Below are 57,671 nucleotides of genomic sequence, written 5' to 3' on the forward strand. Positions count from 1 at the left end.
CGGCTGCCGGGCAGCATGCCGGGATTGTCGGCGAGGAAGATGAGGGGCAGGTGGAACGAGTCGGCCACCATGATGAAGTGCGCCGCCTTGTCAGCGGCCGCGGCGTCGATGGAGCCGGCGAGCACCAGCGGCTGGTTGGCCACCACCGCGACCGGGTGACCACCGAGATGGGCCAGCGCGCAGATGATCGCCTTGCCGTACTGCGGCTGCACCTCGAACCAGTCGGGCCGGTCGAAGACCACGTCGAGCACGGCGCGCATGTCGTACACGCGGCGGTTGTCGCGGGACACGATGTCGAGCAGCTCCGGCGTCGCACGTGGCTCGGTTTCCTCGTCCTGCGGCAACGATGCGGGGTACGACCACGCGCTTGGCGGAAAGTAGGATAGGTAGCGCCGGACATCGTCGAGGACCGCCTCGTCGTCGTCGGCGACATTGTGGATCACCCCGCTGGGCAACGCGACATCCGGCCCGCCGAGGTCCTCCTTCGAAATGTCTTCTCCGGTGGACTCTTTGACGACGGGTGGCCCGGCGGTGAAGATCGCGCCCTGCCTGCTCATGATCCGGAAGTCGCAGACCGGGGCCACCAGCGCGCCGTGTCCGGCCGACGGCCCGAATACGGCACCGACGGTCGGCACGCGGCCCGAGCACCGCGCCTGGGCCAGTAGGTCGGTGGGGGTGCGGCCGTAGTGCGCGCCGCCGGGACGAAAACCGGCGCCTTCGAGCAGCATCACCAGCGGGATCTTGTCGCGCAGCGCCAGTTCGGCGATGCGGTATCGCTTGGAGTTGCCGCCGGGCCCGATGCTGCCCGCCATGGTGGTGAAGTCCTCAGCGCCCAGCATCACCGGTGAACCGTTGATCTCACCGGAGCCGACGATCAGGCCGTCGGCCGCGATCTCACCACCGACCAGGGTGCCGAGCTCGCGGAATGTGCCCGGGTCGAGGAGGTACTCGATTCGCGCGCGGGCGTCGATCTTGCCCTTGTTGCGGTGCTTGTCGAGTCGCTCCGGCCCGCCCATGTCCCGCGCGTGCTGACGGCGCCGCTCGAGATCCTCGAGCGTTTCTCCCCAATCCTGGGCTTTCGGCATGCCTCTGTCCTACCTCATGGAGATGCGTGGCGCGACCAGATTTGTAGGGTCACATACTGGATTGCTTACTGTAAAGTTACCCGCATGTCTGACGCCGGTCGTCGAGAGGTCGACGAGGCGTCCCAAATCGAGGAGTCTCACCAGTGAGCGCAACGACGATGGACGAGGCCGCCAAGCTATTGGCGGACCCGTTGGCGTATACCGACGAACGGCGCCTGCACGCGGCTTTGACCCACCTGCGTGCCAACGCTCCGGTGTCGTGGGTGGAGGTTCCGAACTATCGGCCGTTCTGGGCGATCACCAAACACGCCGACGTCATGGATATCGAACGCGACAACATGCTCTTCACCAACTGGCCGCGACCCGTGCTGACGACGGCGGAGGGCGACCAGATGCAGGCCGCTGCCGGCGTGCGCACGCTGATCCATCTCGACGATCCGCAACACCGGGTGGTGCGCGCGATCGGCTCAGACTGGTTCCGCCCAAAGGCGATGCGCGCGTTGAAGATGCGCGTCGACGAGCTGGCGAAGATCTACGTCGACAAGATGATGGCGACCGGCCCCGAATGTGATTTCGTCCAAGAAGTCGCCGTCAATTACCCGCTCTACGTGATCATGTCGCTGCTGGGCCTGCCCGAGGCCGATTTCCCGCGCATGCTCAAGCTGACCCAGGAGTTGTTCGGCAGCGACGACTCCGAGTTCAAGCGCGGCAGCACCAACGAGGATCAGCTGCCCGCGCTGCTCGACATGTTCCAGTACTTCAACGGGGTGACCGCGGCACGCCGCGAGCATCCGACCGAGGATCTCGCTTCGGCGATCGCGAACGCCCGCGTGGACGGCGAACCGCTGTCGGATATCGACACGGTGTCGTACTACCTGATCGTGGCCACCGCCGGTCACGACACCACCAGCGCGACCATCTCCGGCGGCCTGCAGGCGCTCATCGAAAACCCGGACCAGCTCGATCGCCTGCGCGACAACCTCGACCTGATGCCGTTGGCCACCGAGGAGATGATCCGCTGGGTCACCCCGGTCAAGGAGTTCATGCGGACCGCCAACGAGGACACCACCGTGCGTGGCGTGCCCATCGCCGCCGGGGATTCGGTTCTGCTGTCCTATGTTTCGGCCAACCGTGACGAGGATGTCTTCAACGATCCGTTCCGCTTCGACGTCGGTCGCGACCCGAACAAGCACGTCGCCTTCGGTTACGGTGTGCACTTCTGCATGGGTGCGGCGCTCGCGCGCATGGAGGTCAGTAGCTTCTTCTCCGAGCTGCTGCCCCGGCTCAAATCCGTTGATTTGACCGGTGATCCGGAGCTCGTTGCGACGACTTTCGTCGGCGGCCTCAAGCACCTGCCGGTACGCTACTCGTTGGCGTGACAGTTCGGTCATCGGGTGGGGTCGTCGGTCAAAGCTCACGTCGCGGGCGTGCACCGGCTCGTGGCACTCCCCGCAGCGCAATTCGCCGTGGATCCAATCGGCACACCCGCGGAGGATGCCCGCACAAGGTGATCGACACGCTTCTCAACTCCCGCGCGACGGTCGTGAACACCTCGAGTTCGTCGCAGAAATTACTTCCTCGAGTCGGGATCACCGACTTCGACACCACGGTTCAACGCCGACCCGGCATCGCCTACGCGCTCTCCAAAAGTTTTCGGGGTTCCCAAGCGGTGTTGTTACTGGGTTGGCCTCTTTCACAGTTATTCGAATCTGTCCGCGCGAACCAACGTTCAGCGGATTTTTGTGGTTCAAGGACGGATCTTTGCATGCGGCCGGGACTTAGCATGCGTGTGTGGCTGGCTCGTATATCTACACGTTCGATGACATCCGGAACCGCCCGGTCGCAGTGATCGGGGCGGGGACCCTGGGTCGGCGCATCGCGCTGATGTTCGCCAGCCGCGGCGGAAGCGTGCGAATCTATGCCCGGCGCGCCGAACAGCTCGCCGACGCGAAACAGTACGTCGCCGAGTCGCTACCGCAGCTGGTGTCCGACCGAGGCTTTGGCGAAGTTGGCATCGCGACTGGCACGAGTTCGCTCGACGAGGCAATGGACGACGCCTGGCTTGCCGTGGAGTCTGCACCGGAGAAGCTCGAGATCAAGATTCCGCTGTGGGGCCAGATCGACCAGGCCGCACCGGTGGGCACGATCTTCGCGACGAACTCTTCGTCCTACCCGTCGCGGCTAATGGCCGAAGACGTGCGCGACAAAACGCGTTTGTGCAACATGCATTTCTACATGCCGCCTCAGGTCAACGCGGTCGACCTGATGTCCGACGGTGAGACCGACCGCGGCCTGCTCGACACCTTGCTGACCGTCCTGCCCGAATTCGGCGTGCATCCCTTCGAGGCGCGCAAGGAGTCCACCGGGTTCATATTCAATCGCATCTGGGCCGCCATCAAGCGTGAGTCGCTGGCCGTCGTCGCCGAGGGCGTGGCCCGTCCGGAGGACGTCGACGGCATGTTCAGAGTCAATTGGGGCGTGCCGGCCGGGCCGTTTCAAATGATGGACCTGGTCGGCCTGGACGTCGTGCTCGACATCGAGAACCACTACGCGCAAGAGTTTCCGCACCTACCCGAGAACGTGCGGGAGTTATTGCAGGCCTACATCGATGCGGGCAAGCTCGGCATCAAGACCGGCGAGGGCTTCTACCCGTACAGTTCCGGCCCGCGAGCGTAACGCCACTGCGAAATGTGGCGCAATTTTTCGAAGTGGCGTTACGCTCGGCGAAGCGCGTTGGTGGCGAGCGACTTTCAGTTGCTCAAGACCAAGCGCCACTGCCACGCGGCTGTCCGGTCGTGGCCTTCAGGCCCGGACCGGCGTCCTGACCGGCCTCGCGACCCGGTAGCTGCCCTCGCTCTGAATCGCGTCCGCCTTGCTGATGCCCACGCCGGTGGTCATCAACCACCCGAAAGCCGGTGCGCCGGGGGCGACAATCGTCCCGCCGGCCTTGCCCGCCGATTTCAAGAATCGCTTGATGTCGATCCAACCCTCGGGTGGTGCTGCATGGAGCAGCGTAACGCGCGTGTAGTCGGTTGACTGCAATTGCACGAGGCGTCACGTCCGTCGGGCCAGGTAGGCGAGTGCGAGCTGGGCGGCGTTGGCGCCGCACATGCCATGCGCCCCGGGGCCCGGTGGGGTGGCCGCCGAGCAGATGTACATGCCCGGCACCCCAATGGTATAGGGCGACAGCGTGATTCGCGGCCCGAAGGTCAGCTGGCGGATGTCCTTGGCGCCAGTCATGATGTCGCCGCCGTCATAGTTGGCGTTGCAAGTGGCCATCTGGGTGGTCGAGCGAACGGTGTGGCCGACAACTCGTTCCCGGAAACCGGGGGCGAATCGCTCGATCTGGGCGACGATCGCCTCGGTCGCGTCGCCGGCGTAGCCGTTGGGGACGTGCGCGTAGCTCCACACCGGATGCGTATTGCCCACCGAGCGTTGCGGATCGGCGAGATACTGCTGACCGACCAGCACGAACGGCCGCTCAGGCATGCGGCCGGCGTGGATCTCCCGCTCGGTCGCGGCCAGTTCGGAATAGGTCCCGGCCAGATGCACCGTGCCGGCCCGGCGGGCGTCGGGGTTCGTCCAGGGCACGCCGCCGTCGACAGCGAAGTCGACCTTGAAAGCGCCGGGGCCGCGGCGAAACCTCCTGAACGCGCGGGAAACCCGGCGCGGCAGGCGATCTCCCAGGATCCCGGCGACCGAGCCCGGCGCCAGGTCGAACATCGTGACGTCCGCGGGCGGCAGCTGCGACGCCGCCTTGACCTGCACGCCGGTCTCGATCTTGCCGCCCAGGTCGGTCAGCAGCGCGACCATCGCGTCGGTGATCGATTGCGATCCCCCTTCGGCCACCGCCCAGCCGTGCCGGTGACCCGCCGCGATGATGCCCATCCCGATGGCGGAGGTCATCGGGTAGTGCAGCGGCCGGAAGGCATGGGCCGCAACGCCTCCGAACAACGCGCGCCCCTCTTCCGTGCGGAACAGCCGGGCGAAGGTCGATCCCGGAAGGACGGTGGGTGCGCCGAACCGGGCCAGCGTCAGCGGATGATGCGGGAATCGCAGCAGGGGCCGCATGATGTCCTCGCTCAGGGCGTCGAACCGGCCGGCCGCGTAGCCGAATGCGAGCCGCCAGCGCGACCCGTCGCGACCGAGGCCGGCCGCGGTCTCCTCCACCGAGCGGTGCAGCACACCGGCGCCGACACCGTGGAGTGGGTGCACACAATCGATCTCCGGCCAACGCCACGTCAAGCCGTACCGCTGCAGGTCGAAGCGGCCCAGGAACTGCGAGCCGACGGCCATCGGGTGGATCGCGGAGCAGTGGTCGTGCAGCAGGCCGGGGACGATCGCCTCGGCGCTGCGGGCGCCACCGCCCACCTCGTCGGCGGCCTCGAGCACGGTGACCTGCACGCCCTCGGCGGCCAGGCAGATGGCGGCGGCCAGACCGTTGGGTCCGCCGCCCACCACCAACGCGGTGCTCATGCCAACGCTCCGCGCAGCGACCAGCTGACCTGCGTCGGGATGGGGCCGTTGGGCAGCCAGGGTTGTTCGGCGACCGCGTCGGCCACCTTCCAGGTCCCGCGCTCGATGACCCCGAGCGCGGCGTCGATCAGCTGATAGTGCTGAACGCCGCTGCCGTAGGCCTCCGACTCCACCCACGCGATGACGCACTCGCCCGGCTCGAACGCGGCTTCGCTCTGCATGGCCTTGATCAAGTCTTCATTGTGCAGGTGACCGTCGCCGAAGTTGAAGCCGATGAGCGAGTTGCACACGAACTCACCCTCGCGCACGGTGCGCGTGTCGACGTCGGGCAGGTATGTCAGCAGCAGCGAGAACAGGCCGCGTGCCTGGCTGTGCATGGTTCGCCACGCGATCGTCTTCTGCAGGGTGATCTCGGCCCACTGCGGCTCGTAGCCCGCCGCGATGAACTGGTCGATCTGGTTGGACGCCGTGCGGGTGACCCGGTTCAGCTTCCGCTCGGTGCCGGGCGCGAAGGTCCACACCGCCGACGCCCAGTTGCCCGCGTACTGCCGCATCGCGGGCAGGAAGGACACTTTGTCCGGCCGCAGGTTGCCCAGGATCGGGTAGAACAGCAGCCCCGCGGCGATGACGAGCGCCAGCCACGGCGGCGACATGTTCCAGGGGGCGTATCCGTCGCGGTTGGGAAAGCCGAGGAACAGAAAGACCGTGCTGTAGGCGAAGACGACGTTCCATTCCAGCGGCACAGCCAGCGGGAAGGTCGAGATGATGAACAGGTGGAAGCCCACCATCAATAGCGCAGCACCCAGCGTCACCCACTTGTCGGTGGAGAAGAACAGGACGAGCGGAGCGATGATCTCGACCGTGGTGCCGTTGACGTGGGCCATGAAGTCCGCAAGACGTGACGGCCGCATGTCGCGCCCGAAGTCGCGGTAGTGGGCCCGTCGCACCCATTTGGGCGCGAATATCGTGTTGCTCACCATCGGAGGAATGACGTTGGAGAAGTGCTTACCGAACTTCGAGAAGCCGGCGCCGACCCACACCACCACGATCAGCATCTTCAGCGCGATGATCATGTTGGCGAACGGCAACACGGCGAAGAAGAACAACGCGGACAGGTACTGCTCGCCGCGGGCGCCCAGGAAGATGGTCTTGTCCCGCAAGCCGACGAGCACCAGCAGCGCGATCGGCGCGACGAGCAGTGCGGGGTTTACAAGCCCGGAATTGTTGTGCGGCAACGCCTTTGAGAGCGAGTCGCTATGTACGCCCGGGGCGATCAGGGCAACGGCGAGGCTCGCCAGCAGCGCCAGGTAGACCCCGATGTCGAACCAGGTGCGCCGATCGCCGCCGGTGAACGGCACCCACTTCCACGGTCGCAGCCGGATGGTCCCGGGGCGGGCCCAGAACAGGATGCCGCCGGTCATCGGCTTGACCTTGCCGGCCAGCGGCCCCCACGAGCCGGCCACGCCGATCGCCTCGAGCAGCACGGTCCACAGGATCACCTTCTGGTAGACGATGGGCTGGTTCCACCACTCGGACACGTGCCAGAAGGCGGGCAGCCCCGACGTCAACGTCGCGACGGTGATGCCGCCGATCCCGAAGAACGCGATCAGCTTCACGATGTAGATGGTGTGGATCATCTTCGGTGAGCCGAAGCCCTTTTCGCCCCAATCGATGGCGAGGATCCGCATCCGCTCCATCAGTGGTTTCTGCAAGAAAGTGTCGGGGTCGACCGCGGCCAGCACCGGTTGTGTGAATCCCATTTCAGTCGCTCCTTCGGGCGTCGCGGGTAATCGTGGCTACAACGCTAGGCGCGGTGTCGGGTGTCACACAGTCGCCAACCTACAAAGCCGCAGGCGGGAGTTATCGCCAGAAGACAACCTCGCCGTCTAACGTCATTGAGGTGAAGAAATCCCACGTCGACCTCGATGTCGGGGTGAACAGCTACGTGGCCGAGGTCGCGGGCCGATTGCTCGATCGGATGGCCGACGCGTCTTCGGTCATTCATCGCGCCCTCGAGGAGCAGGTCCCCGAGCTGCGCGGTGACGCGGCGTTGGTTGAGTTGCTGGGCACCAGCGTCGAGGGCAACGTGGACACGCTCTTGCACGCGTTGCGCTACGACATTGCGGTCGAGCGCGTCGAGGCGCCCACCGCGGCGCTGGAGTACGCGCGCAGATTGGCGCAGCACGGGGTGCCAGTCAACGCCCTGGTTCGCGCCTATCGGCTCGGTCAACGCCGGATGAACGAACTGGTTTTCGCCGAACTGCGGGAAATGGACATCCCGGAAGCGCTGAGAGTGGCGGTAATCGAGGCCATCACCGGCACGATGTTCGAGTACATCGACTGGATGTCACAGCAAGTCGTCGCCGTCTATGAAGACGAACGCGAACGATGGCTGGAGAACCAGAACAGTCTTCGCAACCTGCGGGTGCGAGAGATTCTGTCCGCAGACAAGGCCGTCGATGTCGATGCCGCAACCACGTCGATCCGCTATCCGCTGCGGTGGCATCACCTGGCACTGGTCATCTGGTACCCGGACGCTGAGGGCGACGAACTCGCCCGGCTGCAGCGGTTCGCTCGAGATCTGGACGAAACCGCCGGTGCCGCCGCCGGCCCGTTGTTTGTTGCCGCCGACCAAAGCTGCGCGTGGGTGTGGCTGCCGTATCGTGCCGCGGTCGCCGATGTCATCGCCAAGGTCCGCCGGTTCGTGCAGACACGACCCGACCCACCGAGCGTGGCAATCGGGACGATGGCCGCGGGGGCCGAAGGTTTTCGGCGCTCACACCGCGAGGCGGAGGAGGCACGCGGCGTAGCGATCCTGCGGAGGCGCCCCGATTCGCCGGCGCTGACGGTGATCGCCGCCGATGATCCAGGATTGTCCGTTGTGGCGCGCCTGGGCAGCGACGTCGCAGGCACCCGCGAGTGGGTGGCCACCGTGCTGGGCAATCTTGCCCGCGACAACGAGAACGACGCCCGGCTCCGGGAGACGTTGCGGGTCTTTCTGGGGTGCGGTTCCAGCTACAAGCTGGCCGCCGAGGAGCTGAACCTGCACTTCAACTCGGTGAAGTACCGCGTGGGCCGCGCCGTCGCCCGGCGCGGCCGCGGGATCGGCAGCGACAGGCTCGACGTCGAGCTCGCGTTGCTCGCCTGTCACTGGTACGGCACGGCGGTACTGCAGTCGAATTAAGCGGGATTACGCGGCGGCGGGTCGCAGGCGGGCCAGCGGCGCGGCCGGCCGGTTGGTCCCAAGAAGGACGTGGACAGCGGTGATGGCGGCGGGCAGAAGCACGGGGAACAGGACAATCAGCATTATCAGGGCGGGCAATAACATGGTTTCACCTACGTTTCTCCGCGTCGCGGAATGATCGGATGGGTTGTGGTACTTGATACTTCAGCTGGTTTGGTGACAACGTAGCGTTGCGTTCGACAAGAAACCTAACGGCCGCCACCCCGCCGCGGCGATGTCGCCGGAAAACCAACCTGCGGTGCGCCTTTGTCTTCCGGCGACAAATTGGCCGAGGGACCTTGTTACCGCGCCCCATACATCGGCGGTTTCGGCGCGACATTGTTCGCGACACCTGTGCGCGATGCCGAATTGTGTCGTCGCGGACATTTTTTGACGTCGATTCCGGCCGATGCTATTTGGATGACAAATACTGGTCAGACCGTGTTTGAAGGTCCACTACGGCAGCTTGCTCGCAGCGCGTGGCGGATGCTCCTGCTCATCGGCCTCGCCGCCGTGGCGCTGGGTGTCATAGTGCTGGTCTGGCCAGGCAAGACTCGCAGCCGGGCGAAAAGCGTGACCGGCTAGGGCAGTCGCCGCTCGACCTCCAACGCCAGACACAGCTCGGCGAGATCTTTTGGCCGCGAGAGTGATCGGCCGGTCAAGTCCTCGATGCGGCGCAGCCGGTGTCGCACCGTATTGGGGTGGCAGAAGATCTTCGCCGCGGTGTCATTGGCGGAGCCGCCCGCGTCGACCCAGGCCTGGAACGTGTCGAGCAGGATCACGCGCTCTTCTGCGGGCAGTTCGTCTATGCGCGACAGCACCAGCAACTTGATCTTCGCCATGACGTCGGGTGCGCTGACCGCGGCGACGGCCAGAGGGGTGTCGTCGAAGACGGAGACCAGCGACGTACCGGAGGATTTACCGGTGACCGTTACCCTGGCCAGGCGCAACGCGTCGCTGGTTTCGGCCAGTTCGCGAAACGACGGGCTGATGCCGACCCGCGCGGTCGCGGCTTGGCGGAGCACCTCGACGAGGGTGTCCATGCCGTCCTTCGTCTCCGGACCCCGAAGGTGGACGATGCCCACCTGCAAGTCGGGCAACAGCCGCCACGCCGACCGGATGTCGCGGGCGGACAGCTTGTTTTCGATCGTGGGCAGTCCCAGCTTTCCGATCGCGGGCAACTCGGCCGCCACCACGACGTAGGGCCCCGAAGTGGGCAGCCGGAGCAAATCCGCTGCTTCCCAAAGGCTTTGCATGTCGGTGATCCGGTGAGCCAGCAGCGCTTCCACCAACGCCGACCGTTCTTCCTCCCGCTCCAAGATCTTCGTGGTCAGCTGCTGGCGGTAGGCGGTGGCCATCGCCTGGGTAAAGGTGTCTTGCGCAAAGAAGACCCGCGCGGTGGCGTCAAGGATCGAGTCCGTGGGGATCGTCGCGGCGCGCGCGGTGGCGAGGGTCTCCTCCCACATGAAGCGGAAACCGATCCGGTAGGCGGTCATCACGGCCGGCAGCGGCACGCCGGCCAGCGCGCGGGCGGTGCCGGTGTGCTCCGCCGGCGCGACATCGACGTCGGCGTTCCCGGCGAGCGAGTCAAAGATGAACGTCACGTTCGCCACGCAACTTTCGGCCACTTCCTCCTTGGTGACGACGCTGCCGTCCCGGTAGGCGTCGATCTCGCGGCAGAGCAGATCCGCCATCGCCAATCCCAGCCTCCTGGCGCGGGCCAGCATGAGCTTCCCCAGCTCGACGACGTGTGGATCAGCCGCCGCGCCCCGCCGGGCGCCACGGGTTTTCGATGCCGTTCCCATACCCAGAAACCCTATGCCCGGGCATCGGCGGATGTGCACGATAACAGCGAACCGGTGTTGGTGTTGTTTGTGCAGACATTGTGGTGGCGCCTCGCCGAGAAGACCCTGGAGGTAAGCGCGTCACGCACTTCGGAGGAGGCTAGTCATGACCGCTCTGAGCGCCAATCTCGTTGCTTCGAGGGATCGTAACCCCAACCGCGTCGCCCTGCGCTGCGACGATTTGCAACTCACCTTCGCCGAATTCGACGCAGCAGCCGCCCGCGTCGCGACGCTGCTGCAGCAGGCCGGAATCGAGCCGGGCGACCGGGTGGGCCTGATGCTGCCTAACACTCCCGCATTCGCGATCGCGTTCTACGGCATCATGTATCGCGGCGCGGTCGCAGTTCCAATGAACCCGTTGCTCAAGGCCGGCGAAGTGTTCTACTACCTGTCCAACAGCGGCTCCAAGGCGCTGTTCGCGGCGCCCGCTTTCGCCGACGAAGCCATCGTCGGCGCCGGCGAGGTGGGCGCCCAGTGCTGGATCGTCGATGACGCCGGACTGGGCGAGCTGACCGCGGATCTACCGCGCCAGGACGCACCGGTGGAACGTGGCCACGACGACGTCGCGGTCATCCTGCACACATCGGGCACCACCGGCAAGCCCAAGGGCGCCATGCTCACCCACGGCAATCTGGGGCGCAATGCCGAGGTCGCCGTCCGCACCCTGGTCGAGACCGGGCCGGACGACGTCGTGATGGGTTGCTTGCCGCTATTCCACGTCTTCGGTCTGACCTGCGGGCTCAACGGCTCCGTGCTGGCCGGTGCCATGTTGACGCTCATCCCGCGGTTCGACCCGCGCAAGGCGCTCGAGGTGGTCGAGCGGGACAAGGTCACGGTGTTCGAGGGGGTGCCGACGATGTATTCGGCACTGCTCAGCGTGGCAGACCAGGCCGCGCCGGAGGCGGCGCGCAGTCTGCGTACCTGCGTCTCCGGTGGCGCGGCGCTGCCCGTCCAGGTCCTCGCAGACTTCGAAAAGGCTTTCGGCTGCACCGTTCTCGAGGGCTACGGGCTCTCGGAGAGCTCTCCGGCCGCCGCCTTCAATCACCCGCACCGGGAGCGCAAGGCGGGCTCGATCGGGACCCCGATCGAAGGTGTCCAGATGCGGATAGTTGATCTGGACGGAGTTGAGGTGCCCCAAGGGCAGACGGGCGAGATCCAGATCCGCGGGCACAACGTGATGAAGGGCTATTGGAACCTGCCCGACGCAACCAAGGCCACCATCACCACCGACGGATGGCTGAACACCGGGGACGTAGGACGCGTGGACGAGGACGGCTACTTCTACATCGTTGACCGAACCAAGGACATGATCATCCGCGGCGGCTACAACGTCTACCCGCGCGAGATCGAAGAGGTGCTCTACGAGCACCCGGAGGTGGCCGAGGCCGCCGTCGTCGGCATCCCGCACGACTCCCTTGGAGAAGAGGTCGGCGCCGCGGTCGCTCTCAAGGCAGGCGCCACAGCGACCGTCGACGAGTTGCGCGACTACGTCAAGGCCCGGGTGGCCGCCTACAAGTACCCGCGGACGGTATGGCTGGTCGAGGAGCTGCCAAAGGGGCCCACCGGCAAGGTCCAGAAACGCGACATCACCATTCCGACAACGGAAAGCACACGGTAATCATGGCCACCCCCAAGGATCCCACGACCAAACCCGACGAACTGGCCGCACCGCTCGACCTGCTCTTGACCAGCGCCACCAAGCCATTCGCCAGCCGGATGATGCCGAACGCCACCTGGGCCCGCCTTGCCGGCAACCTTGCTCAGCACCCCGGTGCGGTGGCCGACCGGGTCGGCGCCCTGACGCGTGAACTCGGTGGCATCGCGATCGGCAAGTCGCACCGCGCTCCGGCCCGCGCCGACAAACGCTTCGCTGACCCCGCGTGGCAAGAGAATCCGTTGCTGCACAGAATCATGCAGGCCTATCTCGCGGGTTCCGAGACCGCCGAGGAGTTGATTGCCGATGCCAACCTGGAATGGCGTGATAACGAGAAGATGCGGTTCGTCATGGACAACTTTGTGGAGGGCCTGGCGCCCAGCAACAACCCGCTGCTCAGTCCACTGGGTTGGAAGGCGCTGATCGACACCGGCGGCTTGAGCGCGATCCGAGGCGCGAGAGCCTTTGCCCGCGACATGCTTTCGAAGCCGCGGGTCCCGGCAATGGTCGAACCCGATGCCTTCGCGGTCGGGGAGACCCTGGCTATCACCAAAGGCGCGGTGGTGCTGCAAACCTCGGTGTTCGAGTTGATTCAATACGCCCCGCAGACAACGAAGGTGCGCGCCATTCCATTGCTGATGGTGCCGCCGGTGATCAACAAGTACTACGTGATGGATATCGCGCCCGGCCGCAGCATGATCGAGTACTTCGTCCAGCAGGGTCAGCAGGTGTTCACCATTTCATGGCGCAATCCGCACGCACGCCATAGGGATTGGGGTTTCGATAGCTACGGCGCGGCGATCATCGAGGCGATGGACGCGGCGGAGAAAATCACCGGGGCCGACAGGACCCACCTGCTGGCCACTTGCTCGGGCGGGATCCTGGCGGCGATGACGGCGGCGCACCTCGCCGAGATCGGTGAGGGCGATCGGGTCGCGGGCCTCAACCTGGCGGTCACCGTGCTCGATGAGACCCGCGCCGGCTTCGCGGCCGCAGCCATGAGCGACCGTGCGGCGCAGGCGGCGGTTCGGGTTTCGGCCAGGAAGGGCTACCTCGACGGCCGCGATATGGCGGAGTTGTTCGCCTGGCTGCGACCCACCGACCTGGTGTGGCGGTATGTGGTGAACAACTATGTGCAGGGCCGCAAGCCGGCGCCGTTCGATGTGTTGTTCTGGAACGCCGACACCACCCGGATGGCCGCCGCGCTGCACCGCGACCTGGTGCTGATGGGGCTGCGCAACGCGCTGGTCATACCGGGCGGGGTCAGCATGCTAGGCAGCGCAGTCGACCTGACGAAGATCACCGCAGACGCCTATGTCGTTGGTGGCGTCGCCGACCACATCTCACCGTGGCAGGCCACCTACCGCAGCGCGCGGCGGCTCGGCAGCAAGGACAACCGCTATGTCCTGTCCACGAGCGGTCACATCGCGGCGCTGGTCAACCCGCCCGGCAATCCGAAAGCATCGTTCCGCACGGGTCCGGTCGAGGCCGAGGACCCCGAACAATGGCTGGACTCCGCTGAAAAGTTCGCCGGCTCCTGGTGGCCGGACTACGTCAGCTGGCTCGCCGAGCGCAGTGGCCAAGAGGTCGAATCCCCTAAAGTCCTTGGTGGTGAGGACCTTCCACCTCTTGGCCCGGCGCCGGGCAGTTACGTCATGGAGAAGTGAGCGATGCGCGGCGCAACCCAAAGGAGACTTCGAGTGGTAACGCCAAGCACCGTTGGCGAGGAGCGTTACGTGAACGCCGGCGGACAGCGGATCCGGGTCAACGTACGCCACGGCAGCGGCGTTCCGTTGGTGCTGTGCAACGGGATCGGCGCCAGCTTGGAGGTGCTTGATCCGCTCGTCGAGCGGTTGCGTTGCACGGTCGTCAGATTCGACGTTCCCGGGACCGGGGGCTCACCCACCTCCCTTGCGCCCTACGGGTTTCCCTACCTCGCCTGGGTACTGGGCCGGGTGCTGTCCAAGTTGGGATTCGGCGTGGTCGATGTGCTCGGGCTTTCCTGGGGCGGAGCCCTTGCACAGCAGTTTGCCTTCCAGAACCCACGCCGATGCCGGCGCCTGGTGCTGGTAGCGACCGGCACCGGAGCGGTGATGGTGCCCGCGCATCCACGCGTGTTGGCGAAAATGGTTACCCCGCGTAGGTTCTCGGACCCCGACTACGCCGCAGCCATCGCGGGTGAGCTGTATGGCGGCACCGTTCGCGCCCATGGTGAGGACGTGGCACGGCTGTTCGTGCGGCAGCTGCACGCCGGATCGAAGGTCGGCTACCTGCACCAGCTGCTTGCGGGCGCGGTCTGGACAAGTGTGTTCGCACTCCCGGCGGTACGACAGGAGACCTTGATCGTGGCGGGTACCGACGACCCGATCATCTCGGTGATCAACGCCCACGTGATGAACGCGTTGCTACCCCATTCGCGGCTGCACCTGCATGCCGGCGGGCATATCGACCTGGTGCACAATGCGGAGGAGCTCGCACCCGTCGTCGAGAGGTTTTTGAGCGACCCCGGGGAAAGAGCGTGAGCGGCAACGACCTTCCGGGCTTCGATACGTCGGACTTCTACTCCTACGAGTGCCTGCTCACCGACCCGGAGCGCGAACTCCTGCACGCCGTGCGCACGTTCACCACCACCGAGGTGGCGCCCGTCCTGCTCGAACACTGGTCGCGTGCGACGTTTCCGTTCCAGATCGTGCCCGAGATGAGCAAGCTGGGTATCGCGGGTCTGCCGTATCGCGGCTTCGGCTGCGGGGGACACCGCTTTCTGCTCGACGGGATGATCGCGATGGAACTCGCGCGCACCGACTGCTCGGTGGCCACCTTCAACGGCGTGCACGGCGGACTGGCCATGGGGTCGATCTACCTGTGCGGTTCTGACGAGCAACGCGAACGCTTCCTACCGGCGATGGCGCGCTACGACAAGATCGGCTCGTTCGGGCTGACCGAACCGGACGTCGGTTCGGGCGCCTCGGGCGGGCTGCAGACCACGGCCCGTCGCGACGGTGACAGCTGGATCCTCAACGGGCAGAAGAAGTGGATCGGCAACGCCACATTCGGCGACCTGACGGTGATCTGGGCCAAGGACGTCGCAGACGGTCAGGTGAAGGGCTTCGTGGTGGAAAACAATTCGCCGGGGTTCACCGCCGACAAGCAGATGCACAAAATCGCCTTGCGCATCGTGCAGAACGGGCTGATCACCCTCGACAACGTGCGCGTCGCGGAATCCGACAGGCTGCAGCGGGCCACCTCCTTCAAGGACACCGCGGCCGTGCTGCGCATGACCCGCGCCGGGGTGGCATGGATGGCGGTCGGGTGCGCGCTCGGCGCGTACGAGAATGCTTTGGCCTACGCGCGTACCCGAGAACAATTCGGCCGGCCGATCGCCGCCTTCCAGTTGGTGCAGGACCTGCTCGTCCGGATGCTCGGCAACGTCACGGCGGCATACGGGCTGTGTGTGCGTCTGTCGCAATTGCAGGACGAGGGAATCGCCGAGGACCGGCATTCCTCGCTGGCCAAGGCTTTTTGCACAGTCCGGATGAGGGAGACCGTGGGTTGGGCGCGGGAGCTGCTCGGCGGCAACGGGATCTTGTTGGAGCACAACGTGGGCCGCTTCGTCGCGGACGCCGAGGCGATCTACTCCTACGAAGGCACTCGGGAGATGAACACCCTTATCGTGGGGCGAGCGATCACCGGGCTGAGCGCCTTCGCCTGAGTCGTTGTTCCGGAGTACATCGGCGGCCGGTCGTCATTGGTGCCGACGCCATCGACATTGAGCACGAACTGATTCGATGATCGGGGCAGGACATGGCTATCAGCCCGAGAGACTGCGATGACCAACCTGAGCCTGTATATAAGTGCCGGCGATGGACTTTCTGACAACAGGCGTCGCCGGCAACTGGGCCGGGCCACAACGTTGTGGTCGGGCACATCAACCCGCGGGCACATTTGTCACCGGGAACATGGACACCATGAGCAGATCGTCCGATTCTGATGTTGGAGACCAAGGGCCTGAATTGAAGGCTGACACGTTCGGAAGGAGCGGTAGGTCGATGGCGCACGCTAGAACAGTTCACGAGGTGACCTACGACTTGCTGCGTGAGCTGGGGCTCACGACGGTATTCGGCAATCCGGGCTCCACCGAGGAGACGTTTTTGAAGAACTTCCCCGACGACTTCACCTATGTCTTGGGATTGCAAGAGGCGTCGGTGATGGCAATGGCCGATGGGTTCGCCCAGTCCACGGGCAAGCCCGCTTTGGTCAATGTGCACACGGCCGCGGGGATGGGAAACGCGATGGGCAACCTGGTGGCGGCGGCTAAGGGCAACACCCCGCTGATCGTCACAGCCGGTCAGCAGACCCGCGAAATGGTTTTGTGCGAGCCGTATCTGACCAACAAGGACGAAACTGTGTTTCCGCAGCCGTGGGTGAAGTGGGCGTATGAGCCCAAGCGCGCCGAGGACGTGCCGGGGGCGATCATGCGCGCCTACGCGGTGGCGTTACAGCCACCGGCCGGCCCGGTGTTTGTGTCGATCCCGCTTGATGACTGGGAGAAGCCGGCGCTGGGCCCCGCCGTGATTCGCACAGTGAGTCACCGGGTCAGCCCGGATGCCGACCGGCTGCGTGGATTCGCCGAGCGCATCAACAGTGCGCAGCGGCCACTGCTGGTCTTCGGGCCGGAGGTCGATCGCAGCGGTGCCTGGGAGGCCGGTGTGGCGTTCGCCGAACAGGTTGGCGCACCGGTATACAGCGGCCCGCTGCCCGACCGGGCATCATTCCCCGAGGATCACCGGTTGTTCCAGGGGCAGCTGCCGATGACCATCGCCGGTGTCACCGAGGTGCTGCGTGGTCATGACCTGGTTGTGGTGATCGGGGCGCAGGTCTTCCGGTACTACCCGTACGTGGCCGGTGAATACCTGCCCGAGGGCACCGAACTGCTGCAGATCACCGCCGATCCGGGACTGGCCGGTGCGGCGCCGGTCGGCGACAGTGTGCTGGGGGACACGCTGCTCGCGTTGGAGCAACTCGTGGGCATGGTCGATGATCACAGCGACCGGGAGGTACCAGCTAGGCAGGTGCCCACCTCCGCAGTCGACGTGACCGGGTCGGCGCCGCTGGAGCCGGATGCGGTATGGGAGACGTTGAGAACCGTCACGCCCGCCGATTCGCCGTTGGTCACCGAATCGACGTCGACGATGGCCCAGCAACTGCGATTCTTGCCCAGCACCCGACCGGGGTCGTTTTTCGCCACTGCCAGCGGCGGCATCGGCTGGGGGTTGCCCGCGGCGGTGGGCGTCGCTCTGGGAGACCGCGCCCGTGGCGTCAAGCGCCACGTGCTTGCCACCATCGGCGACGGGTCGTTTCAATACTCGGTGCAGGCCCTCTACACGGCCGCCCAGCACCGGCTACCGATCGTGTTCGTCGCGATGCGCAACGGCGAATACTCGATCCTGAAATCGTTCGCGGTGTTGGAAGAGACACCCGGCGTGCCCGCACTGGACCTGCCGGGCCTTGACATTGCCTCCCTAGCAACGGGTTACGGGTGCCGCGCGGTCAATGTGGACAGCTGCGAAAAGCTCGCCCACGAATTCAACGCTGCGCTGAAGGCCGATGGGCCCACGGTGATCGTCGTGCCGACCAAAGCGCAAACTGCGCACCTGGGCTGAGCGCATTCCAGGAGCCGACGTGCCTAGGGCGCGTTTTGCCCGACCCCGGCGAAAAAGCAGCCTGGATCGCCGGTAGCTGACCGCCATCGCTCTGCATGCAAGTTCGTAGGCGCCGAGGTCGGGGGGTTTGTCGCTGCTCCCTGATGTGGGGCATGCCGGTTAAGCTGGCACGACGGGTCACTACGAGCAGCCCGAACGGCCCCTTTCTTGAGCATGGTGGTGGCATTGGATCTTGGACTTACACAACGCACCGCTCTCGTCTGCGCCTCAACGTCGGGGCTGGGCCTAGCGACCGCCCGGGCACTATGCGAGGACGGCGCGAGAGTGGTGGTGACCAGCCGTTCGGGCGAACGCGCCGAGGAAGTGGCAACCACACTTCCCAACGCTATCGGGATCGGCTGCGATCTCGTGGCCGCCGACGGCGCGGCGCGACTGTTTGGCGAATCGACTAAACGGGTCGGCAAGATTGACATCCTGGTCCTCAACGGGCCCGGCCCGGCGCCCGGACGTGCCGAAGATGTTGATGTCGCGGGTGTCGATTCCGCAGTGGCCACGTTGGTCAAGCCCCAAGTGCAACTGGTGCGATCAGTGCTGCCCGCCATGCAGGCGCAGCGCTGGGGCCGCATCTTGAGCATCAGCTCGACCAGCGTAGTGGCCCCGATTAGCAGTCTTGCGTTGTCCAACCTCGGCCGTGCCGCGCTGGCAGGTTATTTGAAGACTCTCGCGAGTGAGGTTGCCCCGCACGGTATTACGGTGAATTCTCTACTGCCTGGCCGAATCGCAACACCGCGTGCACGCCAGATCAATGAAGCGGCTGCGGCCCGATCCGGCGTCCCGGTCGCCGACGTCGAACAATCCTCAGTCGGTGAGATTCCAGCAGGCCGGTATGGAGAGCCCGACGAGTTCGGCGCCGTGGCCGCCTTCTTGTGCAGCGGCCGAGCGTCCTACGTGACTGGAGTAGCGCTGCGCTGCGATGGCGGGCTAGTGCCGACACTGTAAGCGTCGGCCGGTAGCGAGTACGCCGATACAGCCGTTACGCGCCGTCGGGGTCTGCAAAGGTGACAACGAGGCCCTTTCGTGGGTCGACTTCTCCGCCTTGGAGCCGGGTCCAATGGTCTTGCAAGGCTTTTGGGCCCGCGTCGGTAACGACGTCCAGGTTGTCGCGAAGCAATGTTCGGAAGTCTTCCCACGCACTGTGATACCGCCGCGTGATTTCCTGCTGCATGGCGGGCGTAAGCAGGTAGTCGAATGCGCCGAAGACCGTTGGCTTCGGGCCGACGAGTTCCTCGGTTGGCAGTGAGGTCGGGCTTGAGATGTGGGAGATGCCAAGCACCGCATCGTGAGTCAGGTTGTCGGCAAGGTGGCGGTGGAGCCGCCTGCGTAGGTCGGTGTCGCCGGCGAGATCGGCGTATAAGGTCGGCACCTTGGAAAGCGATTCAACGTCGTCGTAGGTGATCACGGTGTCGTAGCACCCGAGCTGTTGGCTGAATGCGACGTTGGCCGGGCTCGTGATGCCCACAATCTCAATGCCGCCACGGCTACGCGCGAGGCTTGCGATGCCGTAACCGGTTTTGCTTGACGCGGAGGAGATGAGGAGTCGGCGTGCCCCGAACCACTCGTTGGCGGCGCCGAATGCTTCGAACGCAAAGCTTGTCATGAACAGCGGCCTGTACAGCGCTGTAAGGTTTTCGCGTTCCGGCGAGCGAGGAGCTCCGGTCACAACGGTGTACTCGTTGTAGATCGGCATCAGCTCGCCGCGATGAGGTGCGGCATCGCGGAACCGATCGGTGCCCAGCGGCGACGGAGTGACGAGCAGATGGCTGGCACTGGGCAAGTAGCCAAATACGCGGTCACCGGTTTTCAATGCATCGGTTTCGCTCGCAGCCACTTGCGCGTAACCCCACAGGGGAATGTGTGCCATACCGGGGACCTGAGTGGGGAAGTAGCCCCAGTAGCCCAGTGCGTCGCCTAGCGCGCAGTAGGTCAAATTGTTTATTGTCAGGCCGACACGCTCCACGCGCAGAAGCGCTTGCCCGGTGGTGGGCCGGATACTGGCAGCCTCGACCAGTGTCGTTGAGGACAGATCCGACCGGTCGACGATGACGGACCAAGTGTTCATGAAAGTAGTTTCACAGCATCGCGGCCGTCGCGGTACTGGGCTGTGCTCACTGCCGCCGGCGGTGTGTGCCGGCAGGGCTGAAACCCCCGTGGCGGGGGGACCGCCGTCAGTCCGGCGCAGCTAGGGAGTCCGGACAACCAAAGTTATTGGAGCAAAGTAGTTTTCAGTTCGCCATCGGGCGGGTGCACGACGGAGATGATGCAGGCCGAGATGTGGGATCCGTTCTGGACGGGGCGTTGGCGAATAATGAACTGCCACCGAGGCTGACGCGTTTGGACATCCATCTATGGCGAGGGCGACGTCAGGCGCTACCGGTCCATATCGCGTCGCTTCGTCGTCCCTGCCCTCGCCAGCGCAAATGCTTTGGCAGGGATGTGACCACCCGTGTGTGTGCCATAGCCGCTCGCTGGCCGATAGCGTGGCATGGACGGCCGGAAGTGAAAGATCTTGGCTACAAAGGGTTTACGGGGCGCCGCACGATCTTGCCGCTGTGGTGAGACGTAGCCCGCACATTGGGCCAAAGCCGCGATGTTGAGTCGGTGGTGTTACCCGCCGACCGACGGCTTGGATCGGTGCAAAAAGTGCAGGGGCAACGTCACAGATCAAGAATCTGGCTGCGGTTGTACTGCAAGCGCGGTAAACATCGCGTCCAAGGAGCGCAGCAGACGATCTTGGGGGAACTCTTTCGGGGCTACTAGCAGCAGCCGGCCCGATTCCCACATCGTAGCCAGCAGGTGATGGGCCAGCAGCTCGGAATCGAAGTGCGGTTGGGCAGTGCACGACTTACTCAGCGCCACTTCGAATTCGCGTACGATTCGGGCACGAAGACGTGCGACGTGTTTGTGAAATGTCGGGGTGCCGCTGTCGGCGATCATGAAAATCGCTCGCCACCGGTGGGGCGCCTCGGCGACCCCGCGCAGGTAGGCATCGAACAGATGGTGGAGCGAGGTGGCAGAGTCTTTGTCGTCCTCGCCGGGGATAGCGTCGATGATCTGAGCGAGTGCTAGCTGTTCTTCACGCTTGAGTGAACCGCGCAGCATGTCATTGGCGTCGGTGAACTGGCTATAGACCACGGGACGGGTGACGCCGATGCGTCGGGCGACGGCATCGATGCTGACCGCACCGACGCCCTCTGTACTGATGATCTCGAGCACGACATCCAGGATTTGTTCGCGCCGCTGCTCGGGCGACCGGCGCGGCGCGTAGGGACGGTTGCGCCGCACGGTGGCCTCGGTCATGCGGGTCCTCCTGTCGGCCGCTATCACCCTTCTTGACAAGGGCAATAGCCGTGAAGCTACAGTAGCGTAGCTTTAAGCTACAGCAGTGTAGCTATTTGGGGAAGCCGAGGACGTCATGACCGATACCGAAACAACCTCGCCGGCAGCGGGCCAGGAGGACATCGTGGCGCGCGCCCGGCTGATAGGCGATATGGCACGCGGTATGGCAGATCAGATCGATGCCGATCGCAGACTTCCCGCCGAACTGGTTGCGGCGCTGCGGGATTCGGGCCTGCTGCGCGCGGGAGCGCCGACCGAGGTCGAAGCTCTGGAGCTGGCTCCTGGCACGGCGTTGCGCTGCGCCGAAGCGGTGGCACGCGGGGATGCGTCGGCCGGCTGGTGCGTGTCGATCGCGATCACCAGCAGCCTGCTGGTCGCCTATCTGCCGCAGGTCGGCCGTGATGAGCTGTTCGGTGACGGTCGCGCCGTGGCCTCCGGTGTGTGGGCGCCGCACGGCACGGCCCGTCGGGCTCCCGGCGGTGTCGTGGTGTCGGGGCGGTGGGCGTTCTGCAGCGGCATCACCCACGCCGACGTCCTGTTCGCCGGGTGCGTCCTCGACGACCGGCCGGCCGTGGTCGCGTTGCCCGCCGAAGAACTACAGATCCTCGACACCTGGCACACCCTCGGCCTGCGCGGCACCGGCAGCCACGACACGGTGGCCGACGAGGTCTTCGTGCCGGCTTCGCGGGTGGTCTCAATATTTGACGGGCCGTCGATCAACCGGCCGTTGTATCGCTTCCCGCCGTTCGGTTTCTTCGCTGCTTGCATCACCGCCGCAGCAATGGGCAACGCCCGCGCCGCCATTGAGGATTTCATCGAGATTGCCGGCGCAAAGAAGGGTGTCGCGTCATCTCGTACGCTTGCCCAGCGGCCCACTGTCCAGGCCGCGGTCGCCGCGGCCGAATCGGCGCTGGAGAGCGCGCGGGCACTGTATTACCAGGCGATCGAAACCGTCTGGCAAGCAAATCAAGCCGAGACTCCGGTGCCCGTGGAAGCGCGCACCCGGTTGCGGCTTGCCGCCACGCACGGGGTCCGTATCGCCGCGGATGTGGTGCGCACGATGTATGACCTTGCCGGGGGAAGCGCCATCTATGACGGCGCGCCGCTGCAGCGCCGCTTCCGCGACGCGTTCACCGCCACCGCGCATTTTCAAGTGAACGAGGCATCGCGAGAGTTGCCGGGCCGCATCCTGCTGGGCCAGCCCGCCGAGGTGGCAATGCTGTGACCGGGCGGATTGAGGCGACGTTGCCGTTCTGGCTCGATCGGCCCGACATGGAGGCGGTGCAGATTGCCGAGGCGGTCAGTGAAGTGGGGCTGACTGGGCTGTGGATCGGCGAGATGACTACCTTCGACGCCTTCGCGTTGGCCACCGCCATTGGCATGCGCGCGCCGGGGTTGCGGCTCAAACTGGGGCCGCTGCCCATCAGCGTGCGAACCCCGGTCGCTATCGCGTTGGGCACCAGCTCGGTGGCATCGCTCACCGGCTGCGAGATCGACGTCGCGCTCGGTGCCTCGAGCCCCATGATCGTGAGCGGCTGGCACGACCGCGACTGGCTGCATAGCGCACCCCGCATGCGCGAAACAATCCAGTGCCTGCGTGCGATCTTGCGCGGCGAGCGCGCAGATTACGACGGCCGCTATATCCGCAGTCACGGATTTCGGCTGCGCGGCTCGCTGCCGGGCACCCGCATCGGAGTCGGGGCGTTCGGTCCGACGATGACGCGGCTGGCCGCTGAAATCGCCGACGAGGTGGTGCTCAACCTTTCCTCGCCCCAACGGGTCGCCCAGGTGCGAAGACAAATAGACGACTACGCCGCCGCCGTCGACCGAACGGCGCCCCACTTGACGGTCTGGGTACCGGCGGCCCTGCGACCCGGCGATGCCGCCCTACGACAAACAGCAAACCAGCTGGCGATATATCTCGCGCCGCCCGGCTACGGAGAAATGTTCTGTGACCTCGGGTTCCCCGACCTCGTCGAGAAAGCCCGCAGCGGCGCGAGGCGTTCGGAGTTGGCGGCCGCCATTCCCGTTGAGCTGACCGAGCAACTCGGCGCGGTGGGCAGCCCCGAACAAATCGCTGCCCGGCTACAGGCCTACTTGGACGCCGGCGCAGACACCGTTGCGGTCGTACCGGTCACCGCCGAAGACCCTGCCGGGCGGGGGGTCCTTGAAGCTGTCGCCGATACGTATCGACTCATTTCATCCAAGTCGCTCGGGAGTAACCCGCCAGCAGGTTGAGCGCGGGATGAAGCTCTTCACCGACACCGAACGTCAGGAGTTCCTCGAGGCAAAGCATGTTGTAGGCGAACGCGAAGTCCGCATGCTGGTCACCGTGACCGACCAACTCGCGCAGACTCAGGGGACGAAGGCCGTACTTGGCAACGACGCGGTCCCAGATGTCGCTGTGGTCGGCTAGCTAGTCGGCCAAACTGCTGGGCGTGTCAGGTCCAGTCTCGACACCGAGGGTTTTGGCCAAAGCAGGCCACGCATTCCGCCATTCAAAAACGTCACCGTTGGTGATGTTGAACGCCTCATTGGCTGCTCGAGGTGATCGCGCAGCCCAGACCATCACGTCAGCGACAAGGTCGGCGTCGGCTGCTTCCCAGACGAACGAATTGCCACCGGTAGAACTGAACGGTTCGCCCTGCTCGCGTCGAATAGCGGCGTACACGCCGATCGCGGGAAGAACATTCAGTGCACCACGTGAGGGGTCGGTGACGAGTTCCGGACGCAGTGCCGTGTAAGCGAAGCCGTGCTTTGCGCCCATCTCCCGGACGTAGTCTTCTTGATCCAAGAAGAAGTTGTCATGGGGGTCACGCGGATCGCTTTCCCGCGCGGGGATGGGGCCGGGTGCAGATGCACGCCATAGACTTTCGTTCCCTGCAGGATGCTGATGTGCTGAAAATCGTTGGTGCTAGCCAAGATCGGTTCGACGACGTTGCGTAGCATCGTGTTGTTGGTCTCGATCTGATCTTGGCTCGACCAGCCCGCGACGAGTTCGGGCTTCTCATGCAGCGCCGTGTAGGCAATGTGCGTGATATCGGCCTCTCGGCCATCCATCAGATACTCGCTGGTATCCAATCGATACTGCCGAGTATGCTACTGACCATGTCGCCCGTCAAGCCGCACCGAACCCGCCCCACTCGAGGCGAGGTTCGCGACCGGATTCTGGATGCGGCCGCGACGGTATTCGCCGCCGAAGGGTTCGCCGGTGCCACCATCGACGCGATCGGTCAGGCCGCGGGCTTCACGAAGGGCGCGGTCTACTCGAACTTCGAATCCAAGGATGAACTGTTCCTAGCCCTGCTCGACCGCGAGTTCGAGCGTCGCGGCGGGCAGATCGCGACAGCGCTGAACAGCAGCGGCGGTGACACCCACGCGGCCGCGCGCGAGTTGAGCCAATCAGTGCTGGACTCAGTGCGCGACCATTCCGACTACTACGTCCTGCTCGTCGAGTACTGGTTGCGGGCCCAGCGCGATCCGCAGCTTCGCGAGCGCCTGATCGGACGCCGCCGCGCCGCCGCCGCCGACCAAGCGCGGCACATCGTCAAACCGACCGCCACCGTGCCATCCGACGGGCAGCTGGCCGATCTCGCCCAGCTCGTCGTCACCATCAACCTAGGCATCGCGATGGAAGAGGTCCTGCGCCCCGGGACCATCAACCCCGACCTGCTCGCGCAGCTGATCGCCGCAGTGCTGGAATCGGTTCGGGCGTCCGGCGACTAAGGAGAGCTTCAGCATGGATACAAAAGACGAGCCGGACGCTCCTGCGCCGTTGATCACCGCCAACGGTCTAGGGGTTGACGGTGAGCACGGGCCTTTGTTCTCGGGAGTCGACCTCGCGCTCCCACCGGGTTTTCACGCGATTCGGATGCCCGGCGGGCCAGGTCAGACCACGCTGCTGCTGACCCTCGCGGGACGTTTCAAGCCGAGCCACGGCACCCTGACCGTCCACGGTCAAACAACCCCGCGCGCGATCCGCCGGCACTGCTCGATCGCGGCCTTCGAAGACATCGACGAGCTGGAGGAATCGGTGACCGTGGAGACCGTGCTCGCCGAGCAATGCCGGTGGCTGGCACCGTGGTACTCACCTGTGCCGCTGCAAGCCGGCGAGGCCGAGCTGACCGAGGTTTTCGGCGAGATGACCCCGCCGTCCCACCACACGTACATCGTCGAATTGTCAGACCTGGAACTGTTTTTGCTGCGAATCACGCTGGCGTTGCTGTCGAATCGTCCGATCCTGGTGATCGGCGACCTCGAGCAGGTTCGTGACAATTCCCGACGGGCGATCGCGGCCGACCGGCTGGGCGTGATCGCGAAGCAGCGCACCGTCGTCGTCGGGGTGACCAACCCGCTCGGCGCGGACGCGCCCGACCATGAACTTCACGATCACCGCATCCTGACCGGAGAGGACTGACGATGCTGGCTGGACTCGCCTTTGGCTCGGAGATCAAACGTTTCGGCCGCAGCCGTTTGACGCGCGTGGCCATCGTCGTACTGATGCTGCTGCCCCTGGTGTATGGGGCGCTGTACCTGTGGGCGTTCTGGGATCCCTTCGGCCACACCAACAAGATGCCGGTGGCGCTGGTCAACTCCGATCGTGGGGCCGTCGTGTCCGGGCAGCAGTTCAACGCCGGCGCGGAGATCGCCAAGAGCCTGACCGCGGACGGAGGACTGGACTGGCACGTCGTGGACTTAACGGAGGCACGCAACGGAGTCGACCACGGCAAGTATTACTTCATGGTCGAGTTGCCGCCGGACTTCAGCGCGGCGATCGCTTCGCCGGTAACCGGGCAACCCAAGAAGGCCAACCTGATCGCCGTCTACAACGACGCCAACAACTACATCTCCACGAGTATCGGTCGTACCGCCATCGGCCAGGTACTCAACGCCGTGTCCAGCCGGATCTCGGGACAGGCCGTCAATCAGATGCTATCGGTGGTGGTTTCGTCGGGATCGGGTATCAAGCAGGCCGCAGACGGGGCCGCTCGACTCGATGACGGCGCCGGTCAGCTGGTGTCCGGTCTGGACACCGCGCGGTCCGGCTCGGCATCGCTTGCCACCGGTGCCAAGCAACTGTCAGACGGGATCAACCAGGCCACCGACCCGCTGCTCGCGGTGACCAAGGCGGTATCGCAAATCGGCGGCAGCACGCAGCAACTGCAACAGGGCGCAACCGCGCTTCAGCAGGCCAACGACCAGATCGGTGCCATCGCCACCGCGCAGGATGCCGCCGCAAACTCGCTTTCATCGGTGATCGATCAGCTCTCGGCACGACAGGATCCGCTGGCGAACAACCTCCGCGGCATCCAGGATCAGCTCCGGGGTCACCAGTTCACACCCCAGATCCGCCAGCAGATCACCGACGCGCAGAACGCGGCGATCTCCATGACATCGGGGTTGCGGAACCCAGGCAGTCCGCTCGGGTCGGCGCTCGACCAGGTCGGCAGCAAGGGGCAGGACCTGACGAACAAGCTCACCCAACTGCGCGACGGAGCACAGCAGGTCGCCACCGGTAACGCCGAATTGGCCGGCGGCATAGCCAAACTCGACGACGGCGCACGACAACTCAAGGCGGGATCGGCCGAGCTGGCGACCAAACTCGCCGACGGGGCCAAGCAGGTACCCAACTGGACGACCCAGCAGAAGGATGCGGTCGCCGACACCATCGGTGGTCCGGTGCAACTCGAGGCTTCACACGAGAACGCCGCGCCCAACTTCGGCACCGGGATGGCTCCGTTCTTTCTCACGCTCGCTCTATTCTTCGGCGCCCTGGTGCTGTGGATGGTGCTGCGGCCCCTGCAGGCTCGCGCGATCGCCGCGGAGGTGCTCGCGCTCCGCGTGGTGCTCGCCAGCTACCTACCTGCCGCCGCGATCGCGGTGTTCCAAGCCGTCATTCTCTATTGCGTGGTCCGGTTCGCCCTCGGTATGCACGCCGTGCACCCCGCGGCGATGCTGGGGTTCATGGTGCTGATTTCCGGTGCGTTCGTAGCCGCGACGCAGGCGATCAATGCGCTCGTCGGTCCAGCGGTGGGCCGGGTGCTGATCATGGCCCTGCTCATGTTGCAGCTCGTCAGTGCAGGCGGCATGTATCCCGTGGAAACCACGTCACGGCCCTTCCAGGTCCTGCACCGCTTCGACCCGATGACCTATGGCGTCAACGGACTCCGGCAGCTGATACTCGGCGGCATCGACGCCCGGCTATGGCAGGCGATCATCGTGCTGGTTGGGATAACGGCTGTCGCACTGGCGATCTCCTGCCTGTCGGCGCGAAGAGACCGGCTCTGGAATCTCAGCAGGCTTATCCCCGCGATCAAGATGTAGGCAGAGCTTTCAGGCGATCCCGAAATCGATGATGCCCCGGACGATTTTGCCGTTGAGCAGGTCGTCGTAGGCGTCGTTGACCTCGTCGAGACGATAACGCTTGGTGATCATCTCGTCGAGCTGAAGCTGGCCCGTCTCATAAAGCCTGGCCAGCCGGGAGATGTCCGCCTTCGGATTGCACGAGCCGAATATGGTGCCCGCCAACGTCTTGTTCATCAGGATGAAATCCTGCAGGTCGATCTTGACCGACCGGGTCAACTGCGACGTCATGCCGGTGAGCACGCAGGTGCCGCCCTTGCGGGTGAGCTTCACGGCGTCGCGGACGTCCTCCTGCGTGATCAACGAGGGCGAGACCACCACCGCGTCGGCCATCACTCCGTAGGTCAGGCCGCGCACCAGATCCAGCGCCTCGTCAATCGTCGCCGCGCTGTGTGTCGCGCCGAACTGCAGTGCCGACTTCTGTTTGAAGTCAACCGGATCCACCGCGACGATCTGCGCGGCGCCGTTGATGCGGGCTCCCTGGATCGCGCCCGTGCCGATCCCGCCGACGCCGATCACCACGACCGTGTCGCCGGCGCGCATGTTGGACCGGTTGGCGACGGAACCGTAACCGGTCGGGATGGCGCAGGACAGCAGGGCGCTCGATGTCAGTGGCAGGTGTTGCTCGATCTTCACCAGTGAATTCGTCGATACCACAGTGTGTTCGGCGAATGCGCCGATCTTGGCGATGTGGCCGAGGCTGTGGCCGTCGGCGGTGTGGTGGCGGAACGTGCCATCCGTCGGCATCCCCGGGATCATGGTGCCGATGCCGACGTCGCACAGGTACTCGACTCCGCTGGCACACCAACGGCATTGGCCGCACACGGCCACGAACGACATCACCACGTGGTCACCCGGCTCGAAGTCGGTGACGTCCGGGCCGACCTCGCGCACGATGCCGGAGCCCTCGTGGCCACCGATCGTCGGGAACATGGTCGGCAGCCCCATCGATCGCATCACCTCGTTGGGCGCCGACATGTCACCTTTGAGGATGTGGTCGTCGGAGTGGCACAAGCCGGCCGCCGCCATCTGCACCAGCACCTCGCCGGCCTTGGGGGGATCGAGCTCGAATTCCTCGACGGACCACGGCCCGCCGACGTCGTGCAGGATCGCTGCGCGGCTTCTCATGCGGCGGGGGCGAACGTCACCGGAAGCTTGTTCGGCGACCGGAAGGTGAGCCCGACGATCTTGGATTCCTCGCCGGTTCCGTCGTCGGGCACGAACGCCAGATTCTCGACGCGGTCTAACAGGCTGTTCAACATGACCCGGGTCTCCAGCCGGGCCAGGTGCATGCCGAGGCACATGTGGATTCCACCGGCGAAGGCGATGTGGGATTGCCGCGGCCGGCGGATGTCGAATGTATTGGGATCGGTCCAGCGGGTCTCGTCACGGTTGGCCGAGCCTATGCACATGTCGATCTGGGCCTCGGCAGGGATTGCCTTACCACCGATTTCGACCTCTTCGGTTGTGGTCCGCATGACCATGGTCAGTGGCGTTTCGAACCGCAGGCCCTCCTCGATCGCCATCGGTATCAGTGACCGGTCCTGGTTGACCATCGCGAGCTGTTCGGGGTGGGTCAGCAGCAGGTACAGCAGATTGCCCGATGAGCGATAGGTGGTCTCCAGGCCGGCCGGGAGCAGCAGCCGCAAGAAGGCGATGATGGCCTCGTCGGTGAGTTTCTCGCCGTCGATCTCGGCGGCGACCAGGTCGCCGATGATGTCATCGGTGAGCTTGCGCCTGCGCTGCTCGACCTGTTTGAGGAAATAATCGTAGAGTTCTGTCGCGGCGTTCAATCCCGCCTCGATGTCGGTCGGGATCGAGATCAGGTCGAGGGACAACCGCCGGAAGAGGTCCAGGTCCTCGGCCGGCAGGCCGAGCAGCGTCGAGATGATCCGGGTGGGAAATTCGAAAGTCACCGCCTTGACCAGATCGGCTTGACCGTCGTTCTTGATCTCGTCGACCAGTCGATCGCAGACCGGCCCGATGACCGACGGTTCCCAGCGTTGCAGCGCGGTCGCACGGAACGCCTTGGCCACCAGGTTGCGGTGATCGTGATGTTCCCGGCCGCCCATCGCCAGGATGGTGTGTCCCATCACCAACCCGATCGTCTTGTCGTAGGCGGCCGACGTGAAGATCCGGTCGTCGCGAAAGGCTTGGGATACACCGTTGTAATCGAACAGGACCCACTCGTCACTGGGTCGCAGCTCCTCCGGCAACTGGGTGTTATCGCTCAGGGACCCGTGCCACACCGGGTCGGTATGACGCATGTGTTGAAAAAACGGGTAGGGGCTGGTTTCACCGGTGAAATCGAGTGAAGGTACGACGGGCTGACCGTTCGGGCCGGTGCTGAGCGGCATCAGCGCTCCTCCTGAAACAACGGATAAGGCGGTTCACGCGGACCGGATGACGAGTGCCCGCGAAATCCACGGCGGGTGTACCGAGCGGAAAATAGCTATCATAGTATAGATAGCAACGAAGCCCAATGGCTCGTGCTCGCCGGGGCCGACGGCGACCGATTCGCGGCGTGCCGAAGGCCGACTCGATATGGCTCCATTTCTACCGCGGCACCGGCCCGCCGGGCTCGTTCGCGGCGCCGAGCACCTGGTGTGTCACCCGCTAAAAGCGCAGGTCTACCTTGAAGTTGGTTTACGGTAAGGCTGACCTTCCGGGACCGCCGATGAGCCCGAACGACGAGCCCGAACAATGAGTTGATATGACACAGACGAACCTGGCCCGGCCGCACGGCCTCGGCCGCATCGATCCGGTGCTGCGCGATGCCGCCGTGGAGTTGGGCGCCTTCGAATTCCGCGCCGAGACACTGCCGGCCGAGCGCGAACACGCCAACCTGCTGGCCGCGCAGCGCGCCGCAGCGGCCGATACCACTGGTGTCTACATCGATTGGCGCTCCATTGCCGGTCCGGACGGTCAGCAGCTGGGTCTGCGTTTGTACCGCGGCCGCACCGAATCCTCCGCGCCGCTGGTGGTGTACGCGCATGGCGGCGGGTTCGTCACCGGGAATCTGGAGACCGACCACGCGCACTGCGTGGAGCTGGCCCGTGACGGCGATTGTCTGGTGGTGTCGGTGGACTACCGACTGGCCCCTGAATATCGGTGTCCGGCGGCGCTCGACGATGTCGAGGCGGCCTTCCGTTACGCCGTCGAGAACAGCGCGGAGCTGGACGCCGACGCAAGCCGCATCGCGGTGATGGGCCGCGATGCGGGCGCGGCGCTGGTCGCGGGTCTGACTCAGCGCATGTTCGACCAGGAAGGTCCGGCGATACTGATGCCGATCCTGCACCAGCCGATGCTCGATTCCGATGCCACGCCGTCGCGTCGGGAATTCCAGCGCACCCCAGGTCTCAACGGTCCGGCCGTGAGCCGGGCGTGGAACCACTATCTCGGTGACGCCCGCGCCAACGGTCAGCACGTTCCCGCGCACCGGGCCAATCTCGAGGGCCTGCCGCCCACCTTCGTCAGTTGTTCCGAGATCGATCCGTGCCGGGACGAGGCCATCGACTACGCCAACCGGCTGTTGCACGCGCACGTCCACACCGAATTGCACGTGATCGCCGCGACCTTCAACGGGTTCGACTCGATGGTCCCCGATTGGGTTGTTTCCCAGGAGAATCGGGCGCTGCACGCGCAGGCGATGCGCCGCGTGTTCGCGATGTAGCGCAATTGTGTGCGCGCGACTCCGCCAACCGTCTTGACTTACCTTTACCGACTGAACTCCGGTATCTCTTACCGTATCGAGCGTTGCTAACATCGGAATCGGCAGCCAACCGAGGACCGATCGGGCGGATGATCAAATACTCAAACCGATTCCGTTGCAGCCGCAGCGATCGAATGTCAAGAAGGATCCCCTCGGCACTATGACCACCCTCGACTCTCCCGAAAAGATCCTTTTCACCTCGACCACCCAGGCTTTCCTGGAAAAGGAAGCGCCGCTGCGCCGGGTGCGGGAGCTGCACACCGCGGGCACATCATTCGATCCCGCGTGGTGGCAGCGCGCCGCGGAGCTCGGCTGGACAGGCCTGCTCGTGCCGGAGGAGTTGGGCGGCGGAAGCGTCTCGGAGAACGGCTTCGCCGACCTCGCGATGGTCGCCGAGCAACTCGGCAAGACGGTGGCGCCCGGGCCGCTGTACCCGGTCAGCACCGTGCTGGCCGGGCTTGTCGAGTGCACGAACTCCGGCGAGCACGCCGACGCCATCGAAGCGCTGATAGCGGGTGAAGCCGTGGCGTCGTGGGCGGTCTGTGAGCCGGGCCGGGGCTGGGCACCGCTGGATCCGTCGGTCACGGCCACAGAAACCGATTCCGGTTACCGCATCGACGGCGTCAAGGACCGTGTCGAGGCGGCCGCCCAGAGTGCGCTGCTGCTGGTGGTGGCGCGGTGCGGCGCGGAGATTCGTCAGTTCCTGGTCCCGGCGGACGCGCCAGGAGTCCGGATCGAGCCCCAGCAGTCGGTCGATCTGGTCAAGCAATACGGCCGGGTGCACTTCGACGGCGTGGTGGTGCCGCGGTCGGCGGCCGTCGGCACCGCCGGCGAGACGGCTGCGCTCGTCGATCGACAAAGCCAGATCGCCCAGGTGCTGCAATGCGCCGAGGTGGTCGGTTCCCTGCAGACGGTGTTCGACCTCACCGTGCGGTGGGCGCTGGACCGGCACACATTCGGTCGCCCGCTGGCGTCGTATCAGGCGCTCAAGCACAAGTTCGCCGACATGAAGCTCTGGCTGGAAGCCTGCCGCGCCACCACCTCGGCGGCGGTCGCCGACGTGGCCTCCCGCGCGCCGGAAGCGAATGTGTCGGCCAGCATCGCCAAGTCCTACGTGGGCGAGATGGCGGGGCAGATCGTCCAGGCGTGTGTGCAGATGCACGGGGGCATCGGCGTCACCTGGGAGCACGACCTGCACCTGTACCTTCGCCGGATCACGCTGTACCGCGGCATGTTTGGGACGCCGGAGGAGCATAATCTGCGCGTGTACGAGTTTGAGAAGGCGGGTCGTTCGGCAAAATGAGGAAGATCCGATGACGTCGACCGAGTCGGTTGCGGAGTTCGCCGCCCGGGCCAGGGCGTGGCTGGCGGACAACATGCCCGCCATCGACAGTGAGGCCCCGCCGGCCGCGCCACGTGACGAGGAACGGTCCTGGCTGAGGGCCAGAGAGCTGCAAAAGCGTTTGTACGACGGCGGATTCGCCGGCATCTGCTTCCCCCGCGAGTACGGCGGCCTCGGGCTGGACTACGAATACCAGAAGGCCTTCGATGTCGAATCCCTCGACTACGAGATGCCGTTGATTCTCAACACACCGACGTTCACCATCTGCTGCGCCACCCTGCTCGACACCGGCAGCGAAGACCAGAAGAAGCAGCACATCGCCGCGGCGCTGCGCGGTGAGGAAGTGCTGGTGCAGTTGTTGAGCGAGCCCAGCGGCGGATCGGACCTGGCCGGTGTCCTCACCCGGGCCGAGCGGCGGGGTGACCGTTGGATCATCAACGGCGCCAAGACCTGGAGCACGAGCGCGTTCGCCGCCGATTACGGCCTGTGTCTGGCCCGCACCGACTGGGACGTGCCAAAGCACGAGGGCCTGACGATGTTCCTGGTGCCTATCGCGCATCCGGGAATCACGTTGCGGCACATCACAATGCTGAGCGGTTCCACCGAATTCTGCGAGGAGTTCCTAGACGGTGTCGACGTCGCAGATGACGCCGTCGTCGGCGAGGTCAACGGCGGCTGGGCGGTGGCATCCCGGCAGCTGTACCACGAACGACGAGCGGTGGGGCAGGGGTCCGAGTTCGCCAGCGGCAGCGGCAGCGAGGGCGGCAACGCGATTCCGGTCGACTACGTGGCGCTTGCGGAGAAGACCGGCCAGGCCGACAACGAGCGCGTGCGCGAGATGGCCGGTCGCGCCCTGGTGCACCGCGCGGTGGCCGAGCAATTGATCGGTCACGTGTACCGCAGCGTCAGAGACGGCGCGCTGCCGGCGGCAGCCGGAACGCTAATTAGGCTGTTCCACTCCGAGACCACGACCACCGACGTCGACACGGCGCTGGCGATCGCCGGAAGCGCGGGCGTGGTGGGGGAGCGGGGCGCAGGACTCGAAACGGGCCTGCGGTATCTATCCCGGCAGACGGTCGCCATAGGCGGCGGCACAACGGAGATGGCCCGCAACGTGATCGGCGAGCGGGTGCTGGGCTTCCCGCGGGAGTACGCCGCCGATCGTGGGGTTCCGTTCAATCAGGTGCGGCACGGCGAGCGAGCCGACCGGGCCTAACCCTCGGCGACGACGTTCTCGGCGAGGCCGCTGACCACCGGGATCTGCACCAGCGACAGCACGTGGTGCGCCGGGCTTCCCGGCGGGGCCACCAGCACGTACTCGCTGCCCTGTCGGAGCGCCCGCTCGCGGGCGGCGGCCAGCGCGCTGACGCCCGCCGATCCCAGGTGGGTGACGGCGGTGAGATCGACCGTCAACGGCGCTACGCCGGAACGGCTTTCGACCGCGATCTGACGGTCCAGGGTGGAGGCGGTGTTGGAGTCGACGTCGCCACTGACCACGATGCGGCCCGGTTCGCTGACTTCCGAGACGAATTCTGCATTGGCCGTCCGCCGATCGGCCGCCCAGCTGACCACCGAATCGGTGACGAAATTCGCCGGCCGCGAAAGTTGGTGCGTCACACTGGCGGTCGTCCCTTCGGCGCCGTGACTGACGTGCGCCTCCGACACCAGGGCCTCGGCCATGGCAAGGCCGCGGCCGCGGCCCGTCTCGCCCTCGCGGTGGTCCTTCCACCGTCCGTGGTCGGTCACCGAGGCGTGCAGGTTGCCGTCGCCGGACAGTGCCGCCTCGACGACAACGCCGTCGGGGACCTCGGCGGCATACCCGTGCTCGACCGCGTTCTCGACGAACTCCGAGATCGCGTGCACCACATCGGAGATATCCTCGGTGTCGGCGCCGAGCTCCGACAGCCACTGCCGCAGGCGGGTGCGCACCGTCCGTGCGGTCCGGATGGTCGCGTCCAGTGTCAAGTGCAGGGGTGCGGGCGGCGTCCGGCGTTGCGCCGCAAGGAGTGTCACGTCGTCGCTGTAGCCCGTGGAGCGCAGCAGTAATTCCAGTGTCTCCGAGCAGATTCGGTCGATCGGGCGCACCGATGATTCGATGACGAACCCGCGCTGGCCGCCGACGATGTTTGCGGCCAGCTCGGCGAATTCAGCGGTGCTGGCGCCCAGCGGCCGGCCGGGTCGTTCGATCAGACCGTCGGTGTACAACAGGATCGAGTCACCCACGTCGAGGAATTCGGTGCGCACCGGAAAGCCGGTGCCGCTGCCGAGCGGGCCGCCGCCGGAGGGCTCGAGATAGCGTGCGGTGGCATCCGCCGTCACCAGAAGCGGCGGCGGGTGTCCGGCGGTGCAGTACCGGAATTCGCCGGTGCCGAAGTCGAGCGAGCCGACGCAGATGGTGGCCGTGTTCGAGCCGGGAACGTGCTTGCGGAAACGGTCGACCGCCTCGAGCGCCTCGGCGATCGGATATCCCGCGACGACCTGCATCCGCAGCGCGGTGCGCAGCTGCGACATCACCGCGGCCGCTTCGACGCCGTGACCGACGACGTCCCCGACGACGAGCACCAGCCGGTCCCCGAGGGGTATCGCGTCGAACCAGTCACCACCGGCCGCGGTGTCCTCCGCGGCGACGAGGTACTGCGCGGTCACGTCCGCGCCCGGGATGATGGGCACCGACGGTGCCAGTAGCGCCTGCTGCATCACGGTGGCGGAATCGCGGACGTTGCGGTACCGCTCGGACATCTCCTCGAGGCGTGCCTCGGCGGCCATCCGCGTCTGCACCCGGCTGGTGACGTCGACGAAGGCCAGCTGGACGCCCTCGATCGAGCCGTCCTCTGCGCGGCGCGCCGTGACGATGAAGTCGAAGTAGTGTTCCTGCGCTCGTCCCTCGCCCTGGAAGTCGGCCTGCACCCGCCATTCCGTGCCCGACTGCGGCTCGCCGGTTTGATATACCCGGTCGAACATGTGCAGGATTTCCTGGCTCTCCAGCTCGGGATAGATGTCGCGCACAAATAGCCCGATGGAGTCAATTGGCGGACTGAGGGTGCGGTAAGCCGCATTGACCGCGACAAATCGGTGGTCGGGCCCCTCGAGCCCGACCAACAGCGCTGGGACGTTCTCGAAGACGCGGCGTACGTCGTCTGCCGCGCCGACGGTTCTGTCCCAGTCCTTTTCGGCCACCATCTGGCCGTTCCTCCTAGCAGCCGCCGGGCGGCCCGAAAGGGGGCCGACTCGAAAAACCGGGTCAAATGGGCTGACCTTTGCACACGTAGTTGTTCAGACTAGCAATCGTTCTTGCAATGCGTATTGCTACAGGCTGATGCCGGTCTCGTCGGTGTCGGCAATTGGCTGACACGTGCGACTGATGACTGCGAAAATCGCGGCCCGCCAAACCGCCGAGCTGCCCGTTTGCGGACGTGCGGGGCGGGTACGTGGCCGATCTCGTGGCGCGACGCGCGATTGCGCTCTGGCGGCGTCTCCTGTCGTCCCCTGCGCTGACGTTGAACGGTTGGGTGGTGTTCAACCTGCCGCGCACGGTAACCGCTCTGGGCGGGGGGCTTTTGACCGGGCTGGTGGGGGTGCACGTCTACATGCTGGCCGCCGAACCGGACCTGCCCCGCTATTTCGTCGCCTATGTGCTGGTGTTGGCCGGCGCGTGCCTGACCGCGGCGAGCGCCATGGTGGTCGGCGTCAAACCTGCTGTGCCCCAGGCGGGTTGGTACCTCGGCAGTTTGGTCTGCTCGGCATTTCTCGCCCTGTATCTGGTCACTCGGTGGGTCAGCCTGCCCGGGCTAGTCACGATGACCGCGCGATGGGACTTCGCACCCGGAACATTGGGGATGGCTTGCGCGGCGGCGTTTATCGTCGTGCATACGACGGTGCTGTCGGGCATCAACGTGGCCTATCCGCGACGCCAGCAGTGGTACGACTGACGGGGCGCCGGCATGACAGTGTTGGACTATCCGGTATGGCTGCGCATCGACCATTGGCTGAACGTCTTGTTCGTGACTAGCGCGACGACGTCGACGAGCCCACGCCGAGCTGCGCGCGGCCGGGCAACGAAATGAACGGGCTGTAATCCTCTTCCTCACCCAGGGTGTCGTAGATCCTGCTCCACGGCATCACCTTTCGGGTGAAGCGCGCCCACTCGGTGCCCGGCTTGCTGTCGTCGTGCCAATACAACTTCGGGTGGGTGGCCAGGATCTCGATTCCGCTCCGCAAAATGTCCGAGTCGTTGCAGCGCCTCGATCTGATCGGTGAGGAACGCGACGTCATCATCGATGTTGACCGGCGCCCGTTGTTCGGTGCCGCGCTCATCTGCCCTGCTCACTCCGACGCACCGCTTGGTGACCGCGGAATCGCGCACCATGGTGGCGTATACCCCGATTCGGGCGGACGGACGCCGGCATCGCCCAGCGGGTCGCCGCGAAGTGCGGCAATGGGTCTGCGGCGTCCCCGCTCTCGCGGCTGCTCCCGTTTACGCCCGGCGCCGGAGGGTACTTGGAAGGAATCATCGAGCAATTGCGCGACATCCTCAACGGCGCGCGGCCGCAGGACTCGCAGAAGTTCCGGGAGGTCGGGATGGCGCATGTTCCCTCGGTCATGCTGACCTCGGTCGAGGGCCCACACATGGCCAAAGGCGAAAAGTTCGGCTTCTTCCAATTTGGCGGCTCCGACATCATCGTGCTCGTCCAAGAGGGCGTGGATCTTCGGTTGCCGCGTGGGAGATGGCGATGAGTGACCTACCAGCGCAGTTCTTCGACGGATGGCAGCCGGCGATCTACGCGGCGCTCAAGGCGCTTGCCTTATTCACCACAGCGGTAACGGCTTTCCGGCTCGTGCTGCGCCGGACCATCGCCGAGTTCACGCCGTTCGACTGGGTAACCGCGGTCGCGGTCGGCGCCATCGTGGGACGTACCGCTACTGCCGCCGACACCTCGTGGTTCACCGGGACCGCGGCGCTGCTCACTCTGATCGCCGCCCACGACCTCGTCGCCCGGCTGCGCCTGATCCCGCGGGTTCGCCGACTCGTTGACCCGCCGGTGCGCGTCCTGATCAGCGACGGCCAAGTGGACGATGCAAACTTAAAGGGCTGCAGGCTGACTCGAGGAGATTTGGACGCCATCTTGCGTCAACACGGTCACCAAACGCCCGCCGACGTCCGCCTCGCGTTGTTCGAGACCAAGGGCGTCGTCTCGGTGCTCGGTGATGTCGAACCGCCGAGCACCGGGCAGCGATCAGGCTGAGACCGGTTTCTTCGCCGGCGCGGACACCTTCATGAGCTTCATCAGGTTGCCGCCCATGATCTTGGCGATATCGGATTCGGAGAAGTCGGTGAGCTCGTCAACGAAACTGATGGGGTCTTTCAGGCCCTCGGGGTGCGGCCAGTCGGAGCCGAACATCACCCGGTCGGTGCCGACCATGTTGACGATCTCGGTGAACCGGTCCTCCCAGAACGGGGTGATGTAGACGCAGCGCTTGAACGCCTCGATCGGGTCCTCGCTGAACGATTGCGGCATCTTCTTGTAGACGCCCTTGAGGCCCTTGAACAGGTCCGGTACCCAGTCGGCGCCGTTCTCGATCGACAGGATTCGCAGCTCGGGGTTGCGGGACAACGCGCCGTGGCACACCAGGGCACCCATTGCGTCCAGGATCGGCCGATGGCCCATCGCGAAGCTGCGGAACGCGGTCGGCTTGAACGGCAGGAACTCGTCGCCGGGCTCCCACACGTTCGCGAACTCGGAGTAACCGCTGTCCGAAGCGTGCATTGAGACCGGGATCTCGGCCTTGATGCAGGCCTGCCAGAACGGGTCGAATTCCTCGAGCCCAAAGGATCGGCTGCCCTTGTAGCCGGGCACCGGCGCCGGGCGGACCAGCACGGTGCGGGCGCCGCGCTCCAGGCACCACTGCAGCTCTTCCAGCGCGCGGTCGACGATCGGCAGCGTGATCACCGGGGTGGCGAAGATGCGGTCCTGGTAGTTGAACGTCCACTGCTCGTGCATCCACTCGTTAAGCGCGTGGATGACGTCGTGGGTCATCTCCGGGTCGTCCTTCATGCGCTCCTCGACCAGGCTGGCCAGCGTCGGGAACATCAGCGCGTAGTCGATGCCGAGCTCGTCCATCACCTCGAGGCGCGCGCCCGGCTCCCGGAAGGCGGGGATGGCCTTCATCGGCTCGCCGAGGATCTCGCGGTAGGTCTTGCCCTGCGCACCGTTGCGGAAGTAGTCCTCCTGGGCGCCTGGCCTGGCGACCTTTTCGAAGGTCGGGTTAGGGATGTACTCGCTGATGTGGCCGCGCACAACGATTTTGGTGCGACCGCGAACTTGCACGTAGTCGATGACGTTCTTGCGCTTGTCCGGAAGGTACTTGGTCAGCGCTTCCTGCGGCTCGTACATGTGGTTGTCTGCGTCGAACACCGGGAAGGAAAGTTCGCGAGAGGGCATGGCGATCTCCTTGGAAAAATCTTAGATTCTCACGGCCTGGTAATGACGTTACCACTTCTGCCTAATTAGGTATACTGGTCCGCGGCCGCTCCGGCCGGCTCACGCGTCCGGCCAGCTGGGGAGCTGTGGTGTTTTCCCCTCGATCACGGCGAAATTCACCGTCGCCGTAGCGCGCAGTTCATCGTCGCCGTCGCCGTAGATGTCCACCTGCATCACCATCGCGCGGCGTCCGGATCGCAGCATCGTGGGTACCGCGAAGGCCGAGCCCTGGCGGACCGGCCGCAGGTATCGGATGAAGAGGTCCGCGGTGGTCATGGTGGTGCCCGGTTGCAGATAGTCCAGCCCGAATTGTCCGCCCGCCACGTCGACGAGCGTGGCGATCAGGCCGCCCTGCAGCGCGCCGGATGTGTTGACGACCGCGGGGCTGACCGGCATGGTCATGGCGAATTCGCCGTTGCGGGTGCCGGGGCGCATGCCGATCTGGGCGAACAGCTCGGCCAGCGACGGGGCGGCCGATTCTTCGTCGGTGTCGCGGGTGCCCAGGGCACGGCTGCAGAAGTCATAGAGCTGGCCGGCGTCCACCGGTGATCCGTTCAATTCCGAACCGAGCCAATGCAATCGCTGCGCACCCATCATCGTCTGCATGACGATGGCGGCCGCCGCGCCAACATCCAGGCCAGGGTTGAAGACTCCCTCGGTGATGCCCTGCCCGACGATGTCGCGAATCAGGCCGTGCAGGGGAGAGAGCACCCGGGCGTATTCGCGGGGCCGGGTCTCGGCCAGGTGCTGGTTGTAGAGGGTCAAAGCCCGGTTGAGGCTGTCCTGGGTGCTCGACTCGGGCTGCTGGCTGAGCCGGTCGATCAGTAACTTCAGCGCCGAGGTGCTGTCCATCCCCGTGGTTTCGGCGCGCCACGCCTGCACCGATTGGGCGATGGTTCGGTCGAACAGCGCCAGCAGCAGTGCGTCCTTGCTGCTGAAGTGTTGGTAGAAGGCGCGCAGCGACGTCTTGGAGCGCGCCACCACCTCTTGCACGGTGAAGTCCGTGCGGCCCGTCTCGCCCAGTATCGCCACGGCGGTCTTGATGAAGCGGTCGCCACGGGTGATCTCCGCGTCGTCGCTGGGGTCGGCCATGAGCGATTCGTCCCCTTCCGTAGCGCGCTGGTCGTGCTATGAGAATGAGGTTACCGCGACTGGCGGCCCGAGGTGGCGCTTACGCCTTGGGGCAACGACGCATCCTTTCGCTGCTGCCGGCCGTAGTTGTTGCAACGAGTGGCAAAAGTCTTGCGCTTGATTTCGCTACCGATCCCAAATTGCGGGAACTAGAAGGGCGGCGGTTCCGGGTCGGGCGGATGACCCTGAGTGGTGAGCGGTGGTGCCGCCCGACTCGTTTCGCAGGCGATGCGGGCTTGAAGTACTGCGCGGTTATGCCGGCGTTCGCCGGCGATGTACTGCGCGCGGTTGTCCGCGCGGGTTCGCCGCCGTTGCGGCATCATGGCGGCACGATCGGTGAGGCGGTCGGGCTGCCAAGGCCGGGATATCTCACCGGTTGGCGCGCACAAGGACGGAAACAGCAGTGCGCTGCCCGGGGTGGTCACGTAAGTGTGCCCCGACGGAGAGCACCAGATCACGGTGCCGTCAGGCAGCTGCTGGTCCTGCCATCCCCAGAAGGTTTTGATCAGATGATGTTGTCGGCAAAGGCATTTCAGGTTAGATGCGTGCGTCGCGCCGGCCTGAGAGTGCGGGATTGTATGGTCGAGATCGGCTTCGGTTGCGGGGCGGTCGCACCCGGGGAAGCGGCACGTCAAATCCCGGCAGCGCACGAAGTCGGCAAGCGCCTGTGAAGCGACGTACCCGCGCTCCGGCGGTGCGTCCACGGGATGCACCAGGGGTCGCTGTTTCGACGATTCGGCAAGGTGCGCAACCAACTCCGCAGGGACGGGAACGTCGGCGCCGATGATCGAACCGGGGTCTGGTGAGGCACCGTCAACGGTGGATTGGTTGGCCACCACGTGGATAACGACCGGGCTGGGCACCGAGCGCGCGCCGGCGGAACACGTCGGCTGGCCGCAGCGACACTGCAGCCGTTCGGCTCCGGCCGCCAATGCCCCCATCGCATCGGCGCGACGCTGCTGCAGAGTTCGCGGATCACCTTCACAAACCGTGCCGGCCAAGGCATTCAGCCGAGCGTCCACGGCGTGGGCATCGGTGGTGAACAGTGTTGCCTGAACCTCTGACAGGCCGTCGCCGCCATCCCAGATCGAGAATTCGCGACCCGCTTGGTGTTCGCGGCGTCGCCGGACTGCGTCGCGATCTGCCCGGGCCACCACCCGATCCACCGCAGCGGCCAGTCGCCCGCGCGTCATCGTCGGCCACCGCTGCACTCTTAGCGCGAGCGCGGTGTCGACCGCGGCCATCACCTCGGCATCGTCGATCAAGTCGGTGCGGAACACAATCGTCTGGAACGTCAAATAACTGATGTCACCGGAGACCAGCGCGGAGCCGACTCTTGGTAGCCGATTCCGCATGGCGCGCGAATAGTTCAAGAAACTTGACGCAAGCGCCTGGCTGATTCCCAGCGCGGCGGCGATCTCTGCGGATATGGAATCCCACGTGTCGGAAACCCAGGTCTCGCGTTCCCCGTATTGGCGCAGCCGCAGCATGTCGAGTTCGCCAATTGCCACCAGGCGCTCACCGGCAGCTCGGTTCTCCGCGCGGGCCGACGAACGGATCCGTTCCAGCAAGGCCGCGGACTCCGGCGTAGCGGCCGGACATAGACGCGCGAACATGGCGTCAAACCGGGCGATCACCTCTGGTGGCGATCCACGGCCCGTGGTGGTTTCGAACATACATTCGACTATAGGGCGCGGCTCTGACAAGCCTTCGCGCGTCAGCCGCCCCGGGCCTCGATCATCGCCGAGCGGTTGACCTTGGTCGCCGCGGTGCGCGGAATCGCGTCGACGAACTCGACGGTCTTGGGCGCCTTGTAAGGGGCGAGGCGATTCTTCGCGTACTCGATCACCTGCTGCTCGGACAGCGGCGCGGCGCCGTCGGTTTCGGCGCGCTGGATAACCGCGTGCACCCGGCGTCCCCATTGCTTGTCGGCCAGCCCGATCACGACGACGTCGGCGATGCCGGGGTGGCCGGCGAGCGCGGACTCGACTTCGGCCGGAAAGACGTTGGCGCCGCCGGTGACGATCATGTCGACGCGGCGGTCGACGATGTAGAGGAAGCCGTCCTCGTCGAGGTGGCCGATGTCGCCGGCCGAGCGGAAGCCGTCCTCGGTCGACGGCAGCGGGGGCGCCCCGCCCAGGTAGCGGTACCCCGCGCTCATCGGCGCGCGCAGGTAGATGTCCCCGTCCTCGCCGGGCCCCAGCGGCCGTTTGTCGGCGTCCAGGATCCGGATCTCGGTGTCGCGGAAGCCGCGGCCCACACTGCCCGGGTGGGCGAGCCACTCGTCGCCGCGCAACGCGGTGAGCCCGAGGTTTTCGGTCATGCCGTATGCCGTCACCATCTGCTCGGGGCTGAGCAGTTCGAACCAGGTGTGCAGCAGCGACGGCGGCATCACGGCGGCGCCCTGCAGGACGAAGACGATGCTGGACAGGTCCCGCTGCCGCACATCGGGCCGGGCCGCGATGCGCGCCAGCATGGTGGGCGTGGCGGTGAAGTTGGTAATCCGGAAACGTTCGATGACATCGAGAACCAGTGCTGCGTCGAACTTTTCGAGGATTACCAAGTGGTCGCCGGCCAGCATCATCAGGAAGGTGGCGAAGCCGTTGGTGTGATACATCGGCGCGGGCACCATGATGGTCTGCGGCTGGGCCACCGGCGTCCAGTTCGACAGGAACGGTTCGCCCTGCTGCGGGATCCACAGCGACGGCGCCAGGTTGAGGATCACCTTGGGCACACCGGTGGACCCGCTGCTGCAGATCCCGTTGGCGGTGGGGGAGACGGCGACCGGTAGGGCGTCGGCGGACTCGGCGGCCGCGCGGGCGTCGAGCTCCCAGCGGCTCTGTTCGTCGACGACGACGGCGGGGTCGATCACCGCCCGCACCCGATCGCGCTCCCACTCGGGCAGGTCCCAGTGCATGGGGACCGGAACCGCGCCGATCTTCCAGCACCCCAGCGTGGCGAGCACAAGATGCCGAGAATTCGGGATAGCAAGTGCGACAAATGAACCCGTTTGGACGCCGCTGGCGGCCAACGCCCGCCCCCACTGGTTGGCGCGGGCATCGAGTTCGCCGAAAGTCAGCGGCTCCGCGGTGCCGTCAAGCGCGACAATGGTGACGCCCGGATCGTCGCGCCGCTCTTCGGCCAGCTGCTGCAGTTTGATCCCGAATGGGACTCCCTCGTCGAACGGATTCGGCGTCACCGCGGCCGCGGGGGATTCGGTCATGCCGATACCGGCTCACTGAACAGTGTCTCGAACGACCCGTCCGTCACGCAGGGCATCAGGCGCAAGGCGAGCTCTTCGGTGCCCAGCGGCAGCCGCATCAGCGGTTGGGTGTGCCGATCGAGCACGCTGACGTCGGACTCGTCGCAGAAGCCCAGCGCTCCGAGCAGCTGGTGGGACGAGCGCATCACCTGTCGTGCCGTGTCGGCGGCCTTGAGCCGCAGAATCAGGGCGTCGGCCGAATGAATCTGCGTTGGAAGCGAATCCGGGCGGCAGATGGTGTACTTCGCGAGTTCGTGCAGCCCGCGGACCGCGACGGCCGCGTCGGCGACGGCGAATCTGACCGCCTGGAAGTCCGCGAGCGGCTTGCCGAACTGAATCCGGGCACGCACATGCTCGGTGACAATCCGCAACGACTGCTGCACCGCTCCCAGAATCCGCCATGATCCCAGCACGAGATGCAGGTTAACGTCGGCGGCGGGCACGGTTCCCTCGGGTGCGCTCAAGGTGGCCGGGACCAGGAACGGCCCCAGCTTGGCGCCGGTCCGCGCCCCCGGCTGCGGCCGGTACCGATTGCCGTCCAGGTCCGCGGCCACCCAGTCGCCGGCCAGGTCGCCGTGGTCGATGCGCGGGGCAGTCGGATTGACCAGAGCCAGGCGCGCGCCGTCGATCGCCAACAGCTCCTCCACCAACGGGTACGGGAGCACGGTGGCGCCGGCGGCCTGACAGAGCACCGCCGCGGCCAGTAGGTCATCCGCCGCAGAGCGGACGTCGAGGTCGAACGCGCCGACATCGTTCAGCGCGGCACGCGCGGCATCCCGGATAGCGTCGTCGGTCTCGGCGCGCAGCGCGGCCGGCGGTCCGCCCAAGCGGGTCAGTCGCTTGCCGGCGACGGCGGCGAAGTCGCTGATGTCTTGTGGTAGATCGGTTTTCACCTGTGTTCTCCCAATACGTCTCGTGCCACCAGCATGCGCTGCACCTCGATGGTGCCCGATGCGACGGTGGCCGCTTGCGCGTAGCGCCAATGGTCTTCGATGGCCCCGTGCAGTGCAGCGGAGGTTCCGCTGTCCAGCGCCGTCGGGCCCAGCACGTCGAACAGCAACTCCGCGACGAGTTGATCGCACGTCGTGGTGATGATCCGCGCCGCACTGGCGGCCGCCCCCGCAGCCGGGTCGTCCTGCAGTGAGACCGCGCGATAGGCGAGCAGCCGGGCGACCCGTAGGTCGACGAGCGCGCGCACCCACCGGGTGCGGATCGTTTCGGGCAGTTGATCCCAGTCGTCGCCGAGCTGGGCGCGCATGCGTTCGAGCAGCGATTCACAGCGCGCGTAGCGGGCGATGCCCACCCGCTCGAACGCCAGGGCTTCACGCATCACCCGCCATCCGTCGCCGACCTCGCCGAGCACGTCACCGGGGAACGCCTGCACGTCGTCCAGGAACATCTCGTTCAGGTGGTGGGGTCCCAGCATCGACGGGATCGGCCGGACGGTGAAGCCGGCCCGGTCCATCGGGATCAGAAACAGGGTGAGCCGCTTATGTTTTGGAGCCTCGGGGTCGGTGCACGCCGCCAGGACGCACCAGGATGCCATCAGCGCGTACGACGTCCACACCTTCTGGCCGGTGATGCGCCATCCGTCGCCGTCGGCGACGGCGCGGGTACGCAGCGACACCAGGTCGGTGCCGGCCTCCGGCTCGGAAAAGCCCTGGCACCAGATCACGTCTCCGGAGGCGATGGCCGCCAGGTGCTTGGTCTTCTGTTCGGCCGTCCCGTACCGCATCAGCGCGGGCCCGACCCAGTTGATCCCCATGTACTGCGGACCGCGCGGCTCGTGTTGGGCCCACATCTCCTCGCGCAGCACCGTCTGCTGCCAGACCGAACCACCGCCGCCGCCATGCTCTTTCGGCCACGCCAGCGCCAGCAGCCCCTCGGCGGCCAGCAGTTTGCAGAACGTCTCGGTGGTGGCGAGGTCCTGCGGGTTCTCGGTGCAGGCACCCAAAAAGTCGGCGGGGATGTGGTTGGCAACCAGCTCGCGCAGATGTCCGCGAAGTCGTCCGGCGTCGTCGCCGAGGTCGTAATCCATGGTCGTCATCCCTTCGGCAGCCCGAGCAGCCGCTCGGCGATGATGTTGCGCTGAACCTCCGACGTCCCGCCGTAGATCGTTGCGGCCAGCGCGTCCTGACGTTCGAACAGCAGATCCGGATCGGTGGCCGAATCGGGGCCCGCGGCGGCCGCACTCAGTTCCCAAACGCGCTGTAAGGTAAGCGATCCGAGCAGCTTCATGGTGTCGGCTTCCGGGCTGGGCCGTCCCGCGAGTTCGTTGCCCAGCGCGCGATATCCGGTGGCCCGCAACGCTTCCGCATCGGCCAGCAGCGAACCGAGTTCGGCGTACACGTCCTGGCTCGAGTCCGCGGCGCCGGCCTCGCGCACCGAGGCCAGCCCCCGTTTGATCTCGACCCAGTTCATGATCCAGATCATCTGGCGCTCATGGTGTAGCGACGACAGGGCGACGTTCCAGCCGCCGTTGAGTGGCCCCAGCAGGTTTTCGGCCGGCACCGCGACGTCGTCGAGGAAGACTTCGCAGAACGTTTCGTCGGAGATCGACGCCATCCGGATGGGCTCGACCCTGACCCCGGGGGAATGCAGATCGAGGATGAGGCAGGAGATGCCGCGGTGTTTGGGGGCTTCCGGATCGGTGCGGGCGTACAGGGTGCACCATCGCGACAGGTGCGCCTGGGTGGTCCAGATCTTGTGGCCGTCGACCCGGAATACGTCGCCGTCGAGCACCGCGCGGGTGCGTAGGCCGGCAAAATCCGACCCGGCCTCGGGTTCGGACATGCCCAGCGCCCACCACTCGTCGCCGCGCAGCAGCGGGACGAGCAGACGCTCGATCTGGGCGGGCGTGCCGAACTGGCGGATGCCGGGCGCGGCCACGCCGGGGCCCTGAATGTTGGGGAGTTTGGGTGCGGACCGCAGCGCCGCCTCGATCCGGACTTCCATGGCGTCGCGCAAGCCCAGCGAGCGGCCGCCGTGCTCGCGCGGCCAGGTCGGTTGTAACCACCCGGCCTCGAACGAGGCGCGCTGGTAATCGCGCCGCAACCCGAGATCCCAGCGGTATTGCCGATAGTTCGCGTAGTAGTCGTCGGGCAGAAACTCCGCCAACCACGCGCTGAATTCCTCCACCACCGGGCTCAAGCGGCACCCCCGCAGAATCGGCGGCCCACCTCGTAATACAGAGAGCGGCTGTCGCCCAGCATGGCGGCGCCCTGCCAGGCGCGGCGCACATAGAGGTGGGCGTCGTGCTCCCAGGTCTGCCCGAGGGCGCCGTGCACCTGGACCGCGGTGCGCGCACAGCCGGTCGCCGCGTCATTGGCCGCCGCCTTGGCCAGCGCCGCGGCGGTCCACAGCTCTGCGGGGGGCGTGGTCGGGTCGGCGAGCCGGGCCGCCGCCGCATAGGTCAGGCTGCGGGCACGCTCGACGCTGACGTAGTTGTCGGCCAGTGCGTGCTTGACGCCCTGGAACGCGCCGATCGGCTGGCCGAACTGGCGCCGTGATTTCGCGTACTCGACCGAGCGGTACAACGCCGAGCTCGCCACGCCGAGGAGGTCGGCGGCCGAGGCCACCCAGGGCGCCACGAATGCCGATCCGAGGTCGACCGGTGCAACCGCGATGGGCTCCGCGTCGATCTCGACGCCTGCCAACGGCTGGGCGGGATCGGTGGATTCGGCCGCCGGCACCGCGGTGACCCCGTCGCCGCACCGGGCGACGGCCGCCACGGTGTCACCGCCGTCGGAGCGCGCCAGAGTGACGACGAGCTCGGCGCGCGACACGTTGGGGACGGCAACCGCCGTGCCGCGCAGGCGTCCCTGGCGCAGTGTCATGGGCGCCCCGGGCAGTCGGGATCCCTCGGCGTGGACGGCCAGGGTGGCCACCACGCCGCCGGCGATGTCGGTCAGCACGGAGTCGAGTCCGGTGTTGCGCAGCAGGCCCGCGGCCAGACCGACGCTGCCCAGCAACGGAATCGGCGCGACGGCCGCACCGCATTCCTCGAGAACCACGGCCAGCTCGACCGGTCCGTAGTCGCCGGCCCCTTCCTCTGAGGGGGCGGCGAGTTCGGTCCAGCCGAGATCGACCACCGTCTTCCACAGGGTGCGCCAGCGCTCGGGATCGGTGATCGCTTGACGTGCGGCGTCGGGCGGGCACTCCGTACGTAATATGTCGCGTACGGTGTCGCGCAGCGACAGTTGCTCCGAGTTCAGTCCGACATCCATAAGACCTCTAACATAGTAAAGATAATAAACTAGCCGTGCCGTCGCAATCGCACGGAACCCGACGTTGAGGTGGCGCATGGCCGAGTGGTATCTGTTCCTGCCGCAGGTGCGATTGGCGGCGGCCGAGATCGCGGACCGGGCATGTCACGCCGAGGCCAGCGGCTTCGACGGGATCGCCTTCATCGATCACCTCGAGGCGCCCGGGCTGCCCGACGAAAGCATCTGGGAGGCAATGGGCGTTGCGACCTGGGTAGCCGCCAAGACCGAGCGGCTGCGGGTCGGTCACCTGGTGCTGTGTGACGCGTTTCGGCATCCTGCCGTGCTCGCTAAACAGGCCGTCACGTTGTCGGAGGCATCCGGGGGCAGGTTCGAGTTAGGCCTCGGGGCGGGGTCGTGGCCATCGGAGTTCGCGAGATTCGATGTCGGGCAACAAGATCCGCGCGCACGGGTCGAACAACTCGGCCGCCACCTGGAATTGATCAGGCGGTACTGGGGCGACGACGACGACCAATCCGGGACGGCCCCGCAGGCTCCGCGCCGGTCCTACCCGATACCGCTGGTCCTGGGTGGAAGCGGCCCCAAGATGATGGAACTCGTTCGCAGATACGCGGATTGGTGGAATTTGCCGGCGAACCAGCTTGACAGGCTGCCGAAGCTCGCCCCGGCCGCGGGAACGGCCCGGATGTCGATTCAGCAGATGGTCGGCTTCGTGCGGTCGGGGGACGACCCCGACACCGTGCGCGAGGTGAGCACCCGTCGATTCGGCAACCTCGGGTCCGGGCTGGTCTGCGGCGACGCCGACGAGCTGATCGGGCACTTCCGCCGGCTGGCCGCCCAACGGGTCGAGCGGTTCTACGTGTGGTTCGCCGACTTCGCGGCTCCAGACTCCCTGCACGAGTTCGGCGAATCGGTGATCAAGGCCTTCCCGGCGGCGTAAGCCTCACCCTCGTCGCTTGCGGCGCCGCGCCTCGGTCGGCACCACCGGCGGCCGCGCGAAGGGACCGCGCTGCACGGCGGACAACCGGATCTCCGGCAGATCGACCGACGGGTCGACGGTGTCCAGCCAGGCAACCGCCTCGGCGACGTCGGACACCGCGATCGCGTACATCTCGAACGGGACGTCCTGCAGCATTTCGGTGGCCACGGGTCCGGGCGTGACGATGTGCACGCTGATGCCGTCGCGGTCGACTTCGAGCGCCAGGGCGCGCGCGAACGCGTTCATGCCGGCCTTGGACGCGGAGTAGGCGGTGCGGGACGGCATCGGCTCGTGCGCGGCCGACGACGAGATGAACACCAGCCGCGAGCCCGCCGTCATCTTCGGCAGCACCGCGGACGTCACCACGAAGCACGAATCCAGGTTGGCCGACATGATGGCCTGCCACTGCTCGAAGGTCTGCTTGCGCGCGTAGGTTCCCCCGAGCGCACCGGCCGCGTGAACCACCAGGTCGATCGTCTCCAATGTGCTTATCGCAGCGGGGAATCCGCCGGGGTCGGATGCGTCGGCCACGACGTGACGGGCGCCCATCTCCTCGGCGGCGGCGCGTAACGGGGCCTCGCGGCGCGCCGAGAGCACCACGTCGTAGCCACGCTCAACCAGCTTGCGCGCGCACCCTTTTCCGATCCCGCCGCTGCCGCCGGTGACCAATGCGGTTCGCATGACCGTTGCAGGCCGCTCGTCAGGAGTGCCGGATATCCCGCGGCCGCGACAACGCCTGCGGGGAGAGCGCATAGATGCGTTGATCGTGCTGGCCGGAGAGGACATAGGTCTGCGTGTCGGCCAGATGGCGACCCGCGATGCGGCGGGCCCGGTCGACGTTACCCTCGGCGATGGTCTCGGTCAGCTTGACGTGCGTGTTGAGCACCGCGCGGCGCTGAGTGAGCGACGGGTAGGTGCCACGGGACGCACTCTCGTCGGCCCACTGCCGTTCGTGACTGGTCCACAGCGTCTCCAGGCTGCCGACGACCGCGATGATCGTGTGATTGCCGCAGCCGCGGACGACCTGATCGTGGAATTCGCGCCCGATTTCGGTGAAAAGCCGTCCGTCGTCCAGGTTTTCGGCCATCGACTCGTTGATTCGGGTGAGCTCGGGTATTAGAGTCTCCGCCCGGTCCGGCCGGCGGGCGGCCAATGCGGCGCAGGCGGGCTCGAGTTCCTGCAAAGCCATGCCGAGGTCGGCGACCTCGACGGACTCGCTCTGCAGCAACAACCCGAGCATGTAAGCGGCGCTGGTCTTCGCCGGGGCGTGGACGACGGCACCACCACGGTTGCCGCGCCGCACCGAAACCAGCCCCTCGGTCTCCAGGATCCGCAGGGCTTCGCGCAGCGACACCAAACTCACGTTGAACTGTTCGACGAGCACCTCTTGGCGTGGCAAGAGATCACCGTCCGCGAGCTCGCCGTCGATGATCTGACGGCGCAACTCGTCGGCTACGATTTCGGCGATCCGCGGCGCCGACAACCGGCGCCGGGCGTCGGGGCCAATTCCCAAGGCGGTCATCCGATCCTCGAACACATGCAACTCGCTGGCTTAGCTATTTTAGCAGTAATGATATAAATAGCTTCCCTGGTCGCATGTCGATCGGAAGGGCGGGTGCAGTTGAGCGAGCGGTCCGAAAGCCGACCGACACCGCTACACGATTTGCGTGTCGTCGAGATCAGTGACCGGATAGCGGGCAGCTACTGCGGGAAGCTGTTGCGCGACGCCGGCGCGCAGGTGCATAAGATCGAACCGCCGCAAGGGGATTGGTTGCGGCGCTACTCCGCCAGCGCTTCCTCGATTCCCCAGGAACGCAGCGGGCCGTTTTTCAGTTACCTCAACGCGGGCAAGCGCAGCATGACTTTTCCCCCCGGCTCGCAGCGCTATCGCGACGAACTGGCCGGCGCCGACGTCATCGTTGTGACGGCGGGCCGGGGGCGCGCCGCGGCGCTGGGCATCGACCCACAACAGCTGCTGGAAGACTCGCCGCGGGCGATCATCGTCAGCATCTCCGACTTCGGCTGGACCGGACCCTACGCGGACCGGGCCGCCACCGAGTTCACCCTGCAGGCGTGGGCGGGTTCGCCCGGCTTCCGCGGCGATCCGGCCGGGCCGCCGATCTCTATCGGCGGCGATCTGGGCGAGTACATGGGCGGCGTGTTCGCCGCGTTCGGCGCCCTGGCGGTGCGCCGTCGCGTCGAGCACGGCGGGCCTGGCGAACACCTGGACCTGTCCATGCTGGAAGCGTTGACCACGATGCAGAGCAGCGAATGGCTGCACTCGCAGCTGCTGCGCGTCCCACCGATCCGGCGCACCACCGAGGTCCCGTCGATCGAACCCGCCAAGGACGGCTACGTCGGCATCACCATGGTCACCGGCCAGCAGTGGCTCGACTTCGCCGCGATGGTCGAACGCCCGCAGTTGGAGGAGATCGAACAGCTGCGGTTTCAGATCGGCCGGTGGCAATATCGCGACCTGATCCGCGAGCAGATCCGCCCGTGGCTGGCCGAACGCACCGTCGCCGAAATCGTCGAACTCGGACAACTGTTCCGGCTGCCGATCGCCGCGCTGGGCAACGGCTCCACCATCCGGGAGCTGGAGTATGTGCGCGAGCGAGAGGTCTTCACCCGCAACCCCGCCGGGTTCGATCAGCCCCGGCCGCCCTGGCTGATGTCGGTGTGTGCGCCCGCACCCGTGGGTGACACACCCGTGTGCGGTGAGGCCGACGACGAGTCCCCTTGGCGCCGTGCGGAATCCGATGCCGAGCCCGAACTGGACGGGCTGCCGTTGGCCGGTGTCCGCATCGTCGACCTCACCGCGTTCTGGGCCGGGCCGGCCGCGACCCATCTGCTGGCCGCTTTCGGCGCCGACGTCGTCAAGGTCGAGTCGATCCAGCGTCCCGACGGCATCCGATACTCCGGCGGGATGCGCACCGACGTGGACGACTGGTGGGAGTACGGCTGGGTGTTCCACGCGATGAACACCAACAAGCGTTCGGTCACACTGGATTTGGGCTCCGGGCAGGGCCGCCGTCTGTTCACCGAGTTGGTCGCGGGCGCCGACGTCGTGATCGAGAACTTCTCGCCCCGGGTGATGGAGCAATTCGGGCTCACCGACGATGTGCTGCGCGAGGTCAACCCGAAGTTGGTGTTCGCCCGGATGCCCGCGTTCGGTATCGAGGGGCCATGGCGGGAACGCGTCGGGTTCGCCCCCACCATGGAACAGATCGCCGGCCTGGCCTGGGTGACCGGCCTGCCCGACGCGCCACCGGTGACGCCGCGCGGGGCGTGCGATCCGCTGGCCGGTGTGCACGCCGCGTTCGCCGTGCTGGCCGCGCTGAACTTCGCCGAACGCACCGGGACGGGCCAACTGCTCGAACTGCCGATGCTCGAAACCGTGCTCAACGCCACCGCGATTCAGGCGATCGAGTCCGAGGTCTTCGGGGCGACGCTGAGCCGTCGCGGCAACCGCGGTCACAGCGCGGCGATCCAGAACATCTACCGCTGCGCCGGATCCGACGACTGGATCGCGATCACCGTTCGCGACGACGCGCAGTGGAGTGCGCTGGTGGACGTGATGGATCGACCGGCGTGGTGCGGCGACGACGAGTTGTCCACCGTCGCCGGGCGGCACGGTCGAGCCGACGACATCGATGGAAGGCTGGCGGACTGGTTCGCCCGGCAGCCGCTTGATCCGACGGTGGAGCGGTTGGCCGGCGCGGGCGTACCCGCGGCCCCGGTGGTGTCGCCGTCGCTGGTCACCGACAACCCGCAACTGCGCGAGCGTGGCTTTTTCGAGTCGTTGCATCATGCGAGTACCGGCCTCGGGTTGTACCCCTGCCCGCCGTTCGCTCGGCTCGCCGGGCAGGATCAGTGGCTGCTGCGGCCGCCGCCCAGGTTGGGCGAGCACAATGAAGAGATCCTGCGCGATCGGTGCGGGCTGACCGACGAAGAGCTGACACGCCTCGCGACCGGCGGGGTGATCGGGACCCGACCCAAGGGCCTCTAGAGAAGTGGAGGGCGTCTGATGCGCGTAACGGTCGACGAAAACTTGTGTGAGGCCAACGGCTTCTGCGAATCGCTTGCGGCGGAAGTGTTTGAGCTGGGCGACGAAGACGTGGTGCAGATCGCGGACGGCCCCGTGCCGCCGCGCCTGGAAATCGACGTGCGCGCCGCGGTGGACCAATGTCCCAAGGCCGCGCTGCGCCTGCAGGACTGACCGCCGCTTGAGCGCGCCGACTCAGCGTCGCTCGGTCAGCGAGATGGCCATCTCGTCGTAGATCGACATGTTGGTGGTCAGGTTCGGATGGGTTACCTTCGCCGGGCCGATCTCGATGTCATCGCAGCGCAGGAACAGGTCGTCGAGCACCGCGCGGAGCTCCGCGCGGGCCAGCATCGCACCCAGGCAGTGATGCGGTCCGCCGCCCCCGAACGCCACGTGGGGGTTGGGCTGCCGGCCGATGTCGAAGGTGAACGGGGACTCGAAGACCTCCTCGTCGCGGTTGGCCGAACGCAACGTCGACACCACGCGATCGCCCTTGGCGATGTGCTGGCCGTCCATCTCGACGTCGACCTTCGCGGTGCGCGTCCAATAGGCCACCGGCGACGCCCAGCGCAGCACCTCCTCGACCGCACCGGGCCGCAGCGCTTCGTCCGCGCGATAGCGGTCGATCTGCTCAGGGTTGGCGACGAACGCCTGCAGCCCGATGGCCAGTGCGTTCTTGGTGGTATCGCTGCCGGCGAATGCCAGCACGAAAAAGAAGAACTCGAGTTCGTTCTCGGGCAGGCTGAACTGTTCGCCGTCGTCGCCGGTGATCACCGCGGTGGCCAGCGTGCTCCAGATGTCGTCTGTCGGGTTGCGCCGCTTCTCGGCGGTGAGCTCCATCGCGTAGCTGAAGACCGAGCCGAACAGCTCGAGTTCCACCTGGCCGCTCGGGCTCGCCTCGGGCGCAAGCGCCTTGAGGATGCGGTCGAAGATGTCGAATATTCGCGGCCGGTCCTCGTCCGGGATGCCGATGATGTCGCCGATCACCGTCATCGGTAGCGCGTCGGCCACGTCCTCGATCCAGTCCCCGCCGCCGTTGGCAAGCAGGTTGTCGATCATCCGCGCCGCGCGCTCCCGGATGCCGTTCTCCAGCTTGGCGATCGCACGCGGGTTGAAGGCGTTGGAGATCAGTTTGCGGCGCTTGTTCAGGTCCGGCGGGTCCAGGGTGATGATCGTCGGGGACGCCGAGAACATGGCGACCGGCTGGATGAGCGGGCCGTCGGCCGCGGTGAACGACTCGGTGTCGCGGTGCAGTCGGACCGCGTGCCGGTGTTTGGTGGCCACCCAGAACCGGCGCCGGACGGTGTCGGCGACACCCGGTGTCAGGTCGTGCTTGAAAAGTGGCTTGGTGCGCCGCAGGTCGGCGAACAACTCGTCGGGAAAACCGTTACGCCACAAGGCGAAGTCGGAAAGGTCCACCGCAGCGGCCGTCATGCGAACCCCCATTGGCTCAGGCACCACGCGACCACCGGCCGGCGTCGCGTTGACGTTCAATGTCTAAAATAGTAAAAATAGACTTTAGTCGTCGAAACGCGGTGAGGTAAGAGCGGCCCAAAGTGCGCCCGGCCGCGTGGGAAACGGAGTTCTCGTGACGAATACGATTCCAGATTCAGACCCTTCGGAACGGGAGTTCGGTCCGGGCGGCATAGCCCTGTCGACCTACCGTTTCCCGACGGGCTGGTTCATCGTCGCCTTCGGAACCGATTTGGCTCCCGGCCAGGTCAGGCGCGCGCACTACTTCGGTGAGGAGTTGGTGCTGTTCCGCACCGCGTCGGGCCAGGTTCACGTGATGGAGGCCTACTGCCAGCACCTCGGCGCCAACCTCGGGGTTGGCGGCACCGTGGAAGGCGAAAACATCGTCTGCCCCTGGCACGGCTGGCAGTGGCGCGGCGACGGTACCAACGCGCTGATTCCCTACAGCAAGATCGGCTGCAAGAACAACGTCCGCATCCGGACCTATCCGAGCATGGAGTGGTACGGCTTCATCCTGGCCTGGCACGAGCGCCACGGCCGGGCGCCGTACTGGCAGCCGCCGGTGCTGCCGGAACTGGAAACCAACGAGTACTACCCGCTGCACCCGCACACCCAGATGCTCAACCGCGTCAAGGTCCATCCGCAGATGATCATCGAAAACGCCGCCGACCCCTACCACGTTCAGTACGTGCACAAGGCCGCCAATCCGGCCACCACGGCGTCGTTCGAGGTGGCCGGTTATCACCTGCACGCCACCGTCAACGCCCATTTCGGCGGCGGCCGGGCGCAGACGTGGCTGACCCCCAACGGTCCGGTCGACGCCAAGATCGTCTACGACAACTATTCGCTGGGCCTGGGCGTGGTGCGCTTTCCCAGCGAGCTGGTGGCCACCGTGCAGGTCACCGGCCAGACGCCGGTCGACGAGGACTACACCGACTACTTCTACACCCAGGCGTCCGTACGTGAACCGGGCGACAGCGGTGACGTGCCCACCGGGCGTGCCGCCCGGTTCCTCGCCCTGCAGCAGGAGGTCATCAAACAGGACTTCTTCACCTGGGAGAACATGAAATATCTGGAGAAGCCCAACCTGGCTCCGGAAGAGGCGCACGACTACGCGGCCCTTCGCCGGTGGGCGCACCGCTTCTACCCGGGGGAGGAGCCGTCGCCCTCCGACTTCGGTTACAGCGCCGACGGCGAGCCCGACCCGGCGGCCGCCAAAGTTTGATCAGAGCCAACCAGCCTGATGTGCGCTGACCGCAGCGGGCCCGCGCGGCCCTCCGATTATGGCGTCGAGCGTTTCACCGTGCCGGCCGTGCTCGATCGCCGCGCGCAGCAGTACCCCGATCGGGTGATGATGTCGATCGCCGGAGTCGATGTGACGTTCGAGCAGATGCGCCAGCGGTCCTGCGCGGCGGCAAACCTGTTGACCGACTTGGGTGTCGGACCCGGGGATCGCGTCGCGTTGTTCACCGGCACCTGTCCGGAATGGGTGTACTTCTGGCTGGGCGCCGCGCGGATCGGGGCGGTGAGCGCGGCGATCAACGCCGCGAACAAGGGCGACTTCCTGCTGCACGCCCTGCGGCTGTCGCAGGCCAAGGTGATGCTGACCGACGCCGAACGCCGGCCCCGCGCCGCCGAGGTCGCCGACGCAGCGGACTCCCTGACGAGCATTGTGGTGCAGGATGATTCACTGACTGCGACGCTGAGTCAGGACACGGACCGCGCGCCGGTCGACGGCGCCGGGGGGCCGGGCGACCTCGGCTGCTTGTTCTACACGTCTGGCACCACCGGCCCGTCCAAAGCGGTCGCCACGACGTGGCACTATCTGTTTTCGGTGGCCGCGACCGTCTCATCGGCCTGGGAATTTCGCGAGGGCGAGGTGCTGTGGACGGCGATGCCGCTGTTTCACCTCAGCGCGGCGCCCAGCATCTTGGCGCCTATGCTGGTCGGCGCAACGACGGTGCTGGCCGGGGCTTTTCATCCCGGCGAGGTGTGGGGCGACATACGTGCCCGCGGTGCGATCGGATTCGCCGGCGCCGGGGCGATGGTGTCGATGCTGCGGAATCTGCCCGCGGATCCGGGCGACGCACGGCTGCCGTTGCGGTTCATCTCCGCCGCGCCGATCGATGCGGACTCCTACCGCGACATCGAAAAGCGTTACGGCTGCCGCATCGTCACGATGTACGGGCTCACCGAGGCGTTTCCCGTCGCGGTCAAGGCGCTGGCCGACGACGGAGTTCCCGGAACCTCGGGGCGGCCGAATCCCGATTTCGAGGTGCGCATCCTCGACGAATCGGGAAACCCACTGCCCGCCGACACCGTGGGCGAGATCGCCTGTCGGCCCAGGCATTCGCACGTGATGAGCGAAGGTTACGTCGGCGCGGATTCGCAGATTAAGCCGCATCCGGAATGGTTTCGCACCGGCGACCTCGGGCGCCTCGATCGCGATCAGAATCTGACGTATGTGGATCGAATCAAGGATGCGTTGCGCCGCCGCGGTGAAAACATCTCCTCGGTCGAAGTGGAGAGCGTCGTCATGCGCCATCCCGCCGTGGCGGAGGCGGCCGCGGTCGGCGTGCCCAGCGAGCTGGGAGAGGACGACGTCCTGGTGGTCATCACGTTGCAGCCCGGCGCCACAATGGATTTCGCGGAACTCCTCGACTTCTGTGCGGCGCGCATGCCCTACTTCTGCGTGCCACGATTCGTGGAGGCGGTGAGCGAGCTCCCCAAGAATGTGATCGGCCGGATTCGTAAAGACCTATTGCGCGAACGGGGCATCAATCCGGGAGCGTGGGATCGTGAAAGTAAGGGGTATATCGTTAGCCGTTAGGTTCCATTAATGTCGCGTAATAGTCGTTGAGTTGCCTTAGTGTTCCATCAGCCGATTGCCGCAGTCATTTCCGAGAGAGGCTGGAAAGCGATGACCATGACTTATCAGGAACAGCAAATGCTCCAAGCCGTCACCGGGCGCGCTGCCATCCTGGATCTGAATGCTCGGCACAATCGGGCCTATTCCGACGGCAACCGCAAGGACTGGGTCGCGAGCTTCCGCCATTCCGGCGCCAGCTACACCCGCGATGGCGAGGTGTTCGATGATCTGAGCGCCGCCTTCGACGGCGGTGACGGACAGCGCATGATCACCGTCGACCACGAGATCAAAGTCGACGGGGTCGACGCGGTCCAGCGTTGTGTCGTCATGCTCTTCGCCAGCATGTTCGGCGACATCACGCTGCGGGCCACCGGCACCTTCAAGGACAAGCTGATCTACGAGCGCGGTGGCTGGTATTTCACTTCCCGTGTGCTGGAATGGGATTCGGTCCCGAG

At 66.0% G+C, this 57,671-nt stretch carries 51 protein-coding genes and 1 pseudogene (2 of these 52 running past the window's edge); 28 read left to right on the forward strand and 24 right to left on the reverse strand.

The window, feature by feature from the left end; translation table 11 throughout:
• A protein-coding gene (locus tag B8W69_RS06870; protein WP_085289149.1) for an acyl-CoA carboxylase subunit beta crosses the window boundary here: on the reverse strand, positions 1-1,085 show its 5' portion. The gene continues 412 nt to the left of window position 1, outside the view; only the first 1,085 of its 1,497 coding nucleotides appear in the window; it begins with the start codon at positions 1,083-1,085; the stop codon falls past the left edge of the window.
• Between the two features lie 158 nt (positions 1,086-1,243).
• Between B8W69_RS06870 and B8W69_RS06875 the strand changes: the two genes are divergently transcribed.
• Together B8W69_RS06875 and B8W69_RS06880 are read left to right on the forward strand one after the other, a co-directional pair.
• Positions 1,244-2,464 carry a cytochrome P450 gene (locus tag B8W69_RS06875; protein ID WP_085289150.1) on the forward strand — a complete coding sequence of 407 codons (1,221 nt, stop codon included), beginning with the start codon at positions 1,244-1,246 and terminating at the stop codon, positions 2,462-2,464.
• 412 nt (positions 2,465-2,876) lie between these two features.
• Complete coding sequence (locus B8W69_RS06880) at positions 2,877-3,761, forward strand: 3-hydroxyacyl-CoA dehydrogenase family protein (protein WP_181447344.1); 885 nt, start codon at positions 2,877-2,879, stop codon at positions 3,759-3,761.
• 126 nt (positions 3,762-3,887) lie between these two features.
• Here the strand turns inward: B8W69_RS06880 and B8W69_RS06885 are convergent, their stop codons facing one another.
• From B8W69_RS06885 to B8W69_RS06895, 3 genes are read right to left on the reverse strand one after another with little or no spacing between them, the layout of a single operon-like run.
• A complete protein-coding gene (locus B8W69_RS06885) occupies positions 3,888-4,133 on the reverse strand; it encodes a hypothetical protein (RefSeq protein ID WP_085289151.1) in 246 nt (81 codons plus the stop codon).
• A 6-nt stretch (positions 4,134-4,139) separates the two neighbouring features.
• Positions 4,140-5,561, reverse strand: coding sequence for a phytoene desaturase family protein (locus B8W69_RS06890; RefSeq protein ID WP_085289152.1), 1,422 nt, complete (start codon positions 5,559-5,561; stop codon positions 4,140-4,142).
• Positions 5,558-7,321: a DUF3556 domain-containing protein gene (locus tag B8W69_RS06895; RefSeq protein ID WP_085289153.1), complete on the reverse strand. Its 1,764-nt coding sequence runs from the start codon at positions 7,319-7,321 to the stop codon at positions 5,558-5,560. Before B8W69_RS06895 ends, B8W69_RS06890 begins: the two co-directional genes overlap by 4 nt.
• A gap of 218 nt (positions 7,322-7,539) precedes the next feature.
• On the opposite strand from B8W69_RS06895, the gene B8W69_RS06900 reads away from it, so the two are divergent.
• Positions 7,540-8,745, forward strand: a complete 1,206-nt coding sequence (locus B8W69_RS06900; protein ID WP_439330596.1) for a PucR family transcriptional regulator — start codon at positions 7,540-7,542, stop codon at positions 8,743-8,745.
• A 6-nt stretch (positions 8,746-8,751) separates the two neighbouring features.
• Here the strand turns inward: B8W69_RS06900 and B8W69_RS30525 are convergent, their stop codons facing one another.
• On the reverse strand, positions 8,752-8,889 hold the full coding sequence (locus tag B8W69_RS30525) for a hypothetical protein (protein WP_165762566.1): 138 nt from the start codon (positions 8,887-8,889) through the stop codon (positions 8,752-8,754).
• 162 nt (positions 8,890-9,051) lie between these two features.
• Between B8W69_RS30525 and B8W69_RS30910 the strand changes: the two genes are divergently transcribed.
• Positions 9,052-9,369: a hypothetical protein gene (locus tag B8W69_RS30910; RefSeq protein WP_181447345.1), complete on the forward strand. Its 318-nt coding sequence runs from the start codon at positions 9,052-9,054 to the stop codon at positions 9,367-9,369.
• Here the strand turns inward: B8W69_RS30910 and B8W69_RS06905 are convergent.
• Positions 9,366-10,589, reverse strand: a complete 1,224-nt coding sequence (locus B8W69_RS06905; RefSeq protein WP_085289155.1) for a PucR family transcriptional regulator — start codon at positions 10,587-10,589, stop codon at positions 9,366-9,368. The genes B8W69_RS30910 and B8W69_RS06905 overlap by 4 nt on opposite strands.
• Before the next feature lie 145 nt (positions 10,590-10,734).
• Between B8W69_RS06905 and B8W69_RS06910 the strand changes: the two genes are divergently transcribed.
• The 6 genes from B8W69_RS06910 (at position 10,735) to B8W69_RS06935 (ending at position 18,941) form a co-directional block, all read left to right on the forward strand.
• Complete coding sequence (locus tag B8W69_RS06910) at positions 10,735-12,246, forward strand: long-chain-fatty-acid--CoA ligase (protein WP_085289156.1); 1,512 nt, start codon at positions 10,735-10,737, stop codon at positions 12,244-12,246.
• Positions 12,247-12,248: 2 nt separating this feature from the next.
• The gene (locus B8W69_RS06915) at positions 12,249-13,949 is read left to right on the forward strand and encodes a PHA/PHB synthase family protein (protein WP_085289157.1); all 1,701 of its coding nucleotides are present in this window, start codon (positions 12,249-12,251) and stop codon (positions 13,947-13,949) included.
• Between the two features lie 3 nt (positions 13,950-13,952).
• Positions 13,953-14,804 (forward strand): alpha/beta fold hydrolase, encoded by an 852-nt coding sequence (locus B8W69_RS06920; protein WP_085289158.1) that lies wholly within the window; start codon positions 13,953-13,955, stop codon positions 14,802-14,804.
• Complete coding sequence (locus B8W69_RS06925; protein WP_085289159.1) at positions 14,801-15,991, forward strand: acyl-CoA dehydrogenase family protein; 1,191 nt, start codon at positions 14,801-14,803, stop codon at positions 15,989-15,991. The genes B8W69_RS06920 and B8W69_RS06925 overlap by 4 nt, the downstream gene beginning before the upstream one ends.
• A 337-nt stretch (positions 15,992-16,328) precedes the next feature.
• Positions 16,329-17,942: a benzoylformate decarboxylase gene (mdlC, locus tag B8W69_RS06930; RefSeq protein ID WP_085289160.1), complete on the forward strand. Its 1,614-nt coding sequence runs from the start codon at positions 16,329-16,331 to the stop codon at positions 17,940-17,942.
• Positions 17,943-18,155: 213 nt separating this feature from the next.
• Positions 18,156-18,941 (forward strand): SDR family oxidoreductase, encoded by a 786-nt coding sequence (locus B8W69_RS06935; protein WP_245843158.1) that lies wholly within the window; start codon positions 18,156-18,158, stop codon positions 18,939-18,941.
• A 34-nt stretch (positions 18,942-18,975) separates the two neighbouring features.
• Here the strand turns inward: B8W69_RS06935 and B8W69_RS06940 are convergent, their stop codons facing one another.
• Both B8W69_RS06940 and B8W69_RS06945 read right to left on the reverse strand, forming a co-directional pair.
• A complete protein-coding gene (locus tag B8W69_RS06940; protein ID WP_085289161.1) occupies positions 18,976-20,061 on the reverse strand; it encodes a DUF2855 family protein in 1,086 nt (361 codons plus the stop codon).
• 602 nt (positions 20,062-20,663) lie between these two features.
• Complete coding sequence (locus B8W69_RS06945) at positions 20,664-21,299, reverse strand: TetR/AcrR family transcriptional regulator (protein WP_085289162.1); 636 nt, start codon at positions 21,297-21,299, stop codon at positions 20,664-20,666.
• A gap of 190 nt (positions 21,300-21,489) precedes the next feature.
• Between B8W69_RS06945 and B8W69_RS06950 the strand changes: the two genes are divergently transcribed.
• From B8W69_RS06950 to B8W69_RS30530, 3 genes are read left to right on the forward strand one after another with little or no spacing between them, the layout of a single operon-like run.
• Positions 21,490-22,563: an acyl-CoA dehydrogenase family protein gene (locus B8W69_RS06950; protein WP_245843160.1), complete on the forward strand. Its 1,074-nt coding sequence runs from the start codon at positions 21,490-21,492 to the stop codon at positions 22,561-22,563.
• The gene (locus tag B8W69_RS06955) at positions 22,560-23,576 is read left to right on the forward strand and encodes an LLM class F420-dependent oxidoreductase (RefSeq protein WP_245843152.1); all 1,017 of its coding nucleotides are present in this window, start codon (positions 22,560-22,562) and stop codon (positions 23,574-23,576) included. The genes B8W69_RS06950 and B8W69_RS06955 overlap by 4 nt, the downstream gene beginning before the upstream one ends.
• A 7-nt stretch (positions 23,577-23,583) precedes the next feature.
• Entirely contained in the window at positions 23,584-23,754 is a 171-nt protein-coding gene (locus B8W69_RS30530; protein ID WP_165762567.1) for a hypothetical protein, read from the forward strand.
• On the opposite strand, the gene B8W69_RS06960 is transcribed toward B8W69_RS30530, so the two are convergent.
• Positions 23,755-24,132 carry a Rossmann-fold NAD(P)-binding domain-containing protein gene (locus B8W69_RS06960; protein WP_133057979.1) on the reverse strand — a complete coding sequence of 126 codons (378 nt, stop codon included), beginning with the start codon at positions 24,130-24,132 and terminating at the stop codon, positions 23,755-23,757.
• Positions 24,133-24,434: 302 nt separating this feature from the next.
• Here B8W69_RS06960 and B8W69_RS06970 point away from each other — a divergent pair, with 302 nt between their 5' ends.
• The 3 genes from B8W69_RS06970 to B8W69_RS06980 are packed head-to-tail and all read left to right on the forward strand — an operon-like array spanning position 24,435 to position 27,662.
• Entirely contained in the window at positions 24,435-25,064 is a 630-nt protein-coding gene (locus B8W69_RS06970) for a TetR/AcrR family transcriptional regulator (RefSeq protein WP_085289166.1), read from the forward strand.
• Between the two features lie 13 nt (positions 25,065-25,077).
• Positions 25,078-25,755: a hypothetical protein gene (locus tag B8W69_RS06975; RefSeq protein WP_085289167.1), complete on the forward strand. Its 678-nt coding sequence runs from the start codon at positions 25,078-25,080 to the stop codon at positions 25,753-25,755.
• A gap of 2 nt (positions 25,756-25,757) precedes the next feature.
• Positions 25,758-27,662: a YhgE/Pip domain-containing protein gene (locus tag B8W69_RS06980; protein WP_085289168.1), complete on the forward strand. Its 1,905-nt coding sequence runs from the start codon at positions 25,758-25,760 to the stop codon at positions 27,660-27,662.
• A 9-nt stretch (positions 27,663-27,671) separates the two neighbouring features.
• Here B8W69_RS06980 and B8W69_RS06985 read toward each other — a convergent pair whose 3' ends face one another.
• A complete protein-coding gene (locus B8W69_RS06985; RefSeq protein ID WP_085289169.1) occupies positions 27,672-28,829 on the reverse strand; it encodes a Zn-dependent alcohol dehydrogenase in 1,158 nt (385 codons plus the stop codon).
• Positions 28,826-30,058: a cytochrome P450 gene (locus B8W69_RS06990; protein ID WP_085289170.1), complete on the reverse strand. Its 1,233-nt coding sequence runs from the start codon at positions 30,056-30,058 to the stop codon at positions 28,826-28,828. The genes B8W69_RS06985 and B8W69_RS06990 overlap by 4 nt, the downstream gene beginning before the upstream one ends.
• A 356-nt stretch (positions 30,059-30,414) precedes the next feature.
• On the opposite strand from B8W69_RS06990, the gene B8W69_RS06995 reads away from it, so the two are divergent.
• The 3 genes from B8W69_RS06995 (at position 30,415) to B8W69_RS07005 (ending at position 33,971) form a co-directional block, all read left to right on the forward strand.
• Positions 30,415-31,374 carry an alpha/beta hydrolase gene (locus B8W69_RS06995; RefSeq protein WP_085289171.1) on the forward strand — a complete coding sequence of 320 codons (960 nt, stop codon included), beginning with the start codon at positions 30,415-30,417 and terminating at the stop codon, positions 31,372-31,374.
• Between the two features lie 199 nt (positions 31,375-31,573).
• Complete coding sequence (locus B8W69_RS07000; RefSeq protein WP_085289172.1) at positions 31,574-32,716, forward strand: acyl-CoA dehydrogenase family protein; 1,143 nt, start codon at positions 31,574-31,576, stop codon at positions 32,714-32,716.
• Between the two features lie 10 nt (positions 32,717-32,726).
• Positions 32,727-33,971 (forward strand): acyl-CoA dehydrogenase family protein, encoded by a 1,245-nt coding sequence (locus B8W69_RS07005; RefSeq protein WP_085289173.1) that lies wholly within the window; start codon positions 32,727-32,729, stop codon positions 33,969-33,971.
• On the opposite strand, the gene B8W69_RS07010 is transcribed toward B8W69_RS07005, so the two are convergent.
• A complete protein-coding gene (locus B8W69_RS07010) occupies positions 33,968-35,935 on the reverse strand; it encodes a SpoIIE family protein phosphatase (protein ID WP_085289174.1) in 1,968 nt (655 codons plus the stop codon). The two genes, B8W69_RS07005 and B8W69_RS07010, sit on opposite strands and share 4 nt — an antisense overlap.
• A gap of 248 nt (positions 35,936-36,183) precedes the next feature.
• On the opposite strand from B8W69_RS07010, the gene B8W69_RS07015 reads away from it, so the two are divergent.
• Positions 36,184-36,684 carry an oxidoreductase gene (locus tag B8W69_RS07015; RefSeq protein WP_085289217.1) on the forward strand — a complete coding sequence of 167 codons (501 nt, stop codon included), beginning with the start codon at positions 36,184-36,186 and terminating at the stop codon, positions 36,682-36,684.
• 97 nt (positions 36,685-36,781) lie between these two features.
• Here the strand turns inward: B8W69_RS07015 and B8W69_RS07020 are convergent.
• Positions 36,782-37,030, reverse strand: a pseudogene (locus B8W69_RS07020) (hypothetical protein); the annotation flags it as partial.
• Between the two features lie 222 nt (positions 37,031-37,252).
• Between B8W69_RS07020 and B8W69_RS07025 the strand changes: the two are divergent.
• Positions 37,253-37,489 carry a phosphatidylserine decarboxylase gene (locus B8W69_RS07025; protein WP_245843154.1) on the forward strand — a complete coding sequence of 79 codons (237 nt, stop codon included), beginning with the start codon at positions 37,253-37,255 and terminating at the stop codon, positions 37,487-37,489.
• Positions 37,486-37,998 (forward strand): DUF421 domain-containing protein, encoded by a 513-nt coding sequence (locus B8W69_RS07030; protein ID WP_085289219.1) that lies wholly within the window; start codon positions 37,486-37,488, stop codon positions 37,996-37,998. Before B8W69_RS07025 ends, B8W69_RS07030 begins: the two co-directional genes overlap by 4 nt.
• Here B8W69_RS07030 and B8W69_RS07035 read toward each other — a convergent pair.
• The 8 genes from B8W69_RS07035 to B8W69_RS07070 form a co-directional block, all read right to left on the reverse strand.
• Entirely contained in the window at positions 37,990-39,195 is a 1,206-nt protein-coding gene (locus B8W69_RS07035) for an amidohydrolase family protein (RefSeq protein WP_085289175.1), read from the reverse strand. The genes B8W69_RS07030 and B8W69_RS07035 overlap by 9 nt on opposite strands.
• A gap of 99 nt (positions 39,196-39,294) precedes the next feature.
• Positions 39,295-40,326: a hotdog fold thioesterase gene (locus B8W69_RS07040; protein WP_085289176.1), complete on the reverse strand. Its 1,032-nt coding sequence runs from the start codon at positions 40,324-40,326 to the stop codon at positions 39,295-39,297.
• Between the two features lie 188 nt (positions 40,327-40,514).
• On the reverse strand, positions 40,515-42,041 hold the full coding sequence (locus B8W69_RS07045; protein ID WP_085289177.1) for an HNH endonuclease signature motif containing protein: 1,527 nt from the start codon (positions 42,039-42,041) through the stop codon (positions 40,515-40,517).
• Between the two features lie 41 nt (positions 42,042-42,082).
• On the reverse strand, positions 42,083-43,588 hold the full coding sequence (locus B8W69_RS07050) for a class I adenylate-forming enzyme family protein (RefSeq protein WP_085289178.1): 1,506 nt from the start codon (positions 43,586-43,588) through the stop codon (positions 42,083-42,085).
• A complete protein-coding gene (locus tag B8W69_RS07055) occupies positions 43,585-44,520 on the reverse strand; it encodes an acyl-CoA dehydrogenase family protein (protein WP_085289179.1) in 936 nt (311 codons plus the stop codon). The genes B8W69_RS07050 and B8W69_RS07055 overlap by 4 nt, the downstream gene beginning before the upstream one ends.
• Complete coding sequence (locus B8W69_RS07060; RefSeq protein WP_181447346.1) at positions 44,517-45,674, reverse strand: acyl-CoA dehydrogenase family protein; 1,158 nt, start codon at positions 45,672-45,674, stop codon at positions 44,517-44,519. The genes B8W69_RS07055 and B8W69_RS07060 overlap by 4 nt, the downstream gene beginning before the upstream one ends.
• On the reverse strand, positions 45,671-46,768 hold the full coding sequence (locus B8W69_RS07065) for an acyl-CoA dehydrogenase family protein (RefSeq protein WP_181447350.1): 1,098 nt from the start codon (positions 46,766-46,768) through the stop codon (positions 45,671-45,673). Before B8W69_RS07065 ends, B8W69_RS07060 begins: the two co-directional genes overlap by 4 nt.
• 5 nt (positions 46,769-46,773) lie before the next feature.
• Positions 46,774-47,853, reverse strand: coding sequence for an acyl-CoA dehydrogenase family protein (locus tag B8W69_RS07070; protein WP_085289181.1), 1,080 nt, complete (start codon positions 47,851-47,853; stop codon positions 46,774-46,776).
• A gap of 76 nt (positions 47,854-47,929) precedes the next feature.
• Between B8W69_RS07070 and B8W69_RS07075 the strand changes: the two genes are divergently transcribed.
• Complete coding sequence (locus tag B8W69_RS07075; protein ID WP_085289182.1) at positions 47,930-48,790, forward strand: LLM class flavin-dependent oxidoreductase; 861 nt, start codon at positions 47,930-47,932, stop codon at positions 48,788-48,790.
• A gap of 3 nt (positions 48,791-48,793) precedes the next feature.
• Here the strand turns inward: B8W69_RS07075 and B8W69_RS07080 are convergent, their stop codons facing one another.
• Together B8W69_RS07080 and B8W69_RS07085 are read right to left on the reverse strand one after the other, a co-directional pair.
• Positions 48,794-49,510 carry an SDR family oxidoreductase gene (locus B8W69_RS07080; protein ID WP_085289183.1) on the reverse strand — a complete coding sequence of 239 codons (717 nt, stop codon included), beginning with the start codon at positions 49,508-49,510 and terminating at the stop codon, positions 48,794-48,796.
• A 19-nt stretch (positions 49,511-49,529) separates the two neighbouring features.
• On the reverse strand, positions 49,530-50,351 hold the full coding sequence (locus B8W69_RS07085; RefSeq protein ID WP_085289221.1) for a FadR/GntR family transcriptional regulator: 822 nt from the start codon (positions 50,349-50,351) through the stop codon (positions 49,530-49,532).
• A 93-nt stretch (positions 50,352-50,444) separates the two neighbouring features.
• On the opposite strand from B8W69_RS07085, the gene B8W69_RS07090 reads away from it, so the two are divergent.
• Both B8W69_RS07090 and B8W69_RS07095 read left to right on the forward strand, forming a co-directional pair.
• Positions 50,445-52,838, forward strand: coding sequence for a CaiB/BaiF CoA-transferase family protein (locus B8W69_RS07090; protein ID WP_085289184.1), 2,394 nt, complete (start codon positions 50,445-50,447; stop codon positions 52,836-52,838).
• 18 nt (positions 52,839-52,856) lie between these two features.
• On the forward strand, positions 52,857-53,048 hold the full coding sequence (locus B8W69_RS07095) for a ferredoxin (RefSeq protein WP_085289185.1): 192 nt from the start codon (positions 52,857-52,859) through the stop codon (positions 53,046-53,048).
• 21 nt (positions 53,049-53,069) lie between these two features.
• Here the strand turns inward: B8W69_RS07095 and B8W69_RS07100 are convergent, their stop codons facing one another.
• Positions 53,070-54,368: a cytochrome P450 gene (locus B8W69_RS07100; protein WP_439330594.1), complete on the reverse strand. Its 1,299-nt coding sequence runs from the start codon at positions 54,366-54,368 to the stop codon at positions 53,070-53,072.
• Between the two features lie 94 nt (positions 54,369-54,462).
• Between B8W69_RS07100 and B8W69_RS07105 the strand changes: the two genes are divergently transcribed.
• The 3 genes from B8W69_RS07105 to B8W69_RS07115 form a co-directional block, all read left to right on the forward strand.
• A complete protein-coding gene (locus tag B8W69_RS07105) occupies positions 54,463-55,572 on the forward strand; it encodes an aromatic ring-hydroxylating oxygenase subunit alpha (protein WP_110881861.1) in 1,110 nt (369 codons plus the stop codon).
• A gap of 18 nt (positions 55,573-55,590) precedes the next feature.
• A complete protein-coding gene (locus tag B8W69_RS07110) occupies positions 55,591-57,177 on the forward strand; it encodes an AMP-binding protein (RefSeq protein WP_085289187.1) in 1,587 nt (528 codons plus the stop codon).
• A gap of 90 nt (positions 57,178-57,267) precedes the next feature.
• Positions 57,268-57,671, forward strand: the 5' portion of a protein-coding gene (locus B8W69_RS07115) for a nuclear transport factor 2 family protein (protein ID WP_085289188.1). 22 nt of this gene lie beyond the right edge of the window; only the first 404 of its 426 coding nucleotides appear in the window; it begins with the start codon at positions 57,268-57,270; its stop codon lies off the right edge, out of view.

The sequence above is a fragment of the Mycolicibacterium vulneris genome (assembly GCF_002104765.1).
In the GTDB taxonomy this organism is placed as follows: Bacteria; Actinomycetota; Actinomycetes; order Mycobacteriales; family Mycobacteriaceae; genus Mycobacterium; species Mycobacterium vulneris.

Coding starts and splice junctions, on each gene's coding strand:
- B8W69_RS06875 (WP_085289150.1), top strand. CDS start 1,244: ATGGACGAGGCCGCCAAGCTATTGGCGGACCCGTTGGCGTATACCGAC.
- B8W69_RS06890 (WP_085289152.1), bottom strand. CDS start 5,561: ATGAGCACCGCGTTGGTGGTGGGCGGCGGACCCAACGGTCTGGCCGCC.
- B8W69_RS06895 (WP_085289153.1), bottom strand. CDS start 7,321: ATGGGATTCACACAACCGGTGCTGGCCGCGGTCGACCCCGACACTTTC.
- B8W69_RS06900 (WP_439330596.1), top strand. CDS start 7,540: ATGGCCGACGCGTCTTCGGTCATTCATCGCGCCCTCGAGGAGCAGGTC.
- B8W69_RS30525 (WP_165762566.1), bottom strand. CDS start 8,889: ATGTTATTGCCCGCCCTGATAATGCTGATTGTCCTGTTCCCCGTGCTT.
- B8W69_RS06905 (WP_085289155.1), bottom strand. CDS start 10,589: ATGGGAACGGCATCGAAAACCCGTGGCGCCCGGCGGGGCGCGGCGGCT.
- B8W69_RS06910 (WP_085289156.1), top strand. CDS start 10,735: ATGACCGCTCTGAGCGCCAATCTCGTTGCTTCGAGGGATCGTAACCCC.
- B8W69_RS06915 (WP_085289157.1), top strand. CDS start 12,249: ATGGCCACCCCCAAGGATCCCACGACCAAACCCGACGAACTGGCCGCA.
- B8W69_RS06920 (WP_085289158.1), top strand. CDS start 13,953: ATGCGCGGCGCAACCCAAAGGAGACTTCGAGTGGTAACGCCAAGCACC.
- mdlC (WP_085289160.1), top strand. CDS start 16,329: ATGGCGCACGCTAGAACAGTTCACGAGGTGACCTACGACTTGCTGCGT.
- B8W69_RS06935 (WP_245843158.1), top strand. CDS start 18,156: ATGGTGGTGGCATTGGATCTTGGACTTACACAACGCACCGCTCTCGTC.
- B8W69_RS06940 (WP_085289161.1), bottom strand. CDS start 20,061: ATGAACACTTGGTCCGTCATCGTCGACCGGTCGGATCTGTCCTCAACG.
- B8W69_RS06945 (WP_085289162.1), bottom strand. CDS start 21,299: ATGACCGAGGCCACCGTGCGGCGCAACCGTCCCTACGCGCCGCGCCGG.
- B8W69_RS06950 (WP_245843160.1), top strand. CDS start 21,490: ATGGCACGCGGTATGGCAGATCAGATCGATGCCGATCGCAGACTTCCC.
- B8W69_RS30530 (WP_165762567.1), top strand. CDS start 23,584: ATGAAGCTCTTCACCGACACCGAACGTCAGGAGTTCCTCGAGGCAAAG.
- B8W69_RS06970 (WP_085289166.1), top strand. CDS start 24,435: ATGCTACTGACCATGTCGCCCGTCAAGCCGCACCGAACCCGCCCCACT.
- B8W69_RS06975 (WP_085289167.1), top strand. CDS start 25,078: ATGGATACAAAAGACGAGCCGGACGCTCCTGCGCCGTTGATCACCGCC.
- B8W69_RS06980 (WP_085289168.1), top strand. CDS start 25,758: ATGCTGGCTGGACTCGCCTTTGGCTCGGAGATCAAACGTTTCGGCCGC.
- B8W69_RS06985 (WP_085289169.1), bottom strand. CDS start 28,829: ATGAGAAGCCGCGCAGCGATCCTGCACGACGTCGGCGGGCCGTGGTCC.
- B8W69_RS06990 (WP_085289170.1), bottom strand. CDS start 30,058: ATGCCGCTCAGCACCGGCCCGAACGGTCAGCCCGTCGTACCTTCACTC.
- B8W69_RS06995 (WP_085289171.1), top strand. CDS start 30,415: ATGACACAGACGAACCTGGCCCGGCCGCACGGCCTCGGCCGCATCGAT.
- B8W69_RS07000 (WP_085289172.1), top strand. CDS start 31,574: ATGACCACCCTCGACTCTCCCGAAAAGATCCTTTTCACCTCGACCACC.
- B8W69_RS07005 (WP_085289173.1), top strand. CDS start 32,727: ATGACGTCGACCGAGTCGGTTGCGGAGTTCGCCGCCCGGGCCAGGGCG.
- B8W69_RS07010 (WP_085289174.1), bottom strand. CDS start 35,935: ATGGTGGCCGAAAAGGACTGGGACAGAACCGTCGGCGCGGCAGACGAC.
- B8W69_RS07030 (WP_085289219.1), top strand. CDS start 37,486: ATGAGTGACCTACCAGCGCAGTTCTTCGACGGATGGCAGCCGGCGATC.
- B8W69_RS07035 (WP_085289175.1), bottom strand. CDS start 39,195: ATGCCCTCTCGCGAACTTTCCTTCCCGGTGTTCGACGCAGACAACCAC.
- B8W69_RS07040 (WP_085289176.1), bottom strand. CDS start 40,326: ATGGCCGACCCCAGCGACGACGCGGAGATCACCCGTGGCGACCGCTTC.
- B8W69_RS07045 (WP_085289177.1), bottom strand. CDS start 42,041: ATGTTCGAAACCACCACGGGCCGTGGATCGCCACCAGAGGTGATCGCC.
- B8W69_RS07050 (WP_085289178.1), bottom strand. CDS start 43,588: ATGACCGAATCCCCCGCGGCCGCGGTGACGCCGAATCCGTTCGACGAG.
- B8W69_RS07060 (WP_181447346.1), bottom strand. CDS start 45,674: ATGACGACCATGGATTACGACCTCGGCGACGACGCCGGACGACTTCGC.
- B8W69_RS07070 (WP_085289181.1), bottom strand. CDS start 47,853: ATGGATGTCGGACTGAACTCGGAGCAACTGTCGCTGCGCGACACCGTA.
- B8W69_RS07075 (WP_085289182.1), top strand. CDS start 47,930: ATGGCCGAGTGGTATCTGTTCCTGCCGCAGGTGCGATTGGCGGCGGCC.
- B8W69_RS07080 (WP_085289183.1), bottom strand. CDS start 49,510: ATGCGAACCGCATTGGTCACCGGCGGCAGCGGCGGGATCGGAAAAGGG.
- B8W69_RS07085 (WP_085289221.1), bottom strand. CDS start 50,351: ATGACCGCCTTGGGAATTGGCCCCGACGCCCGGCGCCGGTTGTCGGCG.
- B8W69_RS07095 (WP_085289185.1), top strand. CDS start 52,857: ATGCGCGTAACGGTCGACGAAAACTTGTGTGAGGCCAACGGCTTCTGC.
- B8W69_RS07110 (WP_085289187.1), top strand. CDS start 55,591: ATGTGCGCTGACCGCAGCGGGCCCGCGCGGCCCTCCGATTATGGCGTC.